Raw genomic sequence first — 47,871 nt, 5'->3', positions numbered from 1 at the left:
GATTACCGGCCAAGCACCTAAGAAGAAGTGCAGAGAGCGGCTATTGTTGAAAGAAGCGTATTGGAAGATTAAACGTCCGAAGTAACCGTGAGCGGCAACGATATTGTAGGTTTCTTCCTCTTGACCGAATTTGTAACCGTAGTTCTGAGATTCGATTTCAGTGGTTTCACGCACTAAGGAAGAAGTTACTAGAGAACCGTGCATCGCGGAGAACAAGGAACCGCCGAACACACCAGCAACACCTAACATATGGAAGGGGTGCATCAGGATGTTATGTTCTGCTTGGAACACGAACATAAAGTTAAAGGTTCCAGAGATTCCTAAAGGCATACCATCAGAGAAAGAACCTTGTCCGATGGGATAGATTAAGAATACAGCAGTAGCGGCGGATACAGGTGCAGAGTAAGCTACACAAATCCAAGGACGCATTCCTAAACGGAAAGACAGTTCCCACTGACGACCGAGGTAGCAGAAGACACCTAGTAAGAAGTGGAAAATGACTAACTGGTAGGGACCACCGTTGTATAACCACTCATCTAAGGAAGCTGCTTCCCAGATGGGGTAAAAGTGGAGTCCAATCGCGTTGGAAGAGGGAACAACAGCACCAGAGATGATGTTGTTTCCGTAGAGTAGAGAACCAGCTACAGGCTCACGAATACCGTCGATATCTACAGGAGGAGCGGCGATAAAGGCGATGATGAAGCAGGTGGTGGCGGTGAGCAGGGTGGGGATCATGATGACACCGAACCAGCCGACATAAAGACGGTTGTTGGTGCTGGTGATCCACTGGCAGAACTGCTCCCACAGGGAAGCGCTTTCGCGCTGTTGTAGAGTGGTGGTCATTGGTTTATGATTCCTATTAAGTTATCGAGGTACGATTGATTGATGATGTCTCTATCTTAGAGAGTTTGTATCGGTTTGTAAAGGGGTTTGACGATATTGTTACTTATGCCATTGATAAGCTGAGGTTATATATCTCAGTTTTGGGCTTGACTCGACCGACCCAACTGCAACAATCATGCGTTAGATTTATTAGGTTTTCCTTGATTTGTAACCAATAACGGGGCGGTGGAAATTCTCTTAATCCCTTCTACAGCAGAGGTTATAGCCTTTTGTCAACGGGGAAGTCTAGATATTTAACAAATCTAATTTCACTGAAAGATTCATTTAACCTTGATCTGTGGCCTGGCGGGGATTGATTTCTTAACCTTTTAATAAATTGATTTTTTCCCCAGTCAGGCTAGAATCCTAAGGATGAGCATCCAATATAATCGAGGTAATTTGGCTTAATCTCGGGCAGTATAGCCTACAAAACGCCCAAAATAGTCAAATTTAGGCTTAAGTGGCTTCTTACTAACTGTTTAATCTATTATTTAGGTATTAGACTCTATGGCTAAAGCTCCTAGCGTAACTTCCGAAATCGATTTTAAAGATTCGCAATATTACTTTAACCGAGAATTAAGCTGGTTAGAATTTAATCATCGCGTGCTTTATGAGGCACTTGATCCTCGGACTCCCCTACTAGAAAGATTAAAATTTACCGCCATTTTTTGTGCCAATCTCGACGAATTTTTTATGGTACGGGTGGCAGTTCTTAAACAACAGGTAGAAGCAAATGTAGCCGTTTTAAGTGCCGATGGCAGGACTGCCTTGGAACAGCTAACCGAGATAAGTAACCGTCTGCGTCCCCTTGTGCAGCAGCAGGATCATCTTTTTGAACACACCCTAAAAAATCTCTTAGTGGAACAGGGAATTCATCTGATTAACTATGTAGATTTACATCAAGAACAGCGCAATTATCTCCACGATTACTTTGAACAAAATATTTTCCCCGTTTTAACTCCCCTGGCGGTGGATCCTAGTCATCCTTTTCCCTATATTTCTAATCTTAGTCTCAATTTAGCCGTAGTCGTTCGCGATCCCGAGACCGATAAAGAACTATTTGCCCGGGTGAAAGTACCGCAGGTTTTCCCCCGTTTTCTGGCATTATCCAAAGAATTACGCCACCAAGACGGAAAGGCTTCGATTTGGACGGGAGTACCCCTTGAACAGGTGGTAATGCACAATTTAGAGGCACTTTTCCCCGGCATGATCATCCAAGAATGTTATCCTTTTCGGGTGACACGCAACGCCGATATCTCCGTCGAAGAAGATGAGGCCGATGATTTATTATTAGCGATCGAGGAAGAAGTACGCAAGCGCCGCATCGGTAAATCGGCAGTACGTCTGGAAATTCACAGTTCTACCCCTAGCAATATTAAAAACCGGATCATGCGCGATCTCGGACTTGAGGAGATCGATGTTTACGATGTGGATGGACTGCTGGGACACAAAGATTTATTTTATTTTATGTCTTTACCCTGTCCCGAACTGAAAGATCCGCCTTGGAATCCTGTCACCCCAACGGTTTTACAGGGATTGCGAGAAATAGTTGACGGTAACGAAGACGGCATCCCAGAACAGGATGGCGAAGATATTTTTACTTTAATTCGCAATAACGATATTCTCGTTCATCACCCTTACCATTCCTTTAGTGCCTCGGTACAACAGTTTATCGCTCAGGCTGCCCATGATGCCCATGTTTTAGCGATTAAAATGACCTTGTATCGTACTTCCGGGGATTCCCCGATTGTCAATTCCCTGATTGCGGCGGCGGAAAATGGTAAACAGGTAGCGGCGTTAGTAGAACTAAAAGCTCGCTTTGATGAGGAAAATAACATTAATTGGGCGAAAAAGCTCGAACAAGCCGGAGTTCACGTTGTTTATGGCTTAGTTGGTCTAAAAACCCATACGAAAGTGGTTCTCGTGGTCAGAAAAGAAGGGGATAAAATCCGTCGTTATTTCCATATTGGCACGGGTAACTATAACCCGAAAACGGCTAAATTATACACTGATTTGGGTTTACTTAGCTGTCGCGAGGATTTGGGGGCAGATATCACCGATTTATTTAACTTTCTGACCGGATACTCCCGTCAGCAATCCTATCGCAAACTTTTAATTGCTCCCGTGAGTTTGCGAAAACGGATGTTAGCAATGATCGATCGCGAGGCCAAAAACTGTAAAAATGGCGGTACGGGGCGCATTGTCGCAAAAATGAACTCTATTGTCGATAAACCGATTATAGAAGCCTTATACGCCGCTTCTCGTGCTGGCGTGCAGATTGACTTAATTATTCGTGGGATCTGTTGTTTACGGCCCGGATTGCCGGAAGTGAGCGAAAATATCCGAGTAATTAGCATTATCGGCCGCTTTTTGGAACATTCCCGCATTTTTTACTTCTACAATGGTGGTCAGGAGGAGGTTTATATTGGTAGCGCCGATTGGATGACGCGGAACCTGACTCGTCGCGTGGAAGCAGTGACACCCATTGATGAACCAGCGATCGCCAAGGAACTGGAAGAAATTCTCGGCATCATGTTGTCAGATAACCGGCAAGCATGGGAATTACAATCCGATGGCAGTTATATTCAGCGTCGTCCTGCCAACCAGGGACAGGAAAGCAGTACCCATGTAATTTTAATGGAAAAAGCCCTTAAATCTGCGGGCATTAGTCCATAGGAACAGTTATCAGTTATCAGTTATCAGTTATCAGTTATCAGTTATCAGTGGGTAAGTTGTCAGTTATCAGATGTGATACTAAATCCAGTTATTAAAAACTGATTATTTATTCTCCGTTTTGCATGAGTGCCTCTTCTGATATGTAGCCTATACTCGACGGATTTAGTATGACTAACTGGGGTTGGCTGAATAAATCTAAAAACCTTGTTGGGTAAGACTTTGAGACCTTTTTGAAATCCAAAAGTGCTAGGCATGGGAGTGATCAGGGGGAAAATTCAGGTGCTTTTTCCCCGAAAATTAGGTAATTGACCTCCTCAAAATCGGTAAAACCCTACACCCCACACCCCACACCCCACACCCTGCCCCCACCAGCAAACTTTTTCAGCAGACCCTAACTGGTTGAGAGGTTAAACTACTCTCAAAAACTGAGAGCAAGCATCTTGATCTGTATTTTCTCAACCAGTCAAATCAAGCAAGAATCCTAATAATAATTACCGACTTTGCGATGGTGAACGGCCGTTAAACTATCAGGTTTAGAAACGCGACCATCGGTGACTTTATTGTAAACAATCCAGTGGTCAGCACATTCCATGCGACTAACTACCTCACATTCTAAATAAGCGAGAGCATCGGCTAAAATTGGGGAACCATTATTAGCGGTGCGAGTATTGACTCCTGCAAAACGATCTTCCCCAGGTCCGAAACGTTTTAAAAAGTGTTTCATCAGGGTTTGATAATTGCCTTCTTCCAGAATATTTAAAATGAATTGATCCCCCACTTGCATTAAAGACTCGATCGCCCGATCTTTGGCCACAGCAACGGTAAAACCGGGAGGATCAAAACTTGCTTGAGTCACCCAAGAAGCGACCATTGCACCGCTTCTGTCTCCTTTCTTGGTGGTAATAATATATAAACCACCGCTAATCCGTCCGATGGCTTTATCAAGGTCAGTATCGAGGGATTTTCTTTGTTTAACTTTTACCTCTTGGGTTAATAGTTGTCCCATGTCTGTACCCGCTTCTTCACAGCGTTGATAGAGACTCTCGTTAGGAGTTTCTGTGCTACGAATGGGATCGAAAGCTTTGGTTAAGCCAAATTCACAAAACTTATTAAATAGAGGTAAAATTGGTTCATCATCACCCCCTTGAGATTCAAACATTCCGATGTATTGTTTGGGGTTAACCGAGGCGAGAATTGTGCCTAGATTCCCCGTAATTTCTTGGGCATTAATACCAGAAACGGGGGGAGTACTGATGACGATTCCCACCGCAGAAGAAGCTAATTCTTTTACCTCTTGGGGATCGGCGGATTTCAGGTCTAGCGTTTCTACAGCCACACCGGTTTTAGTAATACCTTTGGCAATAGATTGACAGAGGCGATCGCTATAACCATAATCGGAAATATAGAAAACTGCGACGGTTTTTTCTGCCTTAGTTTGTGCCTGACTCCAATCACGATAATGGGTCAATAATTCAGTAACATTATGTTTTAATAACGGACCATGACCATTAGCCACAAGATTAATATTACCCAGGGGTTCCATCCTTTTCATCGCCGCTAGTACGGAACGAGCATTAGGAGCCATTAAACATTCATAATAGAAGCGATAATCTGGTTCAATAGCACTTAATTGCTCATCGTAAAGATCATCGGAACAGTAGTGCATTCCGAAGGCATCACAGGTAAATAAAATTCCCGAACCGTGATCGTAGGTAAAAATAGTATCGGGCCAGTGTAAATTAGGAGCGTTAACAAATTCGAGAATGTGACCATTGCCTAGGTCTAACTGATCGCCATTTTTGACCAGTTGACGTTGAAAGGGATGATGAACTAAATTCTCTAAAAACTGAATTGCCACTTTCGACCCAACGACGGTAATATTGGGAGCGAGTTGCAACATATCCCTGACTAACCCACTGTGATCGGGTTCGGTATGACTGATAATTAAATAATCGATTTCTTGAGGGTTAATTAATCCGTTGAGACTATCAAAATATAGTTGACGGAATTTTTCGTGAGAGGTATCCACAAGGGCGATTTTTTCCCCACGAATCAGATAGGAGTTATAAGTCGTACCGTTTTGTAATCCGAATTCAATATCGAAGCGATCGCGATCCCAATCGAGGGAACGAATAGCGGTGGTGTCTGCGGTGAGATCGGACACCTGCATGGTGAGACGTTTTATTTTGACTGGTGTAGCAACCATCGAACCCCTCCTTATTGTTAAGTTTTTTATACTTTGTCTCTATTGTGCCACGAAGAAATAAGGTATGGAGATTTATTTTCCCATATAGCGGTGTGCAGTCGTATGAGGTACAGTGTCACGAGCTATAAACCATGCTAGGCAAAGCTTGGTCTGTATCTCACTCAAGCGCTTACCGCTATAATTACTAATAACAGTTATCTTAATGGTCAGGGTGCATCTCACATTTACGCGAATACCGACAATCAGCAATTATCAGCTCCTGAAGGACGCTACGCGCCCTAAAAAGAAAAAGAGAAACTAGGGACAAGCCCTGATATTCTAAATCTGGAAGTATCCTGAACTCAAACCGGAGTAACAATGGTGTCATGAGACCCGATTATCAGCAAAAGTCCCTAGGAAAGAGGAAAAAAGAATTGGCGAGACGAGGATTAACTCGTGAACCCGTGGTCGAGAATCAAGTAAAAAACCCTTCCTAGAACCAGGGTACTTCCCCGATCATAACTCGGAGCCAAGAAAGCCATGACCAAATCCCGAAACAAGTCTTCAAAAACCCAAAGTAGTGACCAGAAGTTAAACATCATCAATGCCAAGGCGGCTGTAATTGACCTGGTAGCCAGAGAACATTGGGTCTGCGTCCCCCAAGAATTGTCCCAGGAGAAGATCAGGAGTTTTGGTTGTACCACTCCCGATTTGTTATTGTTAGCCGATTGGTTAGAAGAGTGTGGTATCACCAGTGTGGCGATGGAATCCACTGGAGTTGAATGGATTCCCCTGTTTCAAATCTTAAGTGAACGCCAGTTCAAAGTCTTTCTCGTCAACGCCAAAAGCGTCAAAAATGTCCCAGGGAGAAAAAGCGATGTGCTGGACTGTCAGTGGTTACAACAATTGCACAGTTAGGGCTTACTTGCCCCCTCTTTTGTTCCCGAAGGAGAAATAGTAGTTCTGAGGAGTTATTTAAGACAAAGAGAAAATCTGGGCGTTGCTGAATCAAGGTATGAATGCCAACTTTGCATCAGATGCAAAAGTTAGTTTGGCTCTAGGTTTTAAAAATACCAGAAAAGAAGATTCATATCTCAAATCAGCAACGCCAAAATCTGATTAGAAGTGCTGCCAGTCACATTCAGCGACTGCAAAAAACCCTAACCCAGATGAACTTACAACTCCATAAAGTGATTAGTGATGTGACGGGAGTAACTGGATTAAATATCATCAGAGCGATTATTGCTGGCGAAAGAAATCCCAAGAAATTAGCCCAAGCTTGCCGACCGTAAGATTAAAAGTTCTCCGGCACAAATCGAGGCGGCTTTAACGGGGAATTATCGGGAGGAAATGGTCTTTATTTTGCACCAAGAACTGTCTGTGTATGAATTTTATCAACAACAAATAGGGGCTATTGATGCTGAAATTGAACAATGTTTGGCCAAATTTCCCTCAGTGACAGAAGAACCACCTCCGCCTTCAGTCAAGAAGAATCACCGTCGAAAAACCCATCCCCCTTTTGATTTACATGGTCATCTCTATCGCCTTACTGGGGTAGATTTCACCACCATTGATGGCTTGCATGTGGTTACGGTGCAAACGATTATTGCCGAAGTTGGCTTAGACCCCAGTAAATTTAAAACGGAGAAGCAGTTCGCCTCTTGGTTAGGTTTATGTCCAGGCTGTCCCATTACTGGCGGAAAAGTCAAAAGCTCACAAACTCGCAAAGTTGTCAATCGAGCCGCCACGGCCTTTAGATTAGCCGCTCAAGCAGTCAGTCGCTCTAGTTGCGCTTTGGGTAGGGTTGATTCATGAATCAACCCTACCTTGAATCAACCCTAGGGCAAGGGGGGTAGGAGGAATAGATAATCGGTCTTTAATAACTGGATTTAGTATAAGTATTTCATATATAGCAAAGATCGGGGTGGTTAGGACAATCAATCGCTGAAACCCTTGACCGATAAGAGTTTGAAAATTGAAAGCGTCCTAAATAACCCATTTTTTGCTATATGTCTATTGAGAAACCTTTACCCGGCAATACTTCTATGTTTAGTCATTCTCAATAAGGCTGTCTTTATTGAGAATGACTAATTACCTGGCAAGTTCGCAGCTTTCTATTCACTGATTACTGTTTACTATTCACTGATTACTGTTCACTGTTTACTGTTCACTGAAAAATCAACTCAATAACCAATCTAGATGATCCTGTAAACATTGCTTGAGGTCGTAGCGTTGCTTGATGGTTTCCCTCGCATTTAAACGCAGATTTTGCCAACCCTGGGGATAATCTAACACTTCATCCACGCGATCGGCTATTTGTTGGGGAGAAAAGAAATCCACTAATAAACCATTTTCCCCATCGGTAATTAATTCTCGCACGGGGGGAGTATCGGAACCAATCACCACGCAACCCATGGCCATAGCCTCTAACATTGACCAGGACAGCACAAAAGGACGGGTAAGATAGATATGGGCGGCCGATGCCTGTAAAACCTGTTTATATTGACCGTAGGGCAGAGAACCGGTAAAATGCACCCGGGATAAATCCAAAGAAAGGCTTTCTAACATCAATTGTTTATAGGTTTTGCCGTCCGGTAGAGTTTTTCCATAAGCGACTCGATCCTCTCCGACAATCACCACATGACAGTTAGGCCGACGGGCTAAAATTAGGGAAACAGCCGTCATAAATTGGGGAAAACCGCGATAGGGTTCCATTCCCCGGGTTGCATAGGTGACAATCTCCTTAACACCGGATAAATCTAAACCTATCTCTGGAATGACTAACTGCACATCGGGACGGGGACAAAAATAGTCCGTATCGATGCCATCGTGTAAAACCGTCAGTTTAGAGTGAAATTCCGGCGGAAATTGTTGTTTTTGCCAGATAGTCGGCGATAAACCTCGATCGCAACTGACCAGATCGATGAGGATTGGCGCATTTTTAATTCTAATCCGGGCCTCGGCATCAGCATTAAGGGGATCCGCCGGATCAAAATCAGCATCGGAACCATGGGCATGATAAAACCATTCAAAATAGGCTAAAAACTTAGTTTTCGGGAAAATATCCTTGATAAATAGACCCGGCCCCCAGCCAGAATGTGCATAGACAATATCGGGATAAAATCCTTGATTTTTCAGTTGTTGACAAACACCATAAACCGCTTGACCTTGTAAAACCGCACTTTCGAGGGGACGGACATAATGATGGGTTTGGGGAGAAACAGCGCGACTTTCCTTGTAAATAAATTTTTTTACCCCCGCTATCTCTCCCTGCTGCCGGGTAGTGCCGAAAATCACTTGATTTCGGGGTTCTTGAGCCAAAACCGTGATTAAATGGCGAAATTGGGCGGGAAAATTGGAATGAAGGAATAAAAATTTCATCGCAGGTAAAGGTTTAGAAAAAGCGATCGCTAATCGTACATTGTCCCTGAAAACGGAGCAGATGATCGCATAATACCAAAGCCATCATCGCTTCCACCATCGGGACGGCCCGAGGTAAAACACAAGGATCGTGTCTTCCTTTGGCTGCCAGGGTGGTTTCTTCCCCAGTGCGTGTCACGGTTTTTTGTTCTTTACCGATAGTCGCAGTGGGTTTAAAAGCGGTGCGGATAATAATATTTTCACCGTTACTGATTCCCCCTTGGATACCCCCCGAACGATTGCTCGTGGTGCGAATTTCTCCGTTATCATCGATAAAATACTCGTCATTGTGTTCGCTGCCAGTTAAGAAGGTTCCCGCAAATCCCGATCCGATTTCAAATCCCTTACTCGCGGGTAAGGACATCATCCCCTTAGCTAAATCGGCTTCTAGCTTATCAAAAACGGGTTCTCCTAGACCTTTCGGCACATTTCTGGCTACACATTCCACCACACCGCCGATCGAGTCCTTATTCAGGCGAATTTGGTCGATCAGGGCGATCATTTGGGCGGCCGTTTCCTCGTTGGGACAACGCACCATATTACTTTCCACCTCGTCGAGGGTGACGGTGTTGGGGTCGATGATTGCCTCAATATCTTTAATTCGCTTCACATAACCGATAATCTCGACATTATAGACAGATTTAAGGATTTTTTTGGCGATCGCTCCTGCGGCCACCCGGCCGATGGTTTCCCGGGCCGAGGATCTGCCTCCTCCTTTCCAGTTGCGAATCCCGTATTTTGCTTCGTAGGTGGCATCCGCATGGGAAGGTCGGAATTTCTCGGCCATTTCATTGTAATCTTGCGAGCGAGCATCCTGATTCCGCACTAAAATAGCGATCGGTGTACCGAGGGTTTTGCCTTCAAAAACGCCCGAAATTATCTCACAAATGTCATTTTCCCGACGCGGGGTCACGATTCTGCTTTGTCCCGGTTTGCGACGGTCTAAATCGATTTGAATCTCCTCTTCGGAAATTTCTAAGCGCGGAGGACAACCATCGATAACCACTCCTACCCCCCCCCCGTGAGATTCTCCAAAAGTGGAAACCCGAAATAGTCGTCCGAAAGTGTTACCCATAATCTCAATGTCTACTAAGCCTCAAGCTTTTATTGTACCTGAGCGGTTCTCGGTTTTTCGGGAATAGGGGTTGGGGGTTGGGAATTATGAATTATGAATTATGAATTATGAATTGGGTGGTGGGGTGGTGGGGTAGTGGGGAATTTAGCCGAAATTTCCCCATCTCCCTATCTCCCTAAATCCCTATCTACTGTCTTCAGGTTAATATCCCAAAAAAAGGCTATTCTTTACCTTATATTCCTCGGCAGAAATTTGATGACTTCCTTGTTGGTTCACACTTATCCTTCTCTTGTCAAGGGTATTTTAATTAAACGTTACAAACGCTTTTTTGCCGACATACAACTGGACAACGGAGAATTAATTACGGCCCATTGCGCTAATACCGGACCGATGACGGATGTATGCGTAGAGGGTCAACCGGTTTATCTTTCTCGCAGTGATAACCCGAAGCGAAAATTAGCTTACACCTGGGAGATGATTCAACTGGGGGAGACTTGGGTGGGAGTTAATACCAATCTTCCTAATCAGGTGGTGAAAAATGCCCTGTTGCAAGGAGTTTTTCCCGATTTGGTCAAAAATGACACCGAGGTGCGATCGGAAGTGGCCTACGGTCAAAATAATGGCAGTAGAATTGATTTTCTTTTGACTCATGGGGATAATTCCCTCACCTATATCGAGGTTAAAAATACTACTTGGAATCAGGGAGAAACAGCACTTTTTCCCGATACTGTCACCACGCGAGGACAGAAGCATTTACAGGAATTAATGGCTTTATTGCCGGCAGCGGAGGCGATTATGTTCTACTTTATTAATCGGGGTGATTGTGACCGGTTTGCTCCAGGGGATATTAAGGATGCTAAATACGGGCAGTTATTGCGTCAAGCAGTGGCTAAAGGAGTCAAGGTTTTACCCTGTCGCTTCCAAGTGACACCCACGGGAATTTATTATTTAGGTTTAGCAGAATTGCAACTGTGACACCAGTGGTTTAGAGGGGCCAGCTTGTGACAAAATCCCCCAGACCGCAACTGACCTTGAAAAGCTTAGAGACACAGTTACCTGTGCCTCTACTCGGGATTTTGTCGATACATATTTGAGGTAATTTGTCAAGGTTTTTGATAACTAAATTCCGTGGCGCATTTTCTCTAATTTCTGTTGCACCTGAGCATCGAGAGAATGGAATAAAAAACGCCCTTTGGGACTTTGAGAAGAACTCTGGGATTTTCTCAGACGACGACCGGTTAAATCCACCTCGATTTCCAGACGTTGAGCGGAAATCCACTGGGCCCCATAACCCATAACGGTCATTTTTTGGGCATTATCAGAGGTAGCGACGATAATCCGTCCGATAGCTGGGGCGCGATCGTGCCAAAAATCGGCACAGGTTTTCTCGATATAGGTGTCGGCGGTTTGAGCGTGAGCGGTAAAATAAACCGATAAATGGTTAGTGTAGCGTTCTTGGCTGCCGGGGGTGTCTTGAAGGTAGGAATCGAAGACGATTTGGGTTTGATAACCCTGATGGTGGGTGTAACCGATTAGGGTTTCAATTAACTTGTCTCGCGCCGGTTCGAGACCGTGGCGATCGCTGATTTTTTTCAGGGACGGCCAAGCGCCGATGACGTTGTAGCCGTCAACCAGCAGAAGGGAACGATCAGAAGAATTAACCATGGCTTTGAGAGTAATTTGTGTGGCATTAAGGGCAGTTCTAAAAAACAGCATCTTAATGATATTAACAAAAAATTTAGGATTCTCCCGCCGCACTTGCCAATAATCTCGCTTTTAATTCTAGGGCATTTCCCTGATCCGTTACCTTGCCACCCTCTAATAAAAATGCTCCATCGCTGTAATCCAATTCATCAAGGCGATGGGTCACCCAAAGGGCCGTAATCCCTCGGTTTTTGACCAATTTCTGCACTTGAGAGACTAATTCTAACTGGGTATCCCCATCCAAAAGGGCGGTGGGTTCATCAAAGAGCAAAACCTCGCAATGACGAGCTAAAGCCCCCGCAATGGCGATTCTTTGCTTTTGTCCGCCACTGAGAGCATAGATCGGTCGTTTTTCCATTTCTAATAAATTCACCGCCCCTAGGGATTCCCGCACCCGGGCCCGAATTGCTGGCGTGGATAAACCCTCGGATACCAACCCAAAGGCCACATCTGCTCCCACTGTTGGCATAACTAACTGATGGTCGGGATTTTGAAAAACAAAACCGAGGGGGTTGGGTATCTCTATTTTCCCGCGACTAGGTTTTAATAATCCCGCTAAGAGCCGCAGCAGGGTTGATTTACCGCTGCCATTTGTCCCCAACAACATCCAAAATTCTCCTTTGGGAACTTGCAAAGAGCAGCCATTTAATACTGATTTCCCATTCGGCCAGCTAAACCAGAGGTCTTTTACTTTTATAGTCATGAATTATCAGTTATCAGTTATCATTTATCAGTTATCATTTATCAGTTATCAGTTATCATTTATCAGATTTGAGTTTTTAAGTGTGCAGTATTAAATAGAAGTTTCCTACTGTCTTTTTACTGCTCACTGATTACTGATTACTGCTCACTGATAACTGATTAAAGAACTATTCTGTGGCTCAAGCGACAAACCCCGGCGCTTTACCGGTGAAGGCAGCCCCGGATTTTTGTGACACAATCACCGCACTGATCTGATCGCTAAAAACCGCCACCTTTTTATCGGTTTGTTTTTCGCAGGTTAATTCTAATAATTCGGGATTCGGCGATCGCATAGCGTTAATAATTGTTTGATACAAAGCGTCTGCTGCTGCTTCTTCCTTGCGCTGCACGGAAATGGGGATGGGGGAGAGTTTCAGGGTAATATCGATCGAATACATAGTTTAGCGTTCCCTTCGAAAAAACAAGTCAAAAACCATTGTATAGCAGGGGTTGGGAAGTCAGTGATCAGTGATCAGTGATCAGATGTGAGTTTTCAGTTCACTGATTGCTGTTCACTGTGGGGATAACCCTAGCGTCATCACCGATTAACTCTCGCAACTCTTTCAGTTCAGTCAGTAGTTTTGCCAGTTGTTTTTCCAGGTAAAGTGGGACATCATCTGCATCTTTGCCCGGGATTGTCAGTGTTTTTCCGATCAAAGGATGTCTCCAACCTTCATGGCTACCCTTGCCGCGTTTGGGTAAGTAAACTAATCTCGGCTCCTTCTAGGCATGGAAGCATCTTATCATCCCACTGAAGTAAGTGTCCTTGTACCCTTTGAATTTAGTTCTGTCTAACGACAAAACGCGGCGGCGGCAGATAACTTTCAACTCCTACGGATCAGATCTGTTCCGTCTGCGGCGACGAGGTGTTAGACATCTTTTAGCTCTTCAAACCTTGACAAGAGTCTATTAGGAACTAAGAAAATCATTTTAATACGAGAGTTTGTCGGTTTTGTTTCAATCTTCATGAATTTTGGCTGGGAATTAGCTCCCTCCTCATCCTTAGGTTTGACGAAAGCAAAACAGGTAAATTCAATGGATTTAATAAATTCAAGGACCTTGGTTGTTGGATAAAGTTCGGACAAGACTAAGGGTTGATCTCGAATGAGAAGATTTTTGCCACCGATTAGTATATCGAAGTCTGCTCCTTCAGCATCTGTTTTGATACATGAAACACTTAGTAACGGATAATCAGACATCAATTTGTCTAAAGTATTTACCTTGACTGTCATCTTGTTCTCTTGGGTACTATGCCTGACCAGCGAATTTAGTTCAGGCAATGAGTTTAAACTAAGCTCCATAGTGCCTGGTTCTGAAAAAAGTGCTTCTTCTAAAACATGACAATTTTGAAACTGGGAAAGATTTCTCTTTAAGTGTTCAACCATTCTCGGATCGGGTTCAAAGGCGTAAACCTGATTAGATAAAGGAGCAGCAAGTAAACTGTAATAACCAATATTAGCTCCAACATCGATAAAGTCTTTATTAATATCTAAGAACCGATGAAGGATAATTTCAGATCCCCAATCTAACTTGCTTCCCTTGAGGAAAATTTCTGTTCCGAATCGACTATCGTACGGCAGAGTCATTTGTACATTATTAAATAGAACCATTTTCTGGTTGAGCTTGGTTATTTTATAAAACCCTCGTATTACATAGCGGTATAGGAAATTCCAGCCGCCAATCTCCCGAACCAACCCAAGAAAATAACTGAACTTATGCAAATAAATAGTTTCTTTCAACATATACTCTCACTTCAAGTTAGCCATGGAGGCATCTAAATATTAATTATACCCCTCTCTGCGGTCAAGCAACCTCTTCTGTCTTACTATCCCACTTCCATCGGTCTAACACCCCCTAAATAAAACCTAATACCGCACTGTGTGGTTTAATCACCTCAATTTGGGCATAATTACCGCACAGAGAGGTCTAGCATTCCGCTCAAGACGTGAAGACGACAATACCAAGCAATTGAGGCGGCATATCTCCCCATCTCCCCAAACCCCCCCGCAACGCGCACGAAGTGGTCTCCCCCCGCAACGGCGGTTCGACAAGCTCACCGTCCGCTCGACTGAGCTTCGCCGAATGTCGCCCAGCAAGTGGTCTCCCGAAAAAATTTTAGATTTTTTTAAGATCGACCTAAAAAACCTTGGCCATTTTTTCCAATATAGTGTAAGTTAAGAAAAGTAAAGATTTCTCACAATTCTTCCACACATCTGCTCGCCTGCTCGGATAGATGGAGAAGAGAGCGCGGAATCTTAGCAATAATATACATTTTTCGGAGAAAACCCCCATGACCATTGCTGTCGGACGCGCCCCAGAAAGAGGGCTGTTTGATGCTCTCGATGACTGGCTCAAAAGAGACCGTTTCGTCTTCATCGGTTGGTCTGGTTTACTACTCTTCCCCTGCGCCTTCATGGCCCTAGGTGGATGGTTAACCGGCACCACCTTCGTCACCTCCTGGTACACCCACGGGTTAGCCAGTTCCTACCTGGAAGGCGGCAACTTCCTGACTGTAGCCGTCTCCACCCCCGCCGATGCCTTCGGCCACTCCATCCTCTTTCTCTGGGGCCCGGAAGCCCAAGGTAACTTCACCCGTTGGTGTCAAATCGGCGGTTTATGGCCCTTTGTCGCCCTGCACGGTGCTTTCGGCCTGATTGGCTTCATGCTACGTCAGTTTGAAATCGCCCGTTTAGTCGGCATTCGTCCCTACAACGCCCTCGCCTTCTCTGGCCCGATTGCGGTGTTCGTCAGTGTCTTCCTGATGTACCCCCTCGGTCAGTCTAGCTGGTTCTTTGCCCCTAGCTTCGGCGTGGCTGGTATCTTCCGTTTCATTCTTTTCTTCCAAGGCTTCCACAACTGGACCCTGAACCCCTTCCACATGATGGGTGTAGCCGGGATCCTCGGTGGTGCGCTTCTCTGTGCTATTCACGGAGCGACCGTAGAAAATACCCTGTTTGAAGACGGTGAAGGTTCCAACACTTTCCGGGCTTTTGAACCCACCCAAGCGGAAGAAACCTACTCCATGGTCACTGCGAACCGTTTCTGGTCGCAAATCTTCGGCATCGCTTTCTCCAACAAACGTTGGTTACACTTCTTCATGCTCTTTGTCCCCGTGACTGGTTTATGGATGAGTGCTGTGGGTGTAGTGGGATTAGCCCTTAATCTACGGGCCTATGACTTCGTTTCTCAGGAATTGAGAGCGGCGGAAGACCCGGAATTTGAAACCTTCTACACTAAAAATATTCTGCTTAACGAAGGTCTGAGAGCTTGGATGGCTCCCCAAGACCAACCCCACGAAAACTTTATCTTCCCTGAAGAAGTATTACCTCGCGGTAACGCTCTCTAAGGATGGCAAGAAAATTTACCGAATAGGGGGAAGGGTGAAGTTAAATCACCCTTCTTTTTTGTTGATTAACGCATCTCAAGCAACTACTACTCATTTTCTGGATACCCATGTAGGATAAACTAGAGAATTTCTTGGAGATTAAGACAATGTTTCGCCAAATTTTATTATCTAGTCTCGGTTTGTTGCTAATTTATCCCCTAGGGAGCGAGCCAGCAGCGGCCAGAACCATGAGAATTAATTGTGAAAGTCAAAGCGGTCGCACTACTCGCTGTCCCGTCAATGCTCGATGGGCCCAGGTGAGATTAACCCGCACTCGCTCCGCTGCTCCCTGTGAGGGTAATTGGGATTTCCAAAACGGCAATATTGTGGTCAGAAATGGTTGTCGGGGCGAGTTTGAGGTACGCATGGACGACCATCACGGTAATGTTGGTGGCGGTTGGGAAGGTAATGTTTATGAAGAATTTCGCCTCCCCAATATCGGTCGTTTTGTCGTTGATCGCCGCAGTTATTATGATAGTGGCAGAATTAGAGAATTTGATGCGATCGTTAATGGCAGTCGCGAGCGTTGGTGGGCCAATTGTCGTGGTGGCGAACTCGGCAGCGGTAGTCGTCGCATCCGCTCATCCCGAGAAATCGATCGAGTAGTGGACTTTGTTTGTGAGGATCGGGGTTAACTACAGAAACCAAAAACCTACCTAAAGCTTTTTAAAGTTACTCATTTCTGTAGCTATACAACTAAAATAAGTAACTTTTACTGAAGATAGATTTTAAGAACGTTATCAGGTAAGCTAAGATGCACTTTAACCGCCTATCCTTAGATTACCTGAATCTCTCCCAATCTCTTGACTTGCCTCGAACAGTGGCTTGAGAAAACTAAAATCCTGAAGATAGCTGCTGTAAGAAACCCGTTTTCTTGATCTGCTGCTAGAATTCAAGTAGATTGGAGGAAAATATATGGAGCCGGCAAACACCTTAGATGCTCTAATGCTCAAAACCATCATCAAGGAAAGCGTCCGCGAAGTTATGCGGGAAGAATGGTTTAAATTCTTCGAGATGCTGATTCCCTATGTTGATGATATAGAACAAGCTGACATAGAAGCAACCTTTAATCCTGTTGATTACAAAGACGACGGCTTCGTTGATATTACAGGCTGGTTTAATCGTGAAGATCAGGATCAGTAGATCAGCCAATAAATTTTTGGAGAAACTAGATGCCAATAGCCGAAAATCTGTTTTGACTAAAATTGGTATTCTCAAAACCTGCCTTGAAACTCAAAACGTTTATCCCCCTGAAGAACTTGATATCAAAAAACTTAAAGGTGAGTTAAAAGGATTCTCCAGAATTCGTGTTGGCAAAATGCGAGTTATTTTTGAAATCGGCAAGGAGACAGACGAAATCTTTATTTATGAGATTAACTTTAGAGGCAATATTTACGATTAATTAAGCGATTAGCAACGTTCGCATTTACCAATTATTTTCGATACTTCTTTCCGCAGCCATCTAACTTTCATGAGTTAATTTAGCAAATACTGCTTCTTCTTTGTTAGCAAAGTCTCCAGCTTCGACTGGGGCCACTGCTTTCTTAATTTTCTCGCCAGCAGCCAGAATAATCACCCGATCTTGACGATTACTAGACTTCTGACATAATTAACTTTTGAGAGTTCAAAAATGGGAAAATAGGGATGAAGTTGCCTAAAATATCTTTATACTTAGTTCTCCTGACTACTGACTACTGGCTCCTTACTCCTCTCTCTGAGGTTTACTGGTCACTGATTACTGATCACTGATCACTGATTAGAGAATACCCGCATTAGAAAGACCGAGAACCAGTCCCGCACCGAGAATATGGCCAAAACTCATGGTAGCCAATAATTCCGGCAGACCGAAGCTTTTTTTCGAGGCTAACTGCGGCAAGGGTAAAGCAGGGCCGGCCCCAGTATTTTGGATAGCAAAATAACCGATAACGAAGGCTACTAGGTTAGCTAACGTCATGGTAATGCCGACGGATAAATTCCAGGGAATGGTTTGAGCAGTGGCTAAAAGTAAGGCGGAAGGGATCATTTGCGCTCCAGTCTTGATAAGATTTTGTTAATCACAGGGCATTATAAAAAGCTCTTGACCCGAAACTGCTTTTTGTTTGAATACTTAACAGTTTTTGTAACGTTTTGCGAATAAGATTAAATGCGAATTAAAATTTGCGGCATTACCCAACCGGACCAGGGACGAGCGATCGCCAATTTAGGAGCTACGGCCTTAGGTTTTATCCTCGTACCGAGTTCGCCTCGTTACGTCAACATCGAGCAAATTAATGCTATTACCGCCGCAATACCCGACAAAATTGATTTTATCGGGGTTTTTGCCGACGAGCAACCGGAAATTATTCAGCAAATAATTATTAAAACCCCCTTGACAAGTGTGCAGTTACATGGTATAGAATCTCCCGAATATTGCCAAAGGTTGCGGCAATTATTACCCGACCGGGAAATTATCAAAGCTTTGCGGATCAAAGACAGAGAAAGTTGGGAAAAGTCGGCAATTTACTTCAATAGCGTCGATACTTTACTTTTAGATGCCTACCATCCCCAATTGCTCGGCGGTACGGGACATACCTTAGACTGGCAAGCCTTAGCCAGTTTTTCGCCCCCCTTGCCCTGGTTTCTGGCTGGAGGACTCAACCCCGATAATATTGGTGAAGCTTTAACCAGGCTGCACCCCGATGGCATTGATGTCTCTAGCGGCGTTGAGCGATCGCCTGGTGATAAAGACGTGAAAAAAGTCGCCCTCTTGTTAGAGCGACTGCAAAAATTCAGTGATCAGTGATCAGTCAGAAAGTTTTGGGTGTTGGGGTTTTAGTTGAATTCTCCCATTTCCCTGACTAGAAGAAATTGGGTTTATGACGGATCAGGTTAAGATACTCCTCGCGGGTTTTCTGCTCGTCTTGGAAGACTCCTAACATGGCGCTGGTGACAGTCCAGGATCCCGGTTTCTGCACCCCGCGCATCACCATACACATATGGGTTGCTTCCATGACTACCGCAACCCCTTGGGGGTCGAGAATTTCTTGAATCGCTTCGGCAATCTGACGGGTGAGGCGCTCTTGCACCTGTAAACGACGGGAATACATTTCCACAATGCGGGCCAATTTACTTAATCCGACCACCTTTTGGTTAGGAATATAGGCAACGTGGGCCCGACCCATGAAGGGTAACATATGATGTTCACAGAGACTAAAGAAGTCAATATCGCGCACTAATACCATCTCATTATGACCTTCATCGAAGATCGCACCATTAACGAGGGTTTCCAGGGATTGTTGATAGCCTTGGGTGAGAAACTGCATCGCTTCGGCCACCCGTTTGGGGGTTTTTAATAAACCTTCTCTTTCGGGATCTTCCCCCACCGAGATCAGGATATTTCTGACCGCATCCATCATCTGTTCTTTGTTTTCGTCGGAAGTTGGATGAATTTGGGCGGTTTTGCCATTGTGGGTGTTGCGATCAGGGCGAGTGGTCACGCGTGCTTGGATAGCGTCGGTTAGATTACCGTTTAAACCGTTAGAAGAAGCTATGGTCATAATGAGGATGCCTGTAGGCGAATTGATCAATAAATAGAAGTATTTTGGGTTATAATGCCCCCGCACTGGGCATAATGGTCATCGTTTCCACTACGGCCTGTTTGGGCAGTAACACCGCTTGCAGAATGGCCTGAGCGATGATATCCGGGGTTAACATGGCCGAGCGATCGAAATCTGCTTTGACGCTATCGCTGTCCCAGATGGGAGTATTGACAGCCCCGGGGGTGATAATCGTGACGCGAATGGCGTTAGCCCGCTCCTCGATCGCTAAAATGCGAGAAAATGCCACTAATGCCGCTTTGCTGACACTATAGGCCCCCCAATCGGGGAAAAAATTATCGGCGGCGATCGAGGAAACGTTAATAATCGTGCCTCCCCCCTGTTGACGCATAGCAGGTAAAATCCCTTGCACGCACTGGTAAACACTGGTTAAATTCAGGTCGATCACCCGCTGCCAGTCTGACAAAGGTGTGTCGGCCAAGGGGTTTGTGTAACCCATGCCGGCATTATTGATCAGGATGTTGATCGGTCCTGATTCTTGGGCGATTTTAGCGATACTAGGGGATACTTCTGGGATATCTGCCAAATCTAAGGGGTAAGCTTGGGCTGATACGCCTAAATCTGCCGCCATTGCCGCCACGGTTGCCAATTTCTGCTGATTGCGACCGATTAAAACCAGATTAATTCCCGCCTTGGCGAAAGCGAGGGCGGTTTCTTTGCCGATGCCGCTACTGGCTCCGGTGATCAGCGCTCGCTGTTGACGAATAACAGAGTTCATGGTATGATCTGAAATCTCTTAATTCCGGGTAGTTAGGGCAAAATTTTGGCACTCAGGGGAACCCTAGAAAGGTTTAAGGGAGTTGGGTTGGATCGGAGCAATTTTTCTCGCACCAAAAGTGCCGCGTCCACTTGGGACGGGGGGAAGCATTGACTATCGGGTAGGTTCAAGATTAAAAATCGTTACAAAATTTTACCTAGCTAATTATAGCACTGTTAAGTCAGGGATCACTAATTTTTGTGTATATTCAGATATCTAACCAGCGAGGGGAAAAAGCGGACTGGTTGGCGAGAATTCTTGAGGCTGTCTTTGTCGAAAAATACCTCCCCCTGCGCTCACAACTACTCACCGGAGGAGATGGCAGCGGTGGGTTGAGTGCGATTGACAATCACCACTCGATCGCCGATAACGGGACTTCTAGCGAGGAGAATTCCCTCGTTATCCTTCATTTCCAAGCGGCGAAAATCGAGACTTTGGCAACGTTGAAAAACCGAATTAGCCAATTTATCCTGTTGTGATGCCTCCAGACTATACCAATTATCGCCCAAAATAACTACTAGACGACTAGCCAAAAAGTCCGCTTCTATAGTAGCAATAATCCCGGCGGGATAACGAGCAGTTAAATCGGTAATTTCCTCTTGAATAGCTGCGACTAAACTTTGTTCGGGAGTTAATCGCGGTTTTGCTTTAGTAATCGGGACGGGAATCGGTGCCTCTGGTGCGGTTAATTCTGGGGGAGTTTCGATAATTTCCCCGGCAGCCGGTGGGGGACTAGGGATAACTTCGGGGATATTTTCGGCAATTTCCGCCGGATTTTTCGGTAAACTGATCACGGCTACTAAGAGGATAGTGACTAAACTTCCTGTTAACAAGCCGGTGATTAACCAATCGGGAATTTTTTCGCTAATTCCCCCAGGTAAAAGTCGGCGAATTTTGTTTAAAATCGCCGTCCACCACCCTTCCACCTGCTCGAAATCCGGTAAAATGTCGTCAATTCCCTCCGCTGCTTCGATGGGAGAATCTGGGGTTAAACTTTGCTCAACTTCTGCGAATTCGTCTGGTTTTAAAGCAGCGGCTAACTGTTGCGTTGAGTTAAGAAGATTATCAACGGCAACTTTTGGGGGTAACACTGTCCCCGTTCCTGTGTTAAGTTGGGAAACGATCGAATTTAACTGCTCGATCGCCTCTTGTAGTCGGATCACCGTTTCTGCTTGACTGAAATTCTCTCGCTCATTTGGTTGAGTCATAATCTTTCTTAACTCGCTGCCATTCTTTTTCAAAATATCATTTTATGCGCCGTTTTCTCGGTTTTTTAACCATTATTTTCCTTATCCTCCTGACTGCTTGTGGTAGTGTCACTCCCCCGCAAGAATTTGCTCCTGACGGAGAAATCGTCGCCAAAGCCCTTTTATTACAATTTCGTCACACATCCGATCGCCTTAGTCAATCTTTACAGATCGATGAGCCGTCGGTAAAAATTGGTAAAATTAATGTCACCAGTCTGGAACCGATTTATGTGGGCAATTTGCCCGCTTATCACTTGCAGGGGGATTACGATCTAACTCTACAATTGCCCCATCAAAAAGATACCAAACAACACAACAATTTTGATCTTTATTTACAAAGACAGATCGAGGGTAAAACTTGGCGTTTACTGGAAGAAGTTGCCTCCCAATGGCGCAGCTATTTAGTAAAATAACCAGAAAAAGCCAGGGGATTTTGCTATAGTCTATGATCATCAGCAATGACAATCCTCAAAGGGAAAATTTAGCGATTATGATTACCTGTCCTCGTTGTCAGCACAAGGTCGATAGTCAAGCATTACAATGTCCCTACTGTTCTAATATTTTAAAGGCCTATGGTCATCCCGGCATGACCCTGCATCAAGCCGTCACGGGCGAGTTTTTATGTGAAACTTGTCTCTACCATGGCGATGATAGCTGTAATTTTCCCCAACGTCCCTACGCTACCAGTTGCACTTTATACAAAAATAGCCAAATAATAGCCGAAAAAATTCCTCCTCTCCCTCTGCCTAGGGTTTTTAAAAATTGGTGTCTCAGAAATAAGGGATTATTGCTATTATTAACCCTGATTTTGGGCAGTATTGCCCTAGCTTTTATAAACTCACGTCGTTAATTTTCTTGCTGGCGATCAAGCCTTGATATAAATCTAGATCGAACCAGAAAGTTGTGCCAATTCCCACTTCACTAATCAAATGAATTTGACTATAGTGTTTTTCGATAATATTCTTGACGATCGATAATCCTAATCCCGTCCCTTCTAGGGTATGAACGCGATTTTCTACCCGATAGAAGCGATCAAATATGGCACTTTGATCCTCGGCATCAATGCCAATACCAGTATCGGATACTTCCACGCGAATTTTGAGAGTTTCTTGAGGATTATCTCTGCTTATTTTATAGGCACGAATCACAACTTTACCGCCAGCAGGAGTAAATTTTAGGGAGTTACCGACTAGATTAGTTAATACCTGTAAAAGTAGATCATAATGACCTAAAATTGGTAGTAAATTGGCTTCAATTTCCGAGCTTAATTCTAGTCCTTTATCCCTAGCATTGAGTTGATAGGTTCTTAGGGTTTGTTCGATTAATTGTCCGATATCGAGCGCGTCTAAGTTATAGTTACGCGAGGATTCTAACCGAGAAAGATCGAGAACATCATTAACTAAACGAGTTAAGCGATCGGTTTCATGATTAGCGGTTTCTAAAAACTCTCTTTTTTCTGTATCGCTGAGATCCTCACCAAATTCTGTTAGGGTTTCAATAAAAGATTTGATGTTAAATAAAGGGGTTCTTAACTCATGGGAAACATTGCTGATAAATTGACTTTTTGCCTCATTTAATTCTGTTTCTCTGGTGATATCCTGTAGCGTCATGGCAATTCCCCGGACATTCTCCCGATACTGATCGAATACCTGAGTTAACAAAATGCGAATTGTGTAGGGTTTCGGCTTAGTTAAAGATAATCTAAATTCCGCCGGGGAATAGTTATTATTTTCCTGATCAATAACAGCATTTTTCTGATTTTGATTAGCGGTTTCTTCATTCTGGAGTGGTTCTCCCGCCGCAATTTGATAGAGAGGTTTAGTTAGTTTAACCGTTAACTCCGAAGGAAAAAGATGTAGAACATTTTTACCGATAATTTCCTGATCTTCCCAGCCAAATATTTCCCGAGCTGCGGGATTTATTAATAATAATTGAAAGTTAGTATCTAGAAGAATCGCTCCATCAGCAATAGTGGACATTAACGTATCTAGTTTGGCTTTTTCTGCGGTCATTTCTTCGATATTTTGTTCCTCGTATCGTTCTAACTTTTCCGCCATTTCATTAAAACTGAGAATTAATTCCCCTAACTCTCCTCCCAGGGGTAAATCAATGCGCTGCTTAAAATTTCCCGCTGCAATATTTTTGACCCCGACTAATAACTCCTTGATCGGTTTGGTGATAGTTAGAGCATTAAAAACTGCCCCGAGAATCACCATAGCCCAAATCGAGACAAAAACGGCAATAGTAACATCACGGGTTAGATTAGAAGAAGCCACCACAATAGCGTTAGGATTGATCCCGATCGCTAATACCCCTAAATATTTGCCTTCATGATTTAAGGGAACAAAGACATCGGTTACTTCACCGTCGGGGGTTTTATGCTGACGGATGAGGGGAGTTTCCCCATTTTCGCCATAATTTTCCGGTAATTGAATGCGACGCTCGATCGTCAGGGAGTTCTTAACTTCGGCGGTAGAATAGGGAATGCCGAAAAATATTTCACCCTCCTCGTTAGCGTAGATCAAATAACGAACACTGGAGGTACTACTATAAAAACGGGCTGAAAAACGGGCTAAATCGGTTAAATTGTCCTCAGCAATGAGGGGGGAGACATTCGCGGCTAATAACAGCCCTAGATCCCTGCCAAAACGGGTATCATTGAGACGGACATCCTGCTGGATTGTGTTAACCGCCCAAAAGGTTAAACCACTCATCAACAAAGAGACGGCTAAAGTAGCCGCAGCCATTAATTTAGTTTGGAGAGTGAATTCGGACCACCAACGGGCGATCGCTTCTCGGAGAATGGGCAGGAAATTAAACACGGTTAGGCAGGATTAATCGGTGTTCTCGACGACTCTATCGCTCAAATCGCGGGTTAACATGACTATCTTAACTCATTATTAAGCTGGTAGCGGTTAAACCGGCACTAATCAAAGTCTAAGTCTCCGAGAAAGTCAAGAAATGCCCAAAAGCACCGACAGTTCTAATTTTAGCCACCCCCGGTACTTCTGTGGTGTAGAGACTGAACACACCTAAATTTTGCCGTTGACTAGAGGTTTCGATCGCTGGTTTTAAGATTTGATTTTTGATCACATTTCTGGCTGCCACCGGCAAAGAATCGATCGAGTCACAGAGACTGATTTTCTCGCAAGCGATTTTGTCGGCATGAGCGAGGAGTTTTTCGGCGGCGTATTCGCTGTAAAGTTCTTGGGGGGGATTGGTAAATCCCATAATCCCCGCTACTCCCCCTAGTGCGATTGCTGCTTTGAAGAAATTACCCCCCATAGCTACTTAGCTCCTTGATTTTGTCTTCTCCACTCTATTTTGACAAGACATTTTCGATCTGGCTAGGGAGCGGCGTTAACTTCTTAAACCAATACCGGGTGCATAGCACTCTAGTACATTTCCTGTGAGACTGCAACTAACTAACAGATAATCACAGTGAGAACAGGCGGTGCTAACGAGATGGTGTTCTAAAATATGCTGTCTTTCGGCAAAATTTCCACAATTAGGACAGCGTACTTGTTGCAGGGTGATCATAGCAAACCTCATTAATTAGTTATCTTTTGTATATAAAGCTAGTTTTTCTTGATCCCAATCGGTTTAAGCCTATTTTTTCCTTGATCCCCATTATGAACTCGATCATCTGATCTTGCTAGTAATTTTTACTAAACTTTGCAATTTTTCTTGAAAAATTTAATAATTTCTTCCTAGGATTTTTTACCGTGATCGGATATGTGTCGGTAATTTTGGGGAAGAGAAAGCCGGAAAGCGAACTATTAAACTGCCAATCCCTTACTGCTATAATTACGGCTGAGATTATTGATTATCCTATGAAGTATGCTCTGGTTCACGAGTGGTTAACCCCAAAGGCGACGGGGGGATCGGAATTAGTGGTTAAGGAGATTTTACAATGTCTAGAGGCGGATTTATACGCTTTGATCGATTTTGAGTCCACTAATCCCGATAGTTATCTCTATGGTCGCTCGATCGGGACAACTTTTCTGCAAAATTTCCCGAAAGCGAGAAATGGCGTACAAAAATACTTACCTTTTCTTCCCCTAGCGATCGAGCAGTTAGATTTAAAGGATTATGATGTAATTTTATCCTCCTCCCATTGTGTGGCTAAAGGGGTTTTAATTCGACCGGATCAGGTTCACATTTGTTACTGTCACACTCCGATGCGTTATGCTTGGGATTTAACTTTTGACTATCTGGCTAATAGTAAGTTAGGACGGGGATTACCCGGTATTTTCACTCGTTATCTTTTGCATGGTTTGCGTCAGTGGGATGTGATTTCTGCTAATCGTGTGGACTATTTTCTGGCTAATTCCCACCACACCGCTAGACGAATTTGGCGCTGTTATCGACGGGAGGCAAAAGTTATTTATCCTCCCGTACAAATCGAGCGTTTTCCCTACCAAGAGAAAAAAGAAGATTTTTATTTAGTAGTTTCTCGTTTGGTTAGTTATAAAAAAGTCCCTTTAATTGTGGAGGCATTTAATCAATTGGGATTACCCCTAGTGGTTATTGGAGATGGTCCCCAGATGGCTTTAATCCGACATTTAGCAAGGGATAACATTCAGATTTTAGGGGCAGTGTCCGATCGAATGGTAGCAGAATATATGTCGAAAGCAAAAGCGTTTATTTATGCTGCTTGTGAGGATTTTGGTATTGCTTTAGTGGAAGCGCAAGCTTGTGGCACTCCCGTGATTGCATTTGCCGCCGGAGGTGCTTTAGAAACCGTGCGGGAGCTGCGGGAAAATTCTCCCCGGGGAACAGGATTACTTTTTGGGGAACAAAATCCCCAATCCTTGCAGGAAGCGGTTAAATATTTTGTCGATCATGCGGATAAAATTGACCCAGAAAATTGTCGGCAACAGGCTAATAGATTTACTCCTGAAATCTTTCAAAGTAACTATAGTTTATTTGTTGAGGAGCATTCAATATCCAAAAATTATTGCTAAGTTTAATTAAATCAGTTATCTTAATGGAGAGCTACGAGGTTTTTGTTTTAGGAAGTCAGTCATCGGTTGTTGATAACCAATTAGCTTACACTTCATCTTAAGGAGAAATGCTGTATTTGCCCAATGCTGAAGATGCAGCCAATGCACCCTAAAATGTAACACTATGGATATTTCTCGAAAGTGGATATCTAGCCAACGCTGATATCTTACCATGGTGATTGTGATAACAGAAAAGCGAGGATTATAGCCGTGCCTTGGAATCGAGTTAATCAATGGGTAGAAAGACGCTCTTTAGTGGCCTTAGAATCAGCTTATCAGAGAGCGCTGAAAATTAAAGCGATCGAAGATCAACATTTTGGGGGACAAAAAATTTCCCCGGCTGCCGTGGGAGGAAAAAGTGTTTATGATTACTTTCAAAGTACCCTAGAGCGAGAATTATTACAGATACGTTTTGATTTAACTCAAGTGCGTCTGGGTAATTTTTTTAATCCGCAAACTAACCCAGAAAATAATAACATCTTAGAGACTTTAAAAGCGATCGAGGATATTATCGGTAAATATCGCCTAGATTTAGGGGAATTGCTGCCCCCATTACCGAATAATCAAACCCCAAATCTGCCTAATACCAATCTCACCAGTGATAAACCCAGGGATAAAGATAACCAGATAATTTCTCCTGCAACCAGTAATAAATTTTTTAACTTCCAGCAAGAATTAACCCCAGAGTACGAACAAACTGTCATCAAACAACTCCGTACTCTGCGACAACAACAACGGATTGCTATTCGTTTTATCCTGATTATTATTTTAGTTCCTCTCCTGGTGCAGTTTATTAGTAAAAACTTCGTTTTTAGCCCTATGTTAAACTATTTTGGTGTGGATAGAGCGAAAATATCAGAAGTTTATATTTCTCAGGAAATTGGCGAAAAATATCTCAGGGAATTCGCTAGACTTCAAGAAATTGAAGAAATCAAGCAGGTTTTAGGAGTAGCAAAAGCAGGGCATGAATCAGAAGAAACCTTTCGGGAACAGGTCGAGGAATTATTTAAAGAAGCGGGTTATGAAAGTCAAGATGGTTGGAAAAACTTACTATCCGATATCACTGGATTAATAGCCTTTATTGCCATCTTAATTTTTGGTCGTCAACAATTGGCAATTACGCGAGCTTATGTTAGTCGTTATTTTCTCAGCTTAAATGATATCACCAAAGCCTTTATCTTTATTCTCTTTACCGATATATTTGTCGGGTTTCACTCGGCGGAGGGTTGGACGGTAATCTTAGAAACTTTGTTCCGGCACTTTGGTTGGCGCGAGAATATTACATTCATTAGCTTGTTTGTGGCCACGGTTCCCGTTATCCTAGATACCATCTTTAAACTATTAATATTTAATTATCTGACTCGTAAATCTCCCACCGCCGCAACTATCCTAGAAAAGATGAACCAGTAACGCCCTATGATCCTTAGCATTGCCGATACTTTCATTAAAAGACCCGTTCTGACCACGGTTTGCTCGATTTTAATCGTTTTGATCGGAGCGATCGCTGTTCCCTTTTTACCCCTAGAAAAACTGCCCCAGTTGGCATTTATTCAGGTAGCGGTAAATGCCAACTATTTGGGAACCGATGCCAAAACCGTACAGGATAACGTTACCACGGTACTCGATCGCCAGATTAACGGGACAGAACAGATTGTTTATATGCAGTCCCAGAGTACCAACACCGGACAAAGTACGGTGAATGTCTTTTTCCCGGTAGAAATGGATCGTAACATTGCCCAAGTCTTGGTACAAAACCGCGTCAGTACCGCCGCCGCCAGTTTACCGGAAGAAGTGAACCGGCAGGGGGTGACAACCAATACCCAATCCCCCAGCGTTACCCTTGCCTACGGGATTTCCGCCAAACCGGACGAAAAGGGCAATTATCCCTACGATACGGTCTTTTTAAGTAACTTTGTCGATCGAGTCATCGATGCCGAGATTCGCCGGATCGAGGGGGTTGGTAGTACAACAATCATCGGGGAAAGGGAATATGCCCTGCGTTTTTGGCTTAATCCCGATGCTTTAGCCGCTAGGGGCGTATCGGCGGAACAAGTAGTACAGGCAATCCGAGAACAGAATATTCAGGTGGGTGCGGGGACAATTGGCGGTGATCCCAGTCCCGAAGATCAGCAATTCCAGATCGCCATTCGCGCCGTTGGTAGGGTGGCCACCGGGGAGGAAGCGGAAAATATTGTCGTCAAAGTCGGGGAAAATGGCGATTTAATCCGAATTAAAGACGTAGGACGGGCAGAAATCGGAGCCGAAAACTACAGTACCGCCGCCTATTTCGACAAATCCCCCGCCGTCGTCTATATCGTCTATCAGTTGCCCGGTTCCAACGCTTGGAATACCGCCAAACTGGTGAAAGAAAAAATGGCAGAACTAGAACCGAGTTTCCCCCCGGGGTTAAATATCGCCATTACCCTCGATAATACCGCCTTTGTCGCCGCCTCCCTCGAAGAAGCCCTTGGCACTCTGGTGGAGGCGATTTTACTGGTTATTCTCGTCATTTTTATCTTTCTTCAGGATTGGCGCACCACGATCATTCCAGCGATCGCTATTCCCGTATCTTTGATCGGAACCATGGCCGTCGCCCTAGCTTTAGGCTATTCTCTCAATAACCTCTCCTTGTTTGCCGTCATTCTAGCCACCGGGTTAGTGGTGGACGACGGGATCGTGGTTGTAGAAGCGGTATCGGAAAAATTACGACAGGGAATGCGGCCATTTCAAGCTGCCCTCGATGCCATGGGTGAGTTAACCTCGGCGGTAATTGCTAGTTCTCTTGTACTATTCGCGGTTTTTATTCCCGTCACCTTCTTCCCCGGTACGGTGGGGATCGTTTATCGACAATTTGCCGTCATCATCTCCGCTTCAATTCTGATCTCCACCTTTAACGCCCTCAGTTTTTCCCCCACCATGTCGGCGATTATCATGAAACCGCCCCAAGGCACCCGCGGACCCTTGGGACTGTTTTTCGAGGGCTTTAATCGGGGTTTCAACGCAGTTAAAGAAGGTTATCGACGCTCGATCGAATTTCTGATCCGCATCCGTTTTTTAGTGTTACCCTTCTTTATCGCCGCCCTCTTTCTCACAGCTTGGAGTTACAATACCACTCCCCAGGGTTTTATCCCCGAAGAAGACCAAGGTTATGCCTTCGTTTTGGTGCAAGCCCCCCCCGGGGTTTCCCTGCGCTACACCGACCGGGTTATCCGTCAGATTAACGAAGAAATTCTCGACGGTATCGAAGAAATCGAACACTTTGTCGGTATGGCGGGCTTTAGTTTTGCCGGAAGTGGCAGCAACCAAGGGCTATTTTTTGTCAAGTTAAAAGAATGGTCGGAACGGCCCGGCGAAGATAAGTCAGTTTTCGGCATTCTTAGGAAAATTAACCGAGAATTAGCCACTAAAGTCCGAGATGCTCGCGCTTTCGCCGTTAATGCGCCCCCTGTAGATGGATTAAGTTCTACCGGCGGTTTCGAGTTATTTATCCAAAACCGCGCTTCTTTCCCCATGGACGCTTTGATTGCCAACGCTAATAACGTCATGGCCGAGGCCCGAACAAGACCGGAATTATCGGGAATTTTCACCCAATTTACCACCGACACGCCGATGCTGGAACTTTCCATCAATCGCAACCAGCTACAGGCGCAAAACGTCGATATGCAGGCCGTTTTCGGAACCCTGCAAACCTATCTCGGTTCCAACTTCGTTAACCAATTCGTCTTAGGCGATCGCTTGTATCGAGTCTTTGCCCAAGCAGAAGCGGATTATCGTTCTAATCCCGAAGATATTAACCGTCTTTACGTCCGTTCCCGTACCGGGGCCAATATTCCCCTATCTGGTTTAATTAGCGTCAAACGCTTCACCTATCCACCGATTATCACTAACTTTAACCTCTATCCCTCGATTAACGTTCAGGGTAGTCCCGCTCCCGGTTTTAGTACGGGACAGGCGATCGCAGTGATGGAAGATGTCTGTCGGAAAGTCCTGCAGCCCGGTTTCGGTTACGCTTGGACGGGGACAGCTTTCCAAGAAAAAACTTCCGCCGGGGCTGCCCCAATTATCTTCGGATTAGCCTTTATCGTGGTTTTCCTTGTCCTCGCGGCCCAGTACGAAAGCTACATTGACCCGATTATCATCATGATTACGGTTCCCCTAGCGATCCTGGGTGCCATGGGGGCCTTGCTGTTGCGGGCGAATTTCCTACAAGTGGGTAGTCTGTTCCCGACGGTGAATAATAATATCTATGCTCAGGTGGCTTTGGTCATGTTGATCGGTTTAGCGGCTAAAAATGCCATCTTGATCGTGGAATTCGCTAACCAGTCCCGTACTTTGGGTTTAAGTATTCCCGATGCGGCAGCCCGGGCCTCGACGGAACGCTTAAGACCGATTCTGATGACGGCTATTTCCGGTTTAGTTGGTTTCTTGCCCTTGGTTATCGCTTCCGGCGCCGGGGCGATGAGTCGTTGGTCCCTGGGAACTGCAATCCTAGGCGGTTATCTGATTTCCACGGTGTTGAGTTTATTTCTCGTCCCGGTGTTGTATGTGCTGATCAAACAGTTCGAGGCCCGATTCCTCTCCTCGAAACCCCCCAAAGGTGGCGGTTCTGGCAATAGTAAAACTCCCTCTCTCGGTGGGGAAAGAAATACATCAGAAACCTCCATAGAAGAGGGGGCCATTTCCTCTTTGAAAATCTCTCCTCAGTCCCCGAATGACTAGGGTGTTAGGAGCCGGTCGTCAGGAGCCGGTCGTCAGGAGCCGGTCGTCAGGAGTCAGGAGTCAGGAGTCAGGAGATTATTTTTATTTATTCTTCCCACTCCCCACTCCCCAATTCATAATTGATAATTGATAATTGATAATTGATAATTCATAATTGATAATTCATAATTCATAATTCCCACTCCCATATCTGATAACTGAAAATAATGAGTCTAGAATCTACAGCTAATGAGGCGATCACTCATAATTTAGAGCAATTCCTGCTAGTTTTGACCATTTCCTTGAGTGTCGCCACTTTATCGAGAACCGTTGCCTTCCTCCGCAAAATTCCCTACACCCTGCTGTTAGTTATTGTCGGTATGGGTTTAGCTTTTTTAGATTTGCGTCTAGTTAATCTTTCCCCGGAATTAATTCTGGAAATTTTTCTGCCTCCCCTCCTTTTTGAAGCCGCTTGGAATATTCCTTGGGCTAAATTAAAGGAATATTGGGTTACTATCGTCCTTTTTGCCGTTATCGGGGTGATTATCTCCGTTTTGGGGGTCGCCTATCCCCTACATATCTTTGCTAATTTACCCCTATCGATCGCTTTTCTCTTGGGTGCTGCCCTAGCTGCCACCGATCCCGTCTCTGTAATTGCCCTATTTAAAGAATTGGGGGCTAGTAAAAAACTGACGATCCTGATGGAAGGGGAAAGTCTCTTTAATGATGGGGTCGCTGTGGTCGCTTTCGTCCTCTTGGTGGGTATTCCCTTGGGAATCGATACCTTTTCCGTACCCGTCACGCTCGCCCGTTTCTGCACCTTTGTGGGGATTGGCATCGGTGTGGGTTGCGTGATCGGTTTCGGCATTTCCTACCTTACCCAACGCTTCGATCTGCCTTTCGTGGAACAGTCTCTCACCCTAGTTTCTGCCTATGGAACCTATCTCGTCACGGAAAAATTAGGCGGATCCGGTGTGATTGGGGTGGTAATTGTCGGGATTATTCTCGGTAATCTCGGTTCGCGCATTGGTATGAGTCCCCGCACGCGCCTGGTAGTTAGCGAATTTTGGGAATTTATCGCCTTTTTTGTCAATTCTATCATCTTTTTACTGATCGGCGATCAAACCCGTTTTGAGAGTCTCGGCAGTCACTTAACCGGGATTTTAATAGCGATCGCCGCTATGGTGGTTTCCCGTTTGCTGTCCATTTTTGGACTAGGGGCAATTAGTAACCTAATTACGGGCAATAACATCAATTTCAAGGAAAGAACGGTGTTATGGTGGGGAGGATTGCGCGGTTCGGTTTCGATCGCCCTAGCGTTAAGTGTTCCTACGTCTATCCCCTACCGTCAAGAAATTATTGACGTGGTTTTTGGGGTGGTTTTATTTACTTTATTGGTGCAAGGATTATCTATACAATGGCTATTAAATGCCCTCAATCTTATCGGTGATCAACCGATTCGCACCGAATATTCGGCCTTAATTGCTCGTCAAATTGCTTTAACTAGGGTGTCTAATTATCTGCAACAACCAGAACGTTTTCCCGATATCGATCCCGAATTTTATCGCGACAAAAAAACGCTAGTGGAGGGACAACTAAAGGCCTTGGGCGATCAGTTGCAAACACTACTACAGGAACACCCACAGTTAAAAGATGTGGTGGCCGAACAATTTCAAGATACTTTACTCGATATCGAAGCTAATACCTATGCAGAATTAATTCGAGCCGGTCGTTTAAATGAAAATCTCGTTCCCCTTTTAGTCGAGGTAGAAGAAGAAAAAGAGAGGGTTTAATCATCAAGTCATGGGAAATCAAAGAATTTTTGCTAAAAATTGCTGAGTTCGATCGGATTGGGGATTATTAAAAAATTCTGCTGGGGGGGCAATTTCCAAAATTAAACCCTGATCCATAAATACCACTCGATCGGCCACTTCTCGCGCAAATCCTACCTCGTGGGTGACACAAACCATGGTCATCCCCGATTTAGCTAAACTTTGCATCGTTTCCAAGACTTCTCGCACCATTTCTGGGTCTAAAGCTGAGGTGGGTTCATCGAATAACATCACCTTCGGCTGCATAGCTAAAGCGCGAACGATTGCCACCCGCTGCTGTTGTCCTCCCGATAACTGAGGGGGATATTTAAGCGCTTGTTCGAGAATACCAACTTTTTCGAGGAGTTTTCTCGCTATTTCCTCCGCTTGCGCTTTTTTCCAACCGCGCACCCACATCGGACCAAGGGTGACATTATCTAATACCGTCAGATGGGGAAAGAGGTTAAATTGTTGAAAAACCATGCCGACTTCCTGACGGATTGCCTCGATATTTTTCAGGTTGTGGGAAACAGTTATCCCGTCAATAATAATGCGGCCTTTTTGATAGGATTCCAACCCGTTAAAAGTGCGAATAAAGGTGGATTTTCCTGAACCGGACGGCCCCATAATCACGACAACTTCCTGTTTATTAACGGTGAGATTGACTCCCCGCAAAGCATGAAAGCGGTTATCATACCATTTTTCCACAGCTTCGGCAATTATAATCGGTTCACTGTTGTGAGATTCCATATTTTTGAGAGTTTATTGATTATCTGTATCGGGAAACCACTGTTTCTCAAGAATTTGTCTCAGAGAGTAGGGACAAATTATCGGTAAATTTTTTAATCCTGTCTTTTTTTCGGCAATTAAGCGAGCGTTTTCATAGATATTTTCTAACTCTAGTTCTAGAAATTTGCTTAAATCGGTGGTGAGCTTATCTTCTAATTGTACTCGAAAAGTGATAATCTCTGCCGCCCAATGATTACTATTTCTTGTTCTTTCTGTTGTCCAAAATTGATAGAGTAGCAGCTGGATTATTATCGATAAACTTAAACTTTTAACAGCAGTTTTTTCGCTTCGTCTCAAAGCTGCCAACTCCTCGATTAAATGTTCGTAATCTAACTGATCTAACTGACGATTTTTTAATAACTCGATCGTCTCGATTAACCAGCGATCATACTCCCGTTCATAAAGCTGTTCTAAAGCAAGCATTGTTTTTGATCAAATGGCGACATTATTAAAAATAACCCGTTCCTAGAAATGATAGCACAAAAGATGCGGTTGATTAGTGTAAATATTTGTGAATCAATGATGATGACAGTCAAAAATGCTTGACCCTTAGGTAAAAAAAAGGTTAAATTATGGTTAGGCTGAGAACCCACACATCCTAGATAATGAGGCTATCATGGAAATCGATAAACTCAAAGAAATTGCTCAAAAAGTTGAAACCTCTCGTTCTCAAATCCAAAACGAACAGGCAACCAAAACAGCTTTTATTATGCCTTTTTTGCAAGCATGGGGTTACGATGTATTCAATCCCATGGAAGTTCACCCCGAATATAGTGCCGATTTAACTGGATTAAAAGGGGAAAAAGTAGATTATGCTATTTGTTTGGACAATCAACCGATTATTTTGATGGAATGTAAAAGCTGTCATCAAAATCTTGAGCATCCTAAACATAGTTCCCAACTGCATCGATATTTTATCGCAACTGGAGCCAAATTTGGAGTTTTAACTAATGGGATTATCTATCGGTTTTATACGGATACCGTCAAGGATAATATCATGGACGATAAGCCATTTTTTGAGTTTAACATCCTCGACTTTGACGAATCTTCTGTTAACGAATTAAAACGATTTTCTAAATCTAGCACTAGCACATCTGACTTCAATTCTGGCAAAATAAAAGAGGCTGCTCGCAATTTATTGTACACCAAAGAAGTTAAAAAAGTGATTGCCCAGCAATTAAATGATCCTTCTCCCGAATTTGTTAAGTTTTTTGTTAGTCATGTGTATTCTGGAGTGAGAACTGCATCGGTTGTCGAAAAATTCACAGAAATTATTAAGCGTTCTCTCAAAGAGTATATCAATGATATCATCAAAGAAAAATTTGAGGAAGTTTTTAGAAAAGAACCCGAACCAAATCCTGCTGATACAGCAGCAGAAGATACTCCACCAGAAGAAACAGGGGGAGATGGAATTAATACGACCCTCGAAGAATTGGAAGGATTTTACATTATTAAATCAATTCTACGGGAAGAAATCCATACCGCACGCATTCAATTCAAAGACACTAGAAGTTATTTTGGTATCAACTTAGATGGAAAAGTAACCAAAACAGTCTGTCGTCTGCGCTTCCATGAAAAAACTGGCAAGAAATCAATCAGTATTCCCGATAATGTCGAAACTGGTAAAGAAGCAACCACGAATATAAACAGTCTTGATGAAATTTATGGAGTCGCTGAATTTCTGAAATCTCGTATCCGCTATCTGACTCAAGATACTTATAAAAGCAAGTCAGAAAAAACAGAAAGTATCTAAAATAATTATCCCCTATCTCTTTAATAACCGATAGGGGTTTTTAATGATATAATTTTTAGTAATCGCTGATTATGGTTGTAAAATTTTATCTAGGGATAGAAAGTTACTGTTAATAAGTGATCAGGCAAAGGAGATAGGATATCCGAACATTATAGTAAAAGTTTTCTCTCCAGTTAAGGTCAAACAATTCTAGCTGGGAGTTATCGAAGTGTGATTAAGCTTGACAAACTCAAATTAAGGTGTTAACATACTAGGGCGTGATTTGTACAGATGTTAAAAATTTTGTTTTGCGGTAGTCTATGAATTTAACAAATTTACCAATGTCTCTTGATGAGATGCCTTTACCTAGTTCTTTGCCGCCAGTTACTTTAACAGTTTTTACTCGTCCCGATCTACTCAAGGAAGTTTTAAAGGGTTTAACCGAAAATATTCTATGTGCGTCGCCTAGAATTTGTAAAGCTATTTATAGCTAACTCTCCCTTGAGTTTGAAAAGAATTCGCCGTCGCCTAGGTTTATAGTTTAGTAGATACTCAATAAAAAATATGAATAGCTCTAGAAAATTTCTGATTTGTAAAGGTTCCTCTGGCATGGGGAACCGAATTCTGGCCGCCTGTGGTGCAATAATCTATAGTGAAATTAGTAATCGCCAGTTAGTTATTGATTGGCGGGATAATGCTTATTGTTATGACGATATCAACTCCTTCCCTCTATTTTTTAACTGTCCAAAGACCAGTTCAGTAGAATCTATACCTGATACCAAATCCGTCTATCCTGAGTTATGGATTGATAAGTTAGATCAATCTTTTGGTGGACTAAGAAAAGATTTAAGGATTTCGGATCAATCTATTATGTCGGTTGAATTATCTAGAACAAATTATGAGAGTGAGATTCTGGTTTTCTGCGCCTATACTCATAAAATCCACCAGATGAGACAACTTTTTCATGGGAAGTTCGACTACTTGGCAAAAATGGATGATCGTACTATTATCAAACAGGTATTAAACTCTCATCTAAGCTTGAAACCTGAAATTGTTCAGTCTATCGAAGATTTCAAATTATCTCACTTTGGAGTGAATACCCTAGGCGTTCATGTCAGATATACAGACATGAAGATTCCTTTAGATAAGCTAATTACTAATACTAAAAAAATCAACAAAAACAATAAATTTAACAGCATTTTCTTGTCCACAGATTCTCAAGAAGTTGTTGAAAAATTTCAACAGGAATTCTCAAATATTATCACCACACCAAAATGGTTTCCACCCTCGGGAGAAAGAATGCACCAGAACTGGGATCAATGTCCCGATCGCATTCAAAATGGGATAGAAGCATTAATGGATATGTATTTGTTAGCCAGCTGTAATGATTTGATTTTTTCTTCTCAGTCCTCCTTTGGTTTAGTGGCATCAATCCTAAGTAAAGCCAGTAAACAACATCTCCATGATGTGAATTCTTCTTCATTCATTGAAAAAGTAAAAGCGAAAATTAGAGGTATTGCCAAATAGTTTCTACGAGCAATTAACCCGAACCAACCTTAATGATGTCTATGCCATGGCAAACCTGGGGAGTTACCAACTAATGCTTAATTCTCTCAATATAACTTTTCCCTGTTGCATGAGTGCCTCTTGCCTATTACATTATCTATTTCATACTAAATCCGTTGAGTATAGGCTACATATCAGGACAGGCAAGAGGTAAAAGGAGGAATAAATAATCAGTATTTAATAGCTGGATTTAGTATCACAACTAAAGACAAGTGGTATAAGTCGCTGGTTATAATTAAATTGAAGATATATCCCCCCTTGATAAGGGGGGAAATGATCGTTTTTAACACCTACCTACTTAACTTAATTGTGTCAAAGCTTAGAAAAAAGCGAACTTCTCTGGGGAGAAATTCGCCTTAATTTCCAGAAATTCTGAACTTATTAATTAGGCACGAGCTTCGAGACGACCGTAGAAAATGCCGCGAATTTTCACTTCTTCAGCATCTTTTGCGCCTAAATCGGTGTCGGAAGGCTGTTCACTTTCAAAAACACCAGCAAACTCGCCGGTAGAAGCGTCAACTTTAGTTACCTGTAAAGACATAGTACCTTTACCCAGTTCCGTCGCTTTGACGTTAGCACGCTGGAAATCTTGACTATCAGCACTAGCGGGTAAAGCGACAGCATTATCATAACCCGTCACCACACCCCGACCTTTGGGATCTAAGAAACCAGCGCCACGATAGGAGGGAACTTTAAATTCGCCTTCAAAATCCGTGGAACTGTTAATCGAGTTAAAGCCGGCTTCGGTTTTGCCGGTGAAACCTTTAATGGTAAAGAAGAGGGGAACTCTTTCACCTCCGGGTAATTGTACGGTAATGGGTTGGAAATCGATACCGTCTTCTTCCTTGAGGGTTAAAACACCGTCTTCACCTACGGTTAAGGTCGCTGTCATCTGTTCTAAACTGGTGGTATCTCTGGTTAAGAGTTTACCCGGGATAAAAGTGGCCGCTTCCCGCTTATTAATGGGTTCACCCTTGACAAAATATTCTTGGGGTTCCAAGCACAAATCTGTCACTACATAACTTTCGCCGCTTTCTAAGGGGAGAGTACCCCGGGTAAACTCAGAAATCTGCGGACATTTGTTAGCTAATCCAGTGTTTAAAATTTCATCATAGGTTAGCTCGTTTCTATTCAGGACGGCACTAGGCGCGTCGCTACAAGCTGTCAACACCCCTAAGCACAAGGCTAAAAAGGCAACTAACAAGGCACGAAATCTCATCTATGTCAACCTCTCTTTGTCAATCTTTACAATTACTACCCTTGATCCATAGCCTGATGAATTATCGAATCGGTTGCGCCAATTCACCGAAACTCAGTTTATCAAAGATCAGTGACCATTGAGAAGATGGGAGACAGGGGACGGGAAACAGCAGCCAAAAGGCAGCAGGCTCTAAGTAACTGATAGCTGATGACTGATATGATTGGTGTGACTGTTTTGAGATGCAGAAATTTCGATGAATAGCCCATTGCCGGGAGATAATAGCCAATTAGATGGCCAACTACATTCCCTTGTAACGACGGTGACAGCGATCGCCCAAGAACAGCAGGGAGATTGTAACGGTTTGTTAATGTTGCTGCGAACTTTAGAAAATTTACATCGGCAAATTCGCGAGCAGATGTTCGAGCCATCTTTACCCAATACCCGTAAGGATTTATACGGATTACTCCGGGATATCGAGGAAACCGGGGGATGGCCCTATATAGAACGGATGAAGTTACAAATGTTAATGGAAAAATTATTAACCAGTGAAGTCGGTGCGCTCGATCCGGCGGCAAAAACCGATGGTCGGGAAACGTGAAAAGGTGTTGGGTTTTTAGGGTGTGGGGTGTTAGGGTTTTAGGGTTTTAGGGTGTTGGGGTTTTAGGGTTTTAGGGTTTTAGGGTTTTAGGGTGTTAGGGTTTTGGGGTTTTGGGGTTTTGGGGTTTTAGCTGAAATTCCCCATTTCCCCATTTCCCCATCTCCCCATTGACTATCGCCAAGGGGTACGGAGCGGGTTACAGTATTGGGAAAATGGATATTTAAGGGTAGTTCGTAAATCATGACCACCGTGAACCCGATTAAATTTGGAACCGATGGCTGGCGCGGGATTATCGCCGCCGATTTTACTTTCGATCGAGTCGCTCTGCTCGCTCCCTTGGCGGCTCAGGTTTTAGCGGATAATTATGGTCAGATCACGGGTTCGCGGACGATAATCGTCGGCTATGATCGGCGGTTTATGGCGGAGGATTTTGCTCAAACTGCGGCGGAATCGCTGCAAAAAGCAGGTTTTGATGTGCTTCTCTCCCAATCCTACGCTCCCACTCCCGCTTTTAGTTGGGCAGCTCGCTCAGAAAATGCTCTCGGTGCGATCGTATTAACCGCCAGTCATAACCCGGCTAAATATCTCGGTTTGAAGGTAAAAGGTTATTTTGGTGGTTCTGTCTCGCCGGAAATTACCCAACAAATTGAAGCTTTATTGTCTAATCCGCCGCAATTTAAGGCAGCTGCCGGTAAATTAAGCACTTTTGAGCCTTGGTCAGGTTATTGTCAGGGTTTACGCCAAAAAGTTAATATTGCCGCTATTGCCGAGGCGATCGAATCGGGACAACTAAAAGTTTATTCCGATGTCATGCACGGTGCGGCGGCTACTGGTTTAGAGCGTCTTTTGGGGGTGGGGATCACGGAATTACGCGGCAATCGCGATCCTTTGTTCGGTGGCGGCTCCCCAGAACCTTTACCGAAAAATTTGACGGAAATTATCGATAAGCTGGCTCACAGCGCAAATTTAGCCCCTTTGCGAGTAGGTTTGGTCTTCGATGGCGATAGCGATCGAGTGGCGGCGATCGATGGTCGGGGGAATTTTTTAAGCACCCAAAATCTCATCCCGATTTTAATCGAGCATTTAGCCGGCAAAAAGGGAATGAGAGGGGAAATTGTCAAAACGGTGAGCGGTTCCGATTTAATCCCCAAATTAGCCAGTTTATACGGTTTATCGGTCTTTGAAACTCCGATCGGTTATAAGTATATTGCCGATCGAATGTTGACCACTCCTGTGTTAATTGGTGGGGAAGAATCCGGAGGTGTCGGTTATGGTACTCACATTCCCGAACGGGATGCTTTATTATCAGCTTTATACGTTTTGGAAGCGGTGGTAGAATCGGGCCAAGATTTAAGCGATCTTTACGCGCAATTACAGGATAAAACTGGTTTTCATTCTCAGTATGATCGCATTGATTTACCCTTAGCTAATATGGAAGCTCGCGATCAGTTAATTACTGCTTTGGATCAGGAACCCTTAAGGGAAATTGCCGGTAAACAAGTGACTGATTGTAATCCTATAGACGGTTATAAGTTCCGTTTAGAAGATGGCAGTTGGTTGTTAATTCGCTTTAGTGGCACAGAACCGGTTTTGCGTCTCTACTGTGAATCTTCAACCCTCGATCGAGTTCATGAAATTCTCGCCTGGGCAAAATCTTGGGCTACCTATATCTAATAGAAAACGGGTTTCTTGAAGAAACCCGTTTTCTATTCTATTATTTTTTAACGCATTCAATAATACAAATATCTTCTTGAGTCGGAATAATTCGATTTAATTTTAGTCCCGCTTGACTCAACAAGTCCTCAAATTCTTCTGCGGTTCTTTCTTTACCTCCCGGACACATAACTAACATATTCAGGTCTAACATTTTAGCGGCCGAAGGATTATTACCCGAAGGAACAACCATTTCCAAGACTAAAACTTTACCGTTGCTATCTAAAGCTTGACAACAGTTTTTCAAAATAGCAATCGCTCGTCGGTCATCCCAATCATGAATAATATGTTTTAATAAATAGCCATCTCCTCCCGACGGTACAGATTCAAAAAAACTACCGCCAACGGTTTGACAACGATCAACAATGCCGTGTTTTTCTAAAGTGTGTTGACAATGAGAAATTACATATTCTTCATCAAAAAGAATCCCTTTGAGGTGGGGATATTGCTCTAAGATTGTCCCCAACATCTCACCGTATCCCCCACCTACATCTACTAGGGTTTGAAACTCAGAGAAATTATACACAGCTAAAATAGCTTTCTCCTCCGAAAAAGAAAAACTATTCATCGACTGTTCAAAAATCTCTGCATCTAGCGGATGAGTTTGAAAATATTCAAAGACCCCCATCCCAAAGACATCATCAAAGGATGGTTGTCCCGTTTTAATACTATGTAACACATTTCCCCAGGCTTGATAATGGGGGGCTTCTCCTAACATAATCGCTGTCGCTTTTACTGACCGGGGATGGTCACTAGATAAATGTTCGGCTAAGGGAGTTAATATAAACTGTTGAGATTCAATTTCTTGAAAAATTCCCACACTAGCTAACGCTCGCATCAGTCGGTATAAAGCAGCAGGATTAGTCTCAGTTAGGGAGGCCAACTCTTGACAGGATTTCGCTCCTTTGGTTAAATGCTCGGCTAGACTTAATTTAGCCGCAGCATAGATGGCCTGAGATAGCCAGTAACCCGAAACCATTTGGGTTAATTGAAGATGAAGAGGGAGTTCAGGTAAGGACATAAGCAACTTTTACGGGAATAAAATTAAACATTACCATATAGAATAAGCTGCCCGCGCATTTAAATTGCCTGTTGAATGAGGCACTCTTGCAAGGGTCAAGACCCACCTAACTCCCCCAACTTCGCGGGGTTGAGGGAGATTCAGCTAATTTCTAAACGCAAGTAGAGAGATAAACACAAAATTTCAATCCAAAATTTAAAGCGTGTTTCCATTCAATTAATTTCTAAGCGCGAGTAGAGAGGTTAATTCATGAATTAACCCTACAAATGTTTCCATTCAATTAATTTCTAAGCGCAAGTAGAGAGCTACCATCACCAGACGGTGGCCTGTTCACTCCGTCCGTTGTCAGGCATTCCGCTCAAATCTTTTTTATCCTTCCATTTTCCGCCCCAATTCATTTGCTCGTCTCGTCCCTTATTATCGCATTGCCAACAAGCGTGAGCCACACAACGTTATAAGCTGTACTGAATTTAAACTGCCTATTGGAAATTTTAGGACAAATGCTCAAACTGCCTCTCCCCGCTCCTCTGCAATCTTGGCCTTGCTGATTTGAGATATGAATCTTCTTTTGTGGGATTTTTAAAACCTAGACCCAAACTAACTTTTGGATAGGTGCAAGGTTGTCATTCATACCTTGATTCAGCAACGCCTAATTTAGATAGTCAACAGCTTACCTGTCCTTGTGTGGCTTGCGTCGTCTCACGCAGGATTGGGTTGGCGAGGATAGATCTGCTCGGCGCGGTTGAACAAGATCCAGCTGGTCAGAATGTACTTGTCTTGCGACTCCGGCACATTGCCGCGATGGGTGTGGGTAAAACTGGCGGGAGCGATCACCATCGTCCCAGAGGTTGGCTTGAGCTTCCGTTCTTGGTACAAGAACTCCGTCTCACCACCGCGCTCTACATCGTTCAGATAGAACATAAACAAAAGGACGCGATGGAGCGTCTCAGCAGCTGGGTCGCAAGGATAGATTTCCGAATGCCAGTAGTAGTAACCACCGAGACTCTTCCAGTATTTCTGAACGTTGATCGCTCCCGGTCGAAACATTCTGAATAGGTACTCGGCGAGTTCCTGGTCTGATGCCGCCCCAACATCCGCAGCTGTTAACGGCCTGAGCAGTCCAGTAGCCCGATCTTGCAAGCTTAATGCAAACGCACTGGTGATCAAGTATGGATACTTGCGAATGTACAACATCAGGTGACGCAGTGTGCTGTCGAGTATCTGACTGTGCAAATCGCTCCACTCGGAGAGGCCTGTGATGGTGATGTCGGTGCTGTTCTTCTTGGATTTGTCGACTCCATGACCGATCCGTCCATCCGACTTGCGATCGCTGGCCTCGAAACGATGCCTGATCTCTTCGCACAATTCGGGGGGTAAAGCATTTTCGTACATCTCGATAAAGTCAGTTGTCATTCCAGTTTTCCCACCCCAAAGCCCTAGATACCTACGCACGCGGTCACGGATCCCATCTGGTTGATTATTATAACAGGTTTGCGTTGCATCAAGACCTTTGCCCGTATCTGGAAAAAGGCAGATGCACGCTGAGGCAAAGGTTTCACGTTTCCATTCAATTAATTTCTCCACTGAGTAGAGAGTCGGGCAGTTGAAAACTTGAAAGAGGGACAACCCTTTTATTTCCATTCAATTAATTTCTCCACTGAGTAGAGAGTCGGGCAGTTGAAAACTTGAAAGAGGGACAACCCTTTTATTTCCATTCAATTAATTTCTCCACTGAGTAGAGAGTCGGGCAGTTGAAAACTTGAAAGAGGGACAACCCTTTTGTTTCCATTCAATTAATTTCTTCAGTGAGTATAGAGATGACGTTAATGTAACATCCCTAGAAATACCTTGTCAAGTTTCCATTCAATTAATTTCCCTACTGAGTAGAGAGCGAGGCCGACGAGTCTGATGAGAGCGAGACCGACGAGCTAGACGTTTCCATTCAATTAATTTCTCCACTGAGTAGAGAAAATTATCAACGAATTTAAGCCGATCAAACAACACTGGTTTCCATTCAATTAATTTCTCTACTGAGTAGAGAGAGCCGGTAAGCAAACGTCCGAACAGGATTGAAGTTCAGAAGCCAGTTGCGACCGATAAGCTAATTATAGCTGTGCGAAACGTTTAGGCATGAAATAAGGCTGAAATGCCCGAAATAACCGCCTAGTAAGGTCTTCAGTCCTCCGACTGATTCCAACAGGTCAACCCTGACCAACCTTATAACTGTTTATATCCGACACTCCGCACTTCAAAATGTAGTATAAAGTAGCATAAAATCATTCAAGAAAAAAATAAGTAAAAATACTCAGAGAATTAGTCCCAAAAAAGTGAGACAATCAAAAAGCTCAAAAATCTATTAAAGGTACAAAAATTGTCTCCTATGTCAGAGGTAAAAATTAAAAACCTAGATCACTTAGGAATAGTAGCCGGGCTAATTGACGAAATAGGAATAGTTGAAATAATCAACTCTAAATTAGGAATCGACCCTCGAGAAAAAATTTCAGCAGGAACAGTGGTCAAAGCTATTCTAATCAATGGATTAGGATTTGTTTCAAGACCTTTATACTTATTTAGTCAATTTTTTGAAGATAAAGGAATCGAAGAATTATTGGGAGAAGAAATAAAAACCGATTATATCAATGATGATAAAATTGGGAGAGTCATGGATGAGTTATACAAACATGGACTGAATGATAACTTTATAGAAGTTGTCTTATCGGTCATCAAAAAATTTAAAATAGAGACAAAATATTCTCATCTAGATGCCACATCATTTCATCTATATGGAGAATATAAAAGTGAAGAAAAAAAAGAGAAAGAAGAAGAAGAGATGATCAAAGAAAGACCAATAATTATTACCAAAGGATATTCTCGTGACCATCGACCAGATTTGAAACAATGCGTCTTAGACTTAATAACAACCCAGGATGGAGACGTACCATTATTTGTGAGAGTCGGAGATGGAAATGAAGCTGATAAAGCTGTCTTTGGCAAAATCTTAGTAGAATTTAAAAAACAAATAAAATTTGACAGTATTATGGTCTGTGACAGTGCCTTATATATAGCGTTTCCTAAGCTAGTGAGGTACACCTGTTTTTCTTCCCCTTTGCCTTTTGCCTCTTGCCTTTTGCCTAAAACCCATAACTTTTGTACCTCAGCAGACTGAAAAACGCTATAGTCAAGATAATCTTCAACTAATTCAACATCTAAAATGGATAAGTAGAGTTCCCATGACGATAAAAAGAGCCAAAGAATTAGTCCAAAATTCAGAAATGGAAGAAATAGAGGTCAAGGAAAGAGAAAAAAGGGCAGAGCTAAATTTAGAAGGATATACCTGGAAAGAAGAAAAAGTGACTTATGGGGGAATTCAACAAATCTGGCTAATAGTAACCAGTGAAAAAAGACAAATAAGTGACTTAAAAAAACTAGAAAATAACCTTAAAAAAGAAAAAGACAAAATGGAGAGAATTCTCAAGAGCTTGCAGAAAGAAGAGTTGAAAATCCCCAACAAGCCCGATATAAATTAAGAGCAAATAATCAAAAACTAAACCTCGTTAAAATCCTAGAAATTGACCTAATTGCCAGTCAATCAAAAGACCATAAAACGATTTATAAAATTAGCGGCGTAGGGCAAGAAACAACTGAAGAGATAGTCAGAAGAAGAAAGGAAGCAGGCAGATTTATTTTAGCAACTAACTTAGTTGATGAAGAAGACAAATTAGACTCAGCCGAAATGGTGACAACTTATAAAAATCAACAGTCTTGTGAAAGAGGATTTAGATTTTTGAAAGATCCTTTATTTTTTGCGGATAGTTTCTTTGTTAAAAAAACGGAAAGAATCGAGACAATGTTATTCTTGATGTCTTTCTGCTTGTTAGTCTATAACCTCGGACAAAGAGAACTAAGAAATAGCTTAAAAAGAGCCAAGGCTGGAGTCAAAAATTAAGTCAGTAAATTAACGAGTCGTCCCACAATTAGATGGATATTTCAATGTTTTCAGGGCATTCATATTTTTATTGTGAATGGGGTCAAGCAAATTGTCAATTTAACTGAAGAACGCCGTTTTATTTTAAATTTTCTGCCTTCATCTTGTCAAAAATATTATCTGTCATCGTTAGTCTAAATAACAAAGCAACAAAGTTGATAACAATTGAGTAATATGCTTATAGGAGAGTCACTACTCCTCGAATTGTTGTGACTTAGTTTAACTCTTTGAGCCGAAAAAATATTTGGTATTTTATGATTTCTCCTCAACATCTGATTGGTTGAGTATTTTTTTTGATTATTCTGATTTTTTTTCTTTGAAAAGACCTGTAGTTTTTTATGCTTCAAAGTGAAGTACGGAATATGGGAATTGAAGTAAAGATAATTGAACAAATGATCCAAAAACTGATGAAAAAGAATTGCTCAAATAATTGCTTAATAATATAGTACAATTGCCTTTATTTGCCAGACTGTTAATAAAACGTAAAGCCTTAATTCTGTCAGAAATACAGTATAATGAAAGGCAGACAATAGAGAGCTAATCATCAAGGTGAAACATAGACCAATTGCGATCGATTTATTTGCTGGCTGCGGTGGGATGTCCCTTGGTCTAGAAGCGGCGGGATTTGATATTGCTGTAGCGGTGGAGTTTGATGCAGTCCATTCCTTGGTTCATCATTTTAACTTTCCCTATTGTCAAACTATTTGCCGGGATATAGCCAAAGTAACAAGTAGAGAAATATGGGAATTATTAAAACTAAAAGGCTATGCCACCGATGTTAGTTTAATTGCTGGTGGTCCCCCCTGCCAAGGTTTTTCATTGATTGGTAAACGACAAATAGATGATCCTAGAAATTCTCTTGTATTTGAATATCTGCGGATTGTAGCGGAAATTAAACCCAAGTATTTTATCTTTGAAAATGTCCCCGGCATGGCGACGGGTAAACATAAACAATTTTTAGAGGAGTTAATCTCTGAATTTGAAGCTATTGGCTATACAATTAATCAGCCAATTAAAATCCTTGATGCCAGTGAATACGGTGCGCCACAAAAGCGCAGAAGATTAATCTTAATTGGTAGTCGAAAAGACGTGCCGATGGCTAAATATCCCTTGGCAAAGACCGTCGATTTGAACTCAGTCAAAAAATCAGCTTTTACCAGCGTCTATGATGCGATTTCAGATTTAGAATTAATACCTGCCTTTATCGATACTGATTTAGGCATACCCCCATCAAAATTAGATTATAGTGGTAAGAGGAAAAAATATTCAGTGCAGCCAAGGGATATTTTTAAACTTTGCCATCAAAGAACAGTAGATACAAAAATCTATGGACATATAGGCTCAGTTCATACCCAAAGATCAATTGATAGATTTATCTTAACCGAACTGGGTACAGTGGAACCAAAAAGTCGCTTTTTCAAGCTTTCTCCCACCGGTTTATGTAATACTCTCCGGGCCGGAACTAATAGTGACAAAGGGGCCTATACTGCTCCTAGACCCATTCACTATTCTATTCCTCGTTGTATTACTGTACGAGAAGCCGCCAGATTACATACATTCCCCGATTGGTTTCAGTTTCACCGCACAATATGGCATGGTTTTCGTGAGATTGGTAATGCAGTTATTCCGCTATTATCGAAAGAACTTGGTGATGCTGTGATGGAAGCAATGAATATTAATCCAGCCAATTTCAACCGAGTTATTTTAGAAAAAATGCCCGAAGACTTATTGCTATATAATATGTCTCAGGCATCAAACTATTGGGGAATCTCTGACGATTTTATCCCGAAAAGAAAACGAGGTGTCTCTCAGAGACTGGTCAGTATTTAAATTATACTAAGTCCGTTTTATTAGGGGTCGAGAAGGTCGTCACCGACCTCCCCTCCCATTCAGAACCGTGCGTGAGACTTTCACCTCACACGGCTCCTAGTTTGACTGTTCCCTTGTTAAGGATACCGCTTGACTTCTCTGTGGTTGCCTGTGATAATTTCCTTGTGGTTATATCGAGGCTTCCATCGGAAGCTGATTTTTCGTCGTGACAGTGGCGGTGTAGTATTTGAAGGTTTTTATACTCATCCTTTCC

Annotated in this window: 43 protein-coding genes and 5 pseudogenes; 23 read left to right on the top strand and 25 right to left on the bottom strand. The window is 43.2% G+C overall.

The features are described 5' to 3' along the window. The coding region (gene psbA / locus N0824_RS16135; RefSeq protein ID WP_233256465.1) for a photosystem II q(b) protein at positions 1-843 on the bottom strand (843 nt) is incomplete at its 3' end. A gap of 546 nt (positions 844-1,389) precedes the next feature. On the opposite strand from psbA, the gene ppk1 reads away from it, so the two are divergent. Beyond that, on the top strand, positions 1,390-3,558 hold the full coding sequence (ppk1, locus tag N0824_RS16130) for a polyphosphate kinase 1 (RefSeq protein ID WP_108937485.1): 2,169 nt from the start codon (positions 1,390-1,392) through the stop codon (positions 3,556-3,558). A gap of 106 nt (positions 3,559-3,664) precedes the next feature. On the opposite strand, the pseudogene N0824_RS21945 reads toward ppk1, so the two are convergent. Further along, positions 3,665-3,856, bottom strand: a pseudogene (locus N0824_RS21945) (hypothetical protein). 183 nt (positions 3,857-4,039) lie between these two features. Beyond that, positions 4,040-5,764, bottom strand: a complete 1,725-nt coding sequence (locus tag N0824_RS16120) for a diflavin flavoprotein (RefSeq protein ID WP_108937483.1) — start codon at positions 5,762-5,764, stop codon at positions 4,040-4,042. Between the two features lie 519 nt (positions 5,765-6,283). Between N0824_RS16120 and N0824_RS16115 the strand changes: the two are divergent. The 3 genes and pseudogenes from N0824_RS16115 to N0824_RS21050 all read left to right on the top strand — a co-directional run. Further along, positions 6,284-6,734 (top strand): annotated as a pseudogene (locus N0824_RS16115) (transposase); the annotation flags it as partial. Between the two features lie 178 nt (positions 6,735-6,912). Further along, positions 6,913-7,035: a hypothetical protein gene (locus N0824_RS21625; RefSeq protein ID WP_255420538.1), complete on the top strand. Its 123-nt coding sequence runs from the start codon at positions 6,913-6,915 to the stop codon at positions 7,033-7,035. Between the two features lie 88 nt (positions 7,036-7,123). Then, positions 7,124-7,558: an IS110 family transposase gene (locus tag N0824_RS21050; RefSeq protein WP_233256464.1), complete on the top strand. Its 435-nt coding sequence runs from the start codon at positions 7,124-7,126 to the stop codon at positions 7,556-7,558. Between the two features lie 363 nt (positions 7,559-7,921). On the opposite strand, the gene N0824_RS16105 is transcribed toward N0824_RS21050, so the two are convergent. Beyond that, positions 7,922-9,124 (bottom strand): glycosyltransferase family 4 protein, encoded by a 1,203-nt coding sequence (locus N0824_RS16105; protein WP_108937482.1) that lies wholly within the window; start codon positions 9,122-9,124, stop codon positions 7,922-7,924. A gap of 13 nt (positions 9,125-9,137) precedes the next feature. Then, complete coding sequence (gene aroC, locus N0824_RS16100; protein ID WP_108937481.1) at positions 9,138-10,238, bottom strand: chorismate synthase; 1,101 nt, start codon at positions 10,236-10,238, stop codon at positions 9,138-9,140. A 255-nt stretch (positions 10,239-10,493) separates the two neighbouring features. Between aroC and sfsA the strand changes: the two genes are divergently transcribed. After that, positions 10,494-11,213, top strand: coding sequence for a DNA/RNA nuclease SfsA (gene sfsA, locus N0824_RS16095; RefSeq protein WP_108937480.1), 720 nt, complete (start codon positions 10,494-10,496; stop codon positions 11,211-11,213). Positions 11,214-11,357: 144 nt separating this feature from the next. On the opposite strand, the gene N0824_RS16090 is transcribed toward sfsA, so the two are convergent. The 5 genes and pseudogenes from N0824_RS16090 to N0824_RS16070 form a co-directional block, all read right to left on the bottom strand. After that, entirely contained in the window at positions 11,358-11,903 is a 546-nt protein-coding gene (locus tag N0824_RS16090; RefSeq protein ID WP_199224929.1) for an NYN domain-containing protein, read from the bottom strand. A 73-nt stretch (positions 11,904-11,976) separates the two neighbouring features. Then, complete coding sequence (locus N0824_RS16085) at positions 11,977-12,645, bottom strand: energy-coupling factor ABC transporter ATP-binding protein (protein ID WP_108937478.1); 669 nt, start codon at positions 12,643-12,645, stop codon at positions 11,977-11,979. A gap of 178 nt (positions 12,646-12,823) precedes the next feature. Beyond that, on the bottom strand, positions 12,824-13,081 hold the full coding sequence (locus N0824_RS16080) for a hypothetical protein (protein WP_108937477.1): 258 nt from the start codon (positions 13,079-13,081) through the stop codon (positions 12,824-12,826). A 100-nt stretch (positions 13,082-13,181) separates the two neighbouring features. Then, positions 13,182-13,367, bottom strand: a pseudogene (locus N0824_RS16075) (type II toxin-antitoxin system HicA family toxin); the annotation flags it as partial. 185 nt (positions 13,368-13,552) lie between these two features. Next, a complete protein-coding gene (locus N0824_RS16070) occupies positions 13,553-14,425 on the bottom strand; it encodes an FkbM family methyltransferase (RefSeq protein WP_108937476.1) in 873 nt (290 codons plus the stop codon). A gap of 548 nt (positions 14,426-14,973) precedes the next feature. On the opposite strand from N0824_RS16070, the gene psbD reads away from it, so the two are divergent. The 4 genes from psbD (at position 14,974) to N0824_RS16050 (ending at position 17,470) form a co-directional block, all read left to right on the top strand. Continuing rightward, on the top strand, positions 14,974-16,029 hold the full coding sequence (gene psbD / locus N0824_RS16065; RefSeq protein ID WP_002737445.1) for a photosystem II D2 protein (photosystem q(a) protein): 1,056 nt from the start codon (positions 14,974-14,976) through the stop codon (positions 16,027-16,029). A 146-nt stretch (positions 16,030-16,175) separates the two neighbouring features. Beyond that, entirely contained in the window at positions 16,176-16,703 is a 528-nt protein-coding gene (locus N0824_RS16060) for a DUF3011 domain-containing protein (RefSeq protein WP_066029915.1), read from the top strand. 280 nt (positions 16,704-16,983) lie between these two features. Continuing rightward, complete coding sequence (locus N0824_RS16055) at positions 16,984-17,211, top strand: hypothetical protein (RefSeq protein ID WP_002756856.1); 228 nt, start codon at positions 16,984-16,986, stop codon at positions 17,209-17,211. Beyond that, positions 17,168-17,470, top strand: a complete 303-nt coding sequence (locus N0824_RS16050) for a type II toxin-antitoxin system RelE/ParE family toxin (protein ID WP_002784443.1) — start codon at positions 17,168-17,170, stop codon at positions 17,468-17,470. Before N0824_RS16055 ends, N0824_RS16050 begins: the two co-directional genes overlap by 44 nt. A 60-nt stretch (positions 17,471-17,530) precedes the next feature. On the opposite strand, the gene N0824_RS21440 is transcribed toward N0824_RS16050, so the two are convergent. Both N0824_RS21440 and psaK read right to left on the bottom strand, forming a co-directional pair. Further along, positions 17,531-17,644: a hypothetical protein gene (locus N0824_RS21440; protein ID WP_002800612.1), complete on the bottom strand. Its 114-nt coding sequence runs from the start codon at positions 17,642-17,644 to the stop codon at positions 17,531-17,533. 180 nt (positions 17,645-17,824) lie between these two features. Next, positions 17,825-18,091 carry a photosystem I reaction center subunit PsaK gene (gene psaK, locus N0824_RS16040; protein WP_002756861.1) on the bottom strand — a complete coding sequence of 89 codons (267 nt, stop codon included), beginning with the start codon at positions 18,089-18,091 and terminating at the stop codon, positions 17,825-17,827. A gap of 120 nt (positions 18,092-18,211) precedes the next feature. Here psaK and N0824_RS16035 point away from each other — a divergent pair, with 120 nt between their 5' ends. After that, positions 18,212-18,850, top strand: a complete 639-nt coding sequence (locus N0824_RS16035) for a phosphoribosylanthranilate isomerase (protein ID WP_108937475.1) — start codon at positions 18,212-18,214, stop codon at positions 18,848-18,850. A 55-nt stretch (positions 18,851-18,905) separates the two neighbouring features. Here the strand turns inward: N0824_RS16035 and folE are convergent, their stop codons facing one another. The 3 genes from folE to N0824_RS16020 form a co-directional block, all read right to left on the bottom strand. Beyond that, on the bottom strand, positions 18,906-19,604 hold the full coding sequence (gene folE, locus N0824_RS16030; protein ID WP_002738197.1) for a GTP cyclohydrolase I FolE: 699 nt from the start codon (positions 19,602-19,604) through the stop codon (positions 18,906-18,908). Positions 19,605-19,653: 49 nt separating this feature from the next. Beyond that, positions 19,654-20,382 (bottom strand): SDR family oxidoreductase, encoded by a 729-nt coding sequence (locus N0824_RS16025; RefSeq protein ID WP_108937474.1) that lies wholly within the window; start codon positions 20,380-20,382, stop codon positions 19,654-19,656. A 341-nt stretch (positions 20,383-20,723) separates the two neighbouring features. Then, positions 20,724-21,629, bottom strand: coding sequence for a hypothetical protein (locus N0824_RS16020; RefSeq protein ID WP_108937473.1), 906 nt, complete (start codon positions 21,627-21,629; stop codon positions 20,724-20,726). A gap of 44 nt (positions 21,630-21,673) precedes the next feature. Between N0824_RS16020 and N0824_RS16015 the strand changes: the two genes are divergently transcribed. Together N0824_RS16015 and N0824_RS16010 are read left to right on the top strand one after the other, a co-directional pair. Then, positions 21,674-22,081, top strand: coding sequence for a hypothetical protein (locus tag N0824_RS16015; protein ID WP_108937472.1), 408 nt, complete (start codon positions 21,674-21,676; stop codon positions 22,079-22,081). Positions 22,082-22,158: 77 nt separating this feature from the next. Further along, positions 22,159-22,518, top strand: coding sequence for a hypothetical protein (locus tag N0824_RS16010; RefSeq protein WP_043996443.1), 360 nt, complete (start codon positions 22,159-22,161; stop codon positions 22,516-22,518). Here N0824_RS16010 and nblS read toward each other — a convergent pair. From nblS to N0824_RS15995, 3 genes are all read right to left on the bottom strand, one after another. Then, on the bottom strand, positions 22,499-24,490 hold the full coding sequence (nblS, locus tag N0824_RS16005; RefSeq protein WP_108937471.1) for a two-component system sensor histidine kinase NblS: 1,992 nt from the start codon (positions 24,488-24,490) through the stop codon (positions 22,499-22,501). The genes N0824_RS16010 and nblS overlap by 20 nt on opposite strands. Before the next feature lie 115 nt (positions 24,491-24,605). Then, positions 24,606-24,953: a DUF4359 domain-containing protein gene (locus N0824_RS16000; RefSeq protein WP_108937470.1), complete on the bottom strand. Its 348-nt coding sequence runs from the start codon at positions 24,951-24,953 to the stop codon at positions 24,606-24,608. A gap of 75 nt (positions 24,954-25,028) precedes the next feature. Further along, positions 25,029-25,208 carry a replication restart DNA helicase PriA gene (locus tag N0824_RS15995; RefSeq protein WP_108937490.1) on the bottom strand — a complete coding sequence of 60 codons (180 nt, stop codon included), beginning with the start codon at positions 25,206-25,208 and terminating at the stop codon, positions 25,029-25,031. A gap of 293 nt (positions 25,209-25,501) precedes the next feature. Here N0824_RS15995 and N0824_RS15990 point away from each other — a divergent pair, with 293 nt between their 5' ends. From N0824_RS15990 to N0824_RS15975, 4 genes are all read left to right on the top strand, one after another. Further along, positions 25,502-26,635 (top strand): glycosyltransferase, encoded by a 1,134-nt coding sequence (locus N0824_RS15990; RefSeq protein WP_108937469.1) that lies wholly within the window; start codon positions 25,502-25,504, stop codon positions 26,633-26,635. Positions 26,636-26,884: 249 nt separating this feature from the next. After that, positions 26,885-28,084 (top strand): hypothetical protein, encoded by a 1,200-nt coding sequence (locus N0824_RS15985; RefSeq protein ID WP_108937468.1) that lies wholly within the window; start codon positions 26,885-26,887, stop codon positions 28,082-28,084. A gap of 6 nt (positions 28,085-28,090) precedes the next feature. Next, positions 28,091-31,393, top strand: coding sequence for an efflux RND transporter permease subunit (locus N0824_RS15980; RefSeq protein WP_108937467.1), 3,303 nt, complete (start codon positions 28,091-28,093; stop codon positions 31,391-31,393). A gap of 206 nt (positions 31,394-31,599) precedes the next feature. Next, positions 31,600-33,165: a sodium:proton antiporter gene (locus N0824_RS15975; RefSeq protein ID WP_108937466.1), complete on the top strand. Its 1,566-nt coding sequence runs from the start codon at positions 31,600-31,602 to the stop codon at positions 33,163-33,165. An 18-nt stretch (positions 33,166-33,183) separates the two neighbouring features. On the opposite strand, the gene N0824_RS15970 is transcribed toward N0824_RS15975, so the two are convergent. Together N0824_RS15970 and N0824_RS15965 are read right to left on the bottom strand one after the other, a co-directional pair. Further along, on the bottom strand, positions 33,184-33,933 hold the full coding sequence (locus N0824_RS15970) for an amino acid ABC transporter ATP-binding protein (protein WP_046662503.1): 750 nt from the start codon (positions 33,931-33,933) through the stop codon (positions 33,184-33,186). A gap of 12 nt (positions 33,934-33,945) precedes the next feature. Next, on the bottom strand, positions 33,946-34,395 hold the full coding sequence (locus N0824_RS15965; protein WP_108937465.1) for a DUF29 domain-containing protein: 450 nt from the start codon (positions 34,393-34,395) through the stop codon (positions 33,946-33,948). A gap of 193 nt (positions 34,396-34,588) precedes the next feature. Between N0824_RS15965 and N0824_RS15960 the strand changes: the two genes are divergently transcribed. The 3 genes from N0824_RS15960 to N0824_RS15955 all read left to right on the top strand — a co-directional run bounded on the left by N0824_RS15960 (position 34,589) and on the right by N0824_RS15955 (position 37,231). After that, on the top strand, positions 34,589-35,725 hold the full coding sequence (locus tag N0824_RS15960; RefSeq protein WP_108937464.1) for a type I restriction endonuclease: 1,137 nt from the start codon (positions 34,589-34,591) through the stop codon (positions 35,723-35,725). Positions 35,726-36,024: 299 nt separating this feature from the next. Further along, positions 36,025-36,198: a hypothetical protein gene (locus tag N0824_RS21045; protein WP_199224926.1), complete on the top strand. Its 174-nt coding sequence runs from the start codon at positions 36,025-36,027 to the stop codon at positions 36,196-36,198. Positions 36,199-36,268: 70 nt separating this feature from the next. Next, a complete protein-coding gene (locus N0824_RS15955) occupies positions 36,269-37,231 on the top strand; it encodes a NodZ family protein (RefSeq protein WP_108937463.1) in 963 nt (320 codons plus the stop codon). Positions 37,232-37,655: 424 nt separating this feature from the next. Here the strand turns inward: N0824_RS15955 and N0824_RS15950 are convergent, their stop codons facing one another. Further along, positions 37,656-38,489 (bottom strand): photosystem II manganese-stabilizing polypeptide, encoded by an 834-nt coding sequence (locus N0824_RS15950; RefSeq protein WP_002761031.1) that lies wholly within the window; start codon positions 38,487-38,489, stop codon positions 37,656-37,658. A gap of 235 nt (positions 38,490-38,724) precedes the next feature. Between N0824_RS15950 and N0824_RS15945 the strand changes: the two genes are divergently transcribed. Continuing rightward, the gene (locus N0824_RS15945) at positions 38,725-39,069 is read left to right on the top strand and encodes a hypothetical protein (protein ID WP_108937462.1); all 345 of its coding nucleotides are present in this window, start codon (positions 38,725-38,727) and stop codon (positions 39,067-39,069) included. 86 nt (positions 39,070-39,155) lie between these two features. Here the strand turns inward: N0824_RS15945 and N0824_RS20770 are convergent, their stop codons facing one another. Continuing rightward, complete coding sequence (locus N0824_RS20770; protein WP_158269561.1) at positions 39,156-39,311, bottom strand: hypothetical protein; 156 nt, start codon at positions 39,309-39,311, stop codon at positions 39,156-39,158. On the opposite strand from N0824_RS20770, the gene N0824_RS15940 reads away from it, so the two are divergent. Further along, complete coding sequence (locus tag N0824_RS15940; protein ID WP_108937461.1) at positions 39,310-40,743, top strand: phosphoglucomutase/phosphomannomutase family protein; 1,434 nt, start codon at positions 39,310-39,312, stop codon at positions 40,741-40,743. The genes N0824_RS20770 and N0824_RS15940 overlap by 2 nt on opposite strands. A 40-nt stretch (positions 40,744-40,783) precedes the next feature. Here the strand turns inward: N0824_RS15940 and N0824_RS15935 are convergent, their stop codons facing one another. Both N0824_RS15935 and N0824_RS15930 read right to left on the bottom strand, forming a co-directional pair. Next, positions 40,784-41,803: a methyltransferase gene (locus tag N0824_RS15935; RefSeq protein ID WP_108937460.1), complete on the bottom strand. Its 1,020-nt coding sequence runs from the start codon at positions 41,801-41,803 to the stop codon at positions 40,784-40,786. A gap of 699 nt (positions 41,804-42,502) precedes the next feature. After that, entirely contained in the window at positions 42,503-43,444 is a 942-nt protein-coding gene (locus N0824_RS15930) for a 2OG-Fe(II) oxygenase (RefSeq protein WP_233256462.1), read from the bottom strand. Between the two features lie 730 nt (positions 43,445-44,174). Between N0824_RS15930 and N0824_RS21940 the strand changes: the two are divergent. After that, positions 44,175-45,926, top strand: a pseudogene (locus N0824_RS21940) (IS1634 family transposase). A 411-nt stretch (positions 45,927-46,337) separates the two neighbouring features. Then, complete coding sequence (locus N0824_RS15910) at positions 46,338-47,618, top strand: DNA cytosine methyltransferase (protein ID WP_108937458.1); 1,281 nt, start codon at positions 46,338-46,340, stop codon at positions 47,616-47,618. 96 nt (positions 47,619-47,714) lie between these two features. Here N0824_RS15910 and N0824_RS21435 read toward each other — a convergent pair. Continuing rightward, positions 47,715-47,871 (bottom strand): annotated as a pseudogene (locus N0824_RS21435) (HNH endonuclease); the annotation flags it as partial.

The sequence above is a fragment of the Microcystis sp. 0824 genome (assembly GCF_003112475.1).
Lineage (GTDB): Bacteria > Cyanobacteriota > Cyanobacteriia > Cyanobacteriales > Microcystaceae > Microcystis > Microcystis aeruginosa_C.
Note: the sequence above shows the minus strand (reverse complement) of the source record. Positions and strands in the feature narration are given on the sequence as shown.

Coding starts and splice junctions, on each gene's coding strand:
- ppk1 (WP_108937485.1), top strand. CDS start 1,390: ATGGCTAAAGCTCCTAGCGTAACTTCCGAAATCGATTTTAAAGATTCG.
- N0824_RS16120 (WP_108937483.1), bottom strand. CDS start 5,764: ATGGTTGCTACACCAGTCAAAATAAAACGTCTCACCATGCAGGTGTCC.
- N0824_RS21625 (WP_255420538.1), top strand. CDS start 6,913: ATGAACTTACAACTCCATAAAGTGATTAGTGATGTGACGGGAGTAACT.
- N0824_RS16105 (WP_108937482.1), bottom strand. CDS start 9,124: ATGAAATTTTTATTCCTTCATTCCAATTTTCCCGCCCAATTTCGCCAT.
- aroC (WP_108937481.1), bottom strand. CDS start 10,238: ATGGGTAACACTTTCGGACGACTATTTCGGGTTTCCACTTTTGGAGAA.
- sfsA (WP_108937480.1), top strand. CDS start 10,494: ATGACTTCCTTGTTGGTTCACACTTATCCTTCTCTTGTCAAGGGTATT.
- N0824_RS16090 (WP_199224929.1), bottom strand. CDS start 11,903: ATGGTTAATTCTTCTGATCGTTCCCTTCTGCTGGTTGACGGCTACAAC.
- N0824_RS16085 (WP_108937478.1), bottom strand. CDS start 12,645: ATGACTATAAAAGTAAAAGACCTCTGGTTTAGCTGGCCGAATGGGAAA.
- N0824_RS16080 (WP_108937477.1), bottom strand. CDS start 13,081: ATGTATTCGATCGATATTACCCTGAAACTCTCCCCCATCCCCATTTCC.
- N0824_RS16070 (WP_108937476.1), bottom strand. CDS start 14,425: ATGTTGAAAGAAACTATTTATTTGCATAAGTTCAGTTATTTTCTTGGG.
- psbD (WP_002737445.1), top strand. CDS start 14,974: ATGACCATTGCTGTCGGACGCGCCCCAGAAAGAGGGCTGTTTGATGCT.
- N0824_RS16060 (WP_066029915.1), top strand. CDS start 16,176: ATGTTTCGCCAAATTTTATTATCTAGTCTCGGTTTGTTGCTAATTTAT.
- N0824_RS16055 (WP_002756856.1), top strand. CDS start 16,984: ATGGAGCCGGCAAACACCTTAGATGCTCTAATGCTCAAAACCATCATC.
- psaK (WP_002756861.1), bottom strand. CDS start 18,091: ATGATCCCTTCCGCCTTACTTTTAGCCACTGCTCAAACCATTCCCTGG.
- N0824_RS16035 (WP_108937475.1), top strand. CDS start 18,212: ATGCGAATTAAAATTTGCGGCATTACCCAACCGGACCAGGGACGAGCG.
- folE (WP_002738197.1), bottom strand. CDS start 19,604: ATGACCATAGCTTCTTCTAACGGTTTAAACGGTAATCTAACCGACGCT.
- N0824_RS16025 (WP_108937474.1), bottom strand. CDS start 20,382: ATGAACTCTGTTATTCGTCAACAGCGAGCGCTGATCACCGGAGCCAGT.
- N0824_RS16020 (WP_108937473.1), bottom strand. CDS start 21,629: ATGACTCAACCAAATGAGCGAGAGAATTTCAGTCAAGCAGAAACGGTG.
- N0824_RS16015 (WP_108937472.1), top strand. CDS start 21,674: ATGCGCCGTTTTCTCGGTTTTTTAACCATTATTTTCCTTATCCTCCTG.
- N0824_RS16010 (WP_043996443.1), top strand. CDS start 22,159: ATGATTACCTGTCCTCGTTGTCAGCACAAGGTCGATAGTCAAGCATTA.
- N0824_RS16000 (WP_108937470.1), bottom strand. CDS start 24,953: ATGGGGGGTAATTTCTTCAAAGCAGCAATCGCACTAGGGGGAGTAGCG.
- N0824_RS15995 (WP_108937490.1), bottom strand. CDS start 25,208: ATGATCACCCTGCAACAAGTACGCTGTCCTAATTGTGGAAATTTTGCC.
- N0824_RS15990 (WP_108937469.1), top strand. CDS start 25,502: ATGAAGTATGCTCTGGTTCACGAGTGGTTAACCCCAAAGGCGACGGGG.
- N0824_RS15980 (WP_108937467.1), top strand. CDS start 28,091: ATGATCCTTAGCATTGCCGATACTTTCATTAAAAGACCCGTTCTGACC.
- N0824_RS15975 (WP_108937466.1), top strand. CDS start 31,600: ATGAGTCTAGAATCTACAGCTAATGAGGCGATCACTCATAATTTAGAG.
- N0824_RS15970 (WP_046662503.1), bottom strand. CDS start 33,933: ATGGAATCTCACAACAGTGAACCGATTATAATTGCCGAAGCTGTGGAA.
- N0824_RS15965 (WP_108937465.1), bottom strand. CDS start 34,395: ATGCTTGCTTTAGAACAGCTTTATGAACGGGAGTATGATCGCTGGTTA.
- N0824_RS15960 (WP_108937464.1), top strand. CDS start 34,589: ATGGAAATCGATAAACTCAAAGAAATTGCTCAAAAAGTTGAAACCTCT.
- N0824_RS21045 (WP_199224926.1), top strand. CDS start 36,025: ATGAATTTAACAAATTTACCAATGTCTCTTGATGAGATGCCTTTACCT.
- N0824_RS15955 (WP_108937463.1), top strand. CDS start 36,269: ATGAATAGCTCTAGAAAATTTCTGATTTGTAAAGGTTCCTCTGGCATG.
- N0824_RS15950 (WP_002761031.1), bottom strand. CDS start 38,489: ATGAGATTTCGTGCCTTGTTAGTTGCCTTTTTAGCCTTGTGCTTAGGG.
- N0824_RS15945 (WP_108937462.1), top strand. CDS start 38,725: ATGAATAGCCCATTGCCGGGAGATAATAGCCAATTAGATGGCCAACTA.
- N0824_RS15940 (WP_108937461.1), top strand. CDS start 39,310: ATGACCACCGTGAACCCGATTAAATTTGGAACCGATGGCTGGCGCGGG.
- N0824_RS20770 (WP_158269561.1), bottom strand. CDS start 39,311: ATGATTTACGAACTACCCTTAAATATCCATTTTCCCAATACTGTAACC.
- N0824_RS15935 (WP_108937460.1), bottom strand. CDS start 41,803: ATGTCCTTACCTGAACTCCCTCTTCATCTTCAATTAACCCAAATGGTT.
- N0824_RS15930 (WP_233256462.1), bottom strand. CDS start 43,444: ATGGAAATAAAAGGGTTGTCCCTCTTTCAAGTTTTCAACTGCCCGACT.